This is a genomic window from Bradyrhizobium ivorense (assembly GCF_900696085.1).
Lineage (GTDB): Bacteria > Pseudomonadota > Alphaproteobacteria > Rhizobiales > Xanthobacteraceae > Bradyrhizobium > Bradyrhizobium ivorense.
In genome coordinates, this window is the sequence record NZ_CAADFC020000029.1 from 112396 (window position 1) to 168774 (window position 56379).

Below are 56379 nucleotides of genomic sequence, written 5' to 3' on the forward strand. Positions count from 1 at the left end.
CGCGTTTTCATCACGCGAGCCGGCATCCACGTCGCGTGAAAGCGCTCTGAACACAGAATGGTGATCCATGTCGATCCAGCACTTCCCTCCCCCGCCCGGCGTCAAGGCGCCGCCGCTCTCGTTCGGCGCCCGCGTCGGCGACCTGCTGTTCATCTCCGGCATTCCCGGCTTCGACGCCAACCGCGGGCTGCCCGACAGCTTCGAGGCGCAGTTCGCCAATGTCGTGACCAATTTCAAGCGCGTGCTCGGTGAGGCCGGCGCGACGATGCGCGACCTCGTCAAGGTCAATGTGCTGCTGACCCGCGCGTCCGACGTCGCCACGATGAACGTGCTGTACGCCGGCGCGTTCGGCCCGGCACCCTATCCCGCCCGCACCACCTGCGTCGTGGTGGCGCTGCCCGATCCGAAAATGCTGATCGAGATCGAGGGCGTGGCACAGGTGAAGGGGTGAACGCGCCGCTCGTCATTGCGTGATGGAGCCACCGCTGGAAGGGCTCCCTCTCCCCTTGCGGGAGAGGGTTGGGGAGAGGGGTGGCCCCGGGCGAGATGCGGGAATTGGATTCTGTTACATCAACGAGCATCGCGCTCGTCGAGAGCACGATGTCACCGCGTTCCACTGACAGCGGAGCAAGCGGCCACCCCTCTCCCCAACCCTCCCCCGCAAGGGGGAGGGAGCCCAACCGGTGTGCTCACCTGACCTGATGTCGTTATCGCAGGGTGGATGAAGGCGTTTCAGCGCCGTGCACACGCCATTAAACTCACGGCCGCGGCAGCGCTTCGCGCAGCGTGGCGCTGACGAAGCCGGCGGCGCGGCGGAAGGCTTCGTCGGTGTCGCCGCGGAAGGTTACGGTCCGCTGCAGCAGCAGTTTGTTGTCCTTGATGTCGACGAGCTGGACCTCGCCCCATTGCACCAGCGTGCTCATCTTGCGGATGCCACCATAGACGACGAACTGCGCGCCGGACTGCCGCGCCGCGGCAGCGAAATCATCCGCCGGCATGCTTCCGGCCGTGCAAGGATGCTGCGCGCAGGCGACCGGCTGCACGCGATAGTCGCCGCTCCCGCCGAGGTCGCGGCGCAGATGCTCGCCGAAGGCGGTGACCAATGCTGTGTGCTTGGCCACCTGGTCGTTCGGCTCGCCCGAGGTATCGACATAGTCGAAATCCGCAATCGCAACGGCAACCGGCGATGCCGGCCATGTCGTGGCCGGACACAGGCACAGCGCCAGCACGGCGCAGAGCGTTTGCAACGAGGCGACTGTCCGGCGCATGAGGTTTCTCCCGAATGACTGCTTGAGCACGCGGCCTGGCGCAAGGCGACCACAGAACGGCCGCGCCCACAATCGCCAAGATCGGCCGCGCCAGCAAAATCCGACGCCGGCTGCAACTGGAGAGGGCAGAACGAGAAGCAAAGCTCGGGCAAATCATGTCGCGAGAACGCGAAGGTGCGTCCCCACCCACAACTGTCATCGCCCGGCTCGACCGGGCGATCCAGTACGCCGCGGCCCATCGGCTCAATCACCGCGGTCTCTGGAATACGGGATCACTCGCGTGCGCGGGTGATGACATCGCGTTAGTTGTTTGACACTGGAATCAAACTATCCCCGTCATCCTGAGGTGCTCGTCCAGCAGCGCAATCGCGCTGCTGGACGAGCCTCGAAGGATGAATCGGCCCGGCTGGAGGCCGTCGATCCTTCGAGGCTCGCCGAAGAGGCGAGCACCTCAGGATGACGGGTTGAACAGCGGCGCAACACACTCACTGTCGTCTCGGGCTAGAACAACGAGCCCTGCCCGTCATCCTCGTCGCGCACCGGCGGCTTGCGTGGCGCGGCCTTCTTCGGCGGCGGCGCCTCTTCGGCGGCGATCTCCTCCGCGGTCATCGGCAGCGTCAGTTGCGCGTCGTCATTGGCAAAGCTGTTGACGCGCGTCGTCACCTGGTGCCAGGCGAATTCGCCGACCTCGGGCCCTTTCAGCAGCGGCATCACGTCGTCGACGTCGTTGGGCAGGCAGTCGAGCCAGCGCGCAAAATCCTCGAGGCGGATCGTCACCGGCACGCGCGGATGCAGCGCTGCGAGATCGCGGCTCGCCGGCGCGGTGACGATCGCGACCGTGTCCTGCTCCTCGCCGTTCGGCCCCATCCAGGTCTCGGCGAGCGCGGCAAACGCCACCGGCGCGCCGTCGCGGCGATGGATGAAGAACGGACGCTTGCGGCCGCCGGCGTCCTGCCATTCGTAATAGCCGTCGGCCGGGACCAGCGCGCGGCGGCGCTTGATCGCGTTCTTGAACGCGGGCTTCTCGCGCACCGTCTCGGAGCGTGCATTGATCAGCAGCGAGAAGGTGCGCGGGTCCTTGACCCAGGACGGGATCAGGCCCCAGCGCATCAATTGAAAATGCCGCCCGCCATTCTGCAACAGCACCACGGGGATCGGCTGGGTCGGCGCAACATTATACCGCGGCGGAAAATTCGGCTGCTCGATGTAGCCAAAAATTTCCCGCAAGGCCGCCGGTGGCGAGGTGATCACAAAGCGTCCGCACATATCTGGTCCAGAGTGGTATCCGTTTATTCCGCTTTAACCCCAACCGTTAAAGAGTGCGACCGATGACCTCAACGGCCGCCATAGCGGGCTCCTCCCCGCGAAAGACGTATCCCGACGAGGCGCGGGCCGCGCAACTGCGCGCCGCCAACATCAACCCGCGCACCGGGCTTGCGACCGACTACCTCAATCACTTCAACGAAGCCATCATGCTGCTGGAGATGGTCCCGGACATGCCGGAATGCGCCAGCGATTTCCTGGAATGGACGCCGCTGTCCTATGCCGAGCATTTCACGGCCTCCGGCTTTCGGGCGCGCGATCTCGCGATCGAGGCCTACGAGACGGCCGACGTGAACATTCGTGCTGAGTTCGACCAGCTCACCGACAGCATGACGCGGATCCTGACCGAGGTCGGCGCGGCGATGCGGCAGGTGCAGCAGGACAAGAGCCGGGTCGCGCTCGCCGAGCAGGCCATCGTCTGGGTCAAGCCGCTGGTGATGCAGACCGCCGGCGTGATCAACGGCGCGGCCGAGGCCGATGTCGACAGCATCATGGCGGGCCCCTGATTTGTCGGGCATGATGGCGCCGTGACCTCTTCCGAACCCCCGATCCGCCCGCAGTTGGCCGTCTCCGGCGTGATCTTTCGCGACGGCAAGGTGCTCTTGGTGCGCCGCGCCCGCTCGCCCGGAAAGGGTTTTTACTCGCTGCCCGGCGGCCGGGTCGAGTTCGGTGAATCCCTGCACACCGCCCTGCACCGCGAGGTCGACGAGGAGACCGGCCTCCGGATCGAAATCGTGGGGCTGGCCGGCTGGCGCGAGGTGCTGCCGAGCGGCGCCGGCGGCGGGCACTATGTGATCATGTCGTTTGCGGCGCGCTGGGCGTCCCGGGAACCGGTGCTGAACGACGAGCACGACGATTTCAAGTGGCTGGCGCCCGAGGAGATCGGCGACCTCAAGGTCACCGGCGGGCTCCATGAGGTTATCGCGGCCGCCAGAGCGCTGGTTTGAGGGGGATTCCGGGTCTTCCCCGCCTTGCCTCGGGCGCATTGCGGGGGCATACCACGGGCATCCCGGAACCCCTGATGCGCCACGCTTTTCTCGCCGTTCTGATCCTGCTGTCGACTTCACTCGCCGCGCCGTCCCGGGCGCAGGACGCCCCTGCGCCGTTCGACGGCGACCTGCAGCGGCTGGCCGAGATCCTCGGCACCCTGCATTACCTGCGGGGCATCTGTGGCTCCAACGAGGGCGCCAAATGGCGCAACGAGATGCAGGCGCTGATCGACGCCGAAACCCCCTCCGGCGACCGCCGCGCCCGCATGATCGCGGGCTTCAACCGCGGCTATAACGGGTTCCAGCAGACCTACCGGACCTGCACCCCGGCCGCAGCGGTGGCGATCCGCCGCTACATCGAGGAGGGCTCGAAAATCTCCCGCGACCTGACGGCCCGCTATGCCAACTGACGGCGCGATCTTCTTCGACCTCGACGGCACGCTGACCGACCCGAAACCCGGCATCACGGGCTCGATCCAATATGCGCTGGAGAAGCTCGGCCGCAAGGTTCCGACGCAGGACGAGCTGACCTGGTGCATCGGGCCGCCGCTGCGTGCGAGCTTTGCCATGCTGCTCGGCGGCGAGGAATATGCCGACCGCGCCATCGAATTGTACCGCGAGCGGTTCGGCACCGTCGGGCTGTTCGAGAACAGCGTCTATCCTGATATCGCCGAGGTGCTGGCCGCGCTGCGCGCAACGCCGCGGCGCATGTTCGTGGCGACCTCTAAGCCGCACGTGTTCGCGACGCGGATCATCGCGCATTTCGGGCTGTCGGAGCATTTCGACCATGTGTTCGGCTCCGAGCTCGACGGCACCCGGGTCAACAAGGTCGAGCTGCTGGCCTACGCGCTGGAACAGACCGGGGCCGATCCGGCCTCTGCCGTGATGATCGGCGACCGCAGCCACGACGTGATCGGCGCGAAGCGCAACGGCATCCGCGCGGTCGGCGTCACCTACGGCTATGGCAGCGCCGAGGAGCTGCGCGAGGCCGGCGCGAGCCAGCTCTGCGCCACCCCGCGCGCGGTGCTGCACCATATCCACAGCTCAAGGGGCTGATGGACGGCAAGATATCGGGATTTCCCCTTTAAATGCCCAAGGGGCCGTTAACCTTTCCTAAAGATATGGCTAGGCGGTACCCACATGCGTGGTAAGTCTCAAATGCGACGTGCCGCGGTTCGCATCCGTACCGTGTGTCCCATTTTGATGAAGTTTCATGCGCCATCCAGCGAGCTTTACTCTCCACCAAGACCCACGGCCCGACCACGAGCAGAAGCAGGCCGCACTGAGTTACCTCAACCAGGCCTGGGCGGAAGCACGTCTTGATGGCGTCGATGGCGACTGCCTGGCGCAGGCGAGCCTGTTTGCTGCGCTGGCCGAGCTCGTCTCCACCTATGGCGAGGACGCGGTGGCGAAGTACGCCGAGGGCCTTGCCGCGCGCGTGCGCAACGGCGAGTTCTCGCTGACGCTGGCGCGGCAGTAACCAGCCAAAAGCGCTACGGCTTCAGCGTCTCGAGGAAGCGGACCGGCTCGCCCGTCGACGGCGTCGCGAGCTCGCCCTGCCACATCACCCTTTTGCCGCGCACGAAGGTGCCGACCGGCCAGCCCTGCACGCGCACGCCGTCATAGGGCGTCCAGCCCGCGCGCGAGGCGATCCATTGGTTGGTGATGGTCTCGCCGCGCTTCAGATCGACGACGGTGAAGTCGGCGTCATAGCCCGCCGCGATGCGGCCCTTGCAGGCGATGTTGAACAGCCGCGCCGGCCCCGCGCTGGTGAGGTCCACCAGCCGCGCCAGCGACAGCCGGCCGGCGTTGACGTGGTCGAGCATCAAGGGCACCAGCGTCTGCACGCCGGTCATGCCCGACGGCGAGGCTGGATAGGCCTTGGCCTTCTCCTCCAGCGTGTGCGGCGCGTGATCGGAGCCGAGCACGTCGATGATTCCCTGCTCGATGCCGTACCAGATGCCGGCGCGATGATCGGCCGAGCGCACCGGCGGGTTCATCTGGGCCAGCGTGCCGAGCCGCTCGTAGCATTCCGGCGCCGCCATGGTCAGGTGATGCGGCGTCGCCTCGCAGGAGGCGACGTCCTTGTGGTCGCGCAGGTAGAGGATCTCTTCCTTGGTCGAGATGTGCAGCACGTGGATGCGCTTGCCGGTCTCGCGCGCGAGATTGACCAGGCGCTCGGTCGCCATCAGCGCCGCGGTCTCGTCGCGCCACACCGGATGCGAGCGCGGGTCGTTCTCGATCCGCAGCGGCTTGCGCTCGTTGAGGCGGTGTTCGTCCTCGGCGTGAAACGCGGCGCGGCGCCGGATCACCTGGAAGATCCGCCGCAGGCTCTCATCGTCCTCGACCAAGAGTGCGCCGGTGGAAGAGCCGATGAACACTTTGACGCCGGCGCAGCCCGGCGCGCGCTCGAGCTCCGGCAGGTCCTGCACGTTCTCGCGGGTGCCGCCGATGAAGAACGCGAAATCGCAATGCATGCGATGGCGGCCGCGCTTGACCTTGTCGGTGAACGCGGCTTCGGTGACCGTCAGCGGGTTGGTGTTCGGCATCTCGAACACCGCGGTGACGCCGCCCATCACCGCGCTGCGCGAGCCGGTCTCGAGGTCTTCCTTCTGCGTCAGCCCAGGCTCGCGGAAATGCACCTGGGTGTCCATCACGCCGGGCAGGATGTGCAGGCCCTTGCAGTCGATCACCTCGCCGGCCGAGGCCTGGCCGAGCGATCCAATCGCGGCGATGCGGCCACCCTTGATGCCGATATCGCGGACGCCCTCGCCGTCCTGATTGACCACGGTGCCGGATTTTAGAATGCTGTCGAAATGCTGATTCATCGGTCCTCGGCGCCCGCCTTCCGCTATCGCGCGGGCCTTGTTCGGCGCACTCTAGCGCCTTAGCTTGGCAGGGGATATCCGCAGCCTTTGCGTTTCCCAAGGAACTTGAAAAAAGAGCCACTTTTGCGATGAAAGCAGCGTTTCTTCCGGATCGGGGCGTGGTCAAGGTCGCAGGCGACGACGCCCGCAACTTCCTCAACGGCCTCATCACAACCGACATCGCCGAGCTGCGCCCCGGGCTCGGCAAGTTCGGCGCCCTGCTGACGCCGCAGGGCAAGATCATCGCCGACTTCCTGATCACCGAGGCGCCGGCCGGCCATGGCGGCGGCTTCCTGATCGATGCGCCGCGCGCGCTCGCAAAGGGCCTCGCCGACAAGCTCGGCTTCTACAAGCTGCGCGCCAAGGTCACGGTCGAAAACCTCTCGGACAGCATGGGCGTGCTGGCGGCCTGGGACGGCGAGCCGGCGACGACGCCCGATCTCGGCTTCGCCGATCCGCGCAATCCGGCGCTGGGCTGGCGCATCCTGGTCCCCGAGGAGCAAACGCAGGCGGTCGCCGAACTGATCGGCGCCGATCTCGTCGACAGCAGCGCCTATGAGGCGCATCGCATCGCGACCGGCGTGCCGCGCGGCGGGCTCGATTTCATGTATGGCGATGCCTTCCCGCACGAGACCAACATGGATCGCCTCAACGGCGTCGATTTCGACAAGGGCTGCTATGTCGGCCAGGAGGTCGTATCGCGCATGCAGCACCGCGGCACGGCGCGCACCCGCACCGTGAAGATCATCCTCGACGGCCCGTCGCCGGAAGCTGGTGCTGCCATCCTTGCCGGCGACAAGCAGGTCGGCACCATCGGCTCGACCGCGGGCGAGAAGGGCCTCGCGCTGGTCCGCATCGATCGTGTCGCCGACGCGCTCGACGCCAGCCAGCCGCTCACCGCGGGCGGGCTGCCACTTCGCCTCGCCGAACCTGATGTCGTCCGCACTCCGCCCAAACAGAACATCGCATGAGCCGCACTGCCAAACTGCATCCCGACGGCAAGACACGCTGCCCTTGGCCGGGCGAAGACCCGTTCTACATCGCCTATCACGACACCGAATGGGGCGTGCCCGAGTATGACGACCGCGCGCTCTACGAGAAGCTGATCCTCGACGGCTTCCAGGCCGGCCTGTCCTGGATCACGATCCTGCGCAAGCGCGAGAATTTCCGCAAAGCATTCGACGACTTCCAGCCCGAGAAGATCGCACGCTACACCGACAAGAAGGTGCATGCGCTGATGAACGACGCCGGCATCGTGCGCAACCGCGCCAAGATCGAAGGCACGGTGGCGAGCGCAAGATCGTATCTGGAGATCATGGAGAAGGGTCCCGGCTTCTCTAAATTCCTGTGGGACTTCGTCGACGGCAAGCCCAAGGTCAATCAGTTCAAGACCACCGCGAGCGTGCCGGCCTCGACGCCGGTCTCGATCAAGATCTCCAAGGAGCTCGGCGCGCGCGGCTTCAAGTTCGTCGGCCCGACCATCGTTTACGCCTTCATGCAGGCGACCGGCATGGTCAACGATCACCTCGTCACCTGCTACTGTCACGCGACCTGCGGCGGCAAGCCTCGCGTACCGCGGCTCAAGGCGAAATGACCGCGCGCAGATCGGCGGAAACCACCCGCGCCTGGCAGCGGATGTTGTCCGGGCGCCGGCTCGACCTGCTCGATCCGTCGCCGCTCGACATCGAGATCGTCGACATCGCGCATGGGCTGGCGCGGGTCGCGCGCTGGAACGGACAGACCTCCGGCGCGCATATCTTCTCGGTGGCGCAGCATACGCTGCTGGTCGAAGCCGTGATGCGCCAGCAGACGCCGCGCGTCGACACGCGGTTTCGTCTGGCTGCACTGCTGCACGACGCGCCGGAATACGTCATCGGCGACATGATCTCGCCGTTCAAGGCGGTGCTCGGCGGCGACTACAAGGTGGTGGAGAAGCGCCTGCTGTCGGCGATCCATGTCCGCTTCGGCCTGCCCGCGGTGCTGGCGGACGAGATTACGCAGCAGATCAAGGCCGCCGACCGCGGCGCGGCCTATCTCGAGGCGACGCATCTTGCGGGGTTTTCCCGGACCGAAGCAAAGCGGCTGTTCGGCCGCGATCCCGGGCTGCCGGAGGCGACCGAGCGCGATTATCTGACGCCGTGGACTGCGGCGAGGGCCGAGAAGCAGTTCCTCGAGCGCTTCAACGCACTGCACGCGTAGCAGCGCAGCATTGTCGTTTCGCAGGGTGCGCACCCGCGTCGCTGTCGATAGCTAATTAAGTTGGCCGGTTTTGGTAGCACATTAAATGTCCGCTTCGTCTGCTTTTGTTCTCCTGTGGGCGGGGTGGGCAAGTCGCAGACTTGTCCATGCCGTCCACAGGCTCGCCGCCGAGCGGATTTAAGCGGCAATCGGTATGTCCATGGCCGCGCCGCTGCGGTCATAGCGACCGAGACAACGCGGGCCGTGGAAGATGGCGTGGGTGCCGTCGTGGTATTGCCGGACCTTGACCCGCGCCTTGACGAAATGCGCGCGCAAAGGACTCGCCGGGATCTGCAACTTCAAACGGTTGAACGACACGCAATTGTCGTTGCCGACCTGCCTCTCCTCCTGCACGCAAAGAATCTCGCCGAGATCGATACCCGCAATCGCGACGAAAGCGCTGCCGTCCTGCTCGGGCTTGATGGCAAAACGGGCGTTGTGGGCCGGCAGATAGACCTCGCGAATAAATAGATTGGCGGCCTCCACCGTGGCGATCCCGGCCAATGCCAGCTCCTTGGTCAGCCGGTCTTGCAGCGTCTGAAAGACACGCTCGGAACGGCCCCGCGCTTGCGGCGAATAGGCCGCGATATGTTCGATACCCAGATGCGCCAGCGCCCGGCCGACCTGGGTCGGCGCCGCGCGATCGACCGCGCCGCCGGCCGTCGCCGTCTGAAAGTAATGCGAGCCCCGATCGGTGTAGAGGCTCAATGGCAGGCCATGCCGGCCAAACACTTCCTCCAGCGCGCGGAAGGTCGAGGCGGTACCTTCTTCCTCCACCAGGAACGCCGAATAGATTGCGCTCGTCGCGTCATCCAGGGTCACGATCAGATCGAGCATCGGCTGCCCTGCGAGCCATTGATGCCGCGATCCGTCCTGATGCAGCAGCATCCCTGGTAACGGCCGGCGCGGACGCTTGCGCCGGTGTGCGCCGCGGCGGCGGGCCTTCTTCACAAGCCCCTTCGACTGCAGGAAGGTCTTGGTCCAGGTGTAGCTCCAGCTGAAGCGATGATCCTTCACCAGGTGCTCGTGAAAATGCTTCGCCGTGAAGCCGGCGTAGCGCGTGCGATAAAGCGCTTCCACCTCGTCCGCGCGGTCAATCGGAACCCGTCGGCCGGAAACCTTGCCGAGCCGACGGTCCAGCAATCCCGCCTCGCCGTCCTCTTCGTAGCGCTGACACCAGCGCCGAAACGTCCGTTCACCGACACCCAACAGCTCCGCTGCTTCCAACTGGTTGAACTCCAAAGCCTCGTACCGGCCTAAAATGTCCAGAAACTTGATCATGCGCACACCCTGAAGGGCTTCCGTCCGGCGCATCACATGCCCCTCCAAAGGGCACGAAAATTACCGGACAGATCGTGTGCTACATAAACCGGACATATCGTGTGCTACCGACACGTTCGACCGGGCGGCTTGACACGTCGGGCAACTCACCGGTATTATTCCAATATTCCGAAATTTAGTTCGGGTGTGAAGGTGAGAGTGTGCCGGTTGGCACCCCTCTCCCTAACCCTCTCCCGCAAGGGGAGAGGGAACCCTACCGCTGGTGCGTCCCTTAGTTGGAAGCCGGAGAGGCGCAGGCGCTCCCAAAACGCCGGAGAAAATCTGCGTCGCCGCGGCCGCGATCTCAGCAATAAATCCACTGCCAGACCGCCGCTCCCCAACACGCCCGTTGTTATTTCCCGCGGCATGTCGACGGCTTTGCCCGCTGCCGCCATGTTCCCTGCGTGCCCGGCCGTTCCCGGCACGGAAGGAACCCACCATGCGACAGGTCCAGTCATTGCTCCGCAACGCGCCCGCCAAGATCGGCCGCCGGCTGGCGCAGATCGTCGCGATTGCGGCAGCCAGCCTGCCGCTGGCCGGCGCCTAGTTGTCCCCGCTGCGAACAGCTGCATGCGGCGGCGTTCGAATTAACTCACCCTCATCCCGCGTCAGTGCTATCGTATGAGCCCCGGGCTCTGCCGGTTCAGCAGGGAGGGTTCCATGTCACGCTTCGTCGTCCACTTCATGAAGGACGTGCTCGGCGGCAACGGCCGCCAGCGCGAGGTCTGTCAGGGCCTGCTCGAGATCGATGCCTCGAGCGAAGGCCAGGCCACCGAGATGGCCAAGCTCAAATTTTGCCAGGAACAATCGCTGTGCGACTGGTCGCTGCACGCCGACCGCATCCGGATCGAGGCGGCCGACCTGCATGTGACCTGACGTCAATTACTCCTCGGGCAGGATGCGCACCGCGCCCTTGGCGGCGCTGCTGGCGAACGCCGCGTAGGCCTTCAGCGCGGTCGAGACCGCGCGCTTGCGCGGCGCGGCCGGCTTCCACGCGGCCTTGCCCTTGGCGAGCATCGCTTCGCGGCGGCGCTTCAGTTCGGCGTCGTCGACCTTGAGGTTGACCTTGCGGTTCGGGATGTCGAACTCGATGATGTCGCCTTCCTCCACCAGGCCGATCAGGCCGCCTTCGGCGGCTTCCGGCGAGACGTGGCCGATCGACAGGCCCGACGAGCCGCCGGAGAAGCGGCCGTCGGTGATCAGCGCGCAGGCCTTTCCGAGCCCCTTCGACTTCAGATAGCTGGTCGGATACAGCATCTCCTGCATGCCGGGGCCGCCGCGCGGTCCTTCGTAGCGGATCAGCACGACGTCGCCGGCCTTCACCTTGTTGCCGAGAATGGCGTCGACCGATGCGTCCTGGCTCTCGAAGATGCGGGCCGGGCCGGAGAATTTCAAAATGCTCTCGTCGACGCCGGCGGTCTTCACGATGCAGCCGTCTTCCGCCAGATTGCCGAACAGCACGGCGAGGCCGCCGTCCTTGGAATAGGCGTGCGCGGCGTCGCGGATGCAGCCCTTGGCGCGGTCGAGATCGACCTCATCGAAGCGGCGATCCTGGCTGAAGGCTTCCTGGGTCGGCACGCCGCCGGGCGCGGCGCGGTAGAAGCCGCGCACCTTGTCGCTCGTGGTCCGCACCACGTCCCAGCGGTTCAGCGCATCGTCGAGCGTCGCGCTGTGCACGGTCGGGCCGTCGGTGGTGAGCAGTTTGGCGCGGTCGAGCTCGCCGAGGATCGCCATGATGCCGCCGGCGTGGTGCACGTCCTCCATGTGGACGTCCTGCACCGAGGGCGCGACCTTGCACAGCACCGGCACCTTGCGCGAGAGACGGTCGATGTCGGCCATCGTGAACGGCACCTCGCCCTCGCGCGCGGCGGCGAGCAGATGCAGTACAGTGTTGGTCGAACCGCCCATCGCGATGTCGAGCGTCATCGCGTTCTCGAACGACTTGAAGCTCGCGATATTGCGCGGCAGCACCTTGGCGTCGTCCTGCTCGTAGTAGCGGCGGGCGAGGTCGACGATCAGGTGGCCGGCCTCGACGAACAGGCTCTTGCGGTCGGCATGGGTCGCCAGCACCGAGCCGTTGCCGGGCAGCGCAAGCCCGAGCGCCTCGGTCAGGCAGTTCATTGAATTCGCGGTGAACATGCCGGAGCAGGAGCCGCAGGTCGGGCAGGCCGAGCGCTCGATCACTTCGACCTCTTCGTCGGTCACGTTGGAATCCGCCGCCGCCACCATGGCGTCGATCAAGTCGACCGCGCGCTTCTTGCCCTTGAGCTGGATCTTGCCCGACTCCATCGGGCCGCCCGAGACGAACACGGTCGGGATGTTGAGGCGCAAGGTCGCCATCAGCATGCCGGGGGTGATCTTGTCGCAGTTGGAGATGCAGACCATCGCGTCGGCGCAATGCGCATTGACCATGTATTCGACGCTGTCGGCGATCAATTCGCGCGAGGGCAGGCTGTAGAGCATGCCGTCATGACCCATCGCGATGCCGTCGTCGACCGCGATGGTGTTGAACTCCTTCGCCACGCCGCCGGCCTTCTCGATCTCGCGCGCCACGAGCTGACCGAGATTCTGCAGATGGACGTGGCCGGGCACGAACTGCGTGAAGGAATTGACCACCGCGATGATCGGCTTGCCAAAATCCTCGTTCTTCATGCCGGTGGCGCGCCAGAGGCCGCGAGCACCCGCCATGTTGCGGCCGTGCGTGGTGGTGCGGGAGCGATAGGCGGGCATGGTAAATCCTTGGGGTCTGTGCGCTTTTTTAAGGGAGGCGGCGTTCCTTATGCCCGCCCGGGGCCGGGGATTCAAGCGTGGAACCGACATGGCTGAGCCCCGCTCCGCATCCCGCCCACGCCGTCATCGCCCGGCCTGTGCGCAATTGCGCACATGGACCGGGCGATCCAGTACGCCGTGGCCCATCAGCTCAACAACCACCGTCTCTGGAATACTGGATCACCCGCTTTCGCGGGTGATGACACCGAACTGGCTGGTTGAAATGTGAATCAGACCAGCACCAACCCCGTCATCCTGAGAGAATGTGAAGCTTTGCCCTCATCTACCGTTGTCATCGCCCGGCTTGACCGGGCGATCCAGTACGCCGCGGCCTTTCGCTTCTATCACCGGCGTCTCTGGAATACTGGATCACCCGGTCAAGCCGGGTGATGACACCGAGCAAGCTGAGCAAACCCTCCCCGTCATCCTGAGGTGCGAGCCTTGCAGCGCAATGCGCTGCGGGGCGAGCCTCGAAGGATGAATCGGCCCGGCTGGTGGCCGTCGATCCTTCGAGGCTCGCCGAAGAGGCTCGCACCTCAGGATGACGGGGCAGCGCATGCCCAGGGACGACGGTGGAGGAAGAGCCGGCGCCCCTTGACAATTATTTTAAGTATAAAATAATATCCCGCATCGGCACGCTGGAGGTCACTGCCCAGCCGCCGCCCAACGGGAGAGCGCCATGCGCATCGTTTGCATTGGAGGCGGGCCGGCCGGGCTCTATTTCGGCATCCTGATGAAGATGCTGGACCCCGCGCATCAGATCTCCGTGGTCGAGCGCAACCGGCCCTACGACACGTTCGGGTTCGGCGTGGTGTTTTCCGATGCCACCATGGACAACATGCGCAAATGGGACCCGAAGACCGCCGATATCATCGAGCAGGCCTTCAACCATTGGGACGACATCGAGGTCCTGATCAAGGGCCGCCGCATGCGCACCACCGGCCATGGCTTCGTCGGCATCGGCCGCAAGCGGCTGCTCAACATCCTGCAGGCGCGCGCCGAGGAGCTCGGCGTCGAGCTGATCTTCGAGCGCGAGGTGAATTCCGATCTCGAGTTCCCGGATGCCGACCTGATCGTGGCCTCCGACGGCGTCAACTCGAAGCTTCGCGTCAAATACGCGAAGGAATTCCAGCCCGACATGCAGATGCGGCCGAACCGCTACATCTGGCTCGGTACCAAGCGTCCGTTCGACGCCTTCACCTTCGATTTCCGCAAGACCGAGCACGGCTGGTTCCAGGCCCACATCTACAAGTTCGAGGAGGGCGCGGCGACCTTCATCATCGAGACCACCGAGGAGGCCTATCTCGCCCACGGTCTCGACAAGATGGAGCAGGATGCCTCGATCGCATTCTGCGAGAACGTGTTCGCCGAAATCCTCGAGGGCCATCACCTGGTCTCCAACGCGCGCCATCTGCGCGGCTCGGCCTGGCTGTCGTTCCCGCGGCTGATCTGCGGCAAGTGGACCGCGTTTAACGGCAACAGCCATGTCGTGCTGATGGGCGATGCCGCGCACACCGCGCATTTCGCGATCGGCTCGGGCACTAAGCTCGCGTTGGAAGACGCAATCGAGCTGACCAACCAGTTCAAGATCCATGGCGCCACGCGGGAGAACATCCCCGCGGTGCTCGCCGCCTACGAAGAACTGCGCCGGGTCGACGTGGCGCGGATCCAGAACGCGGCGCGCAATGCGATGGAATGGTTCGAGGTGGTCGGCTCGCGCTATGCCGACACGCTGGAGCCAGAGCAGTTCATGTATTCGCTGCTGACCCGCTCGCAGCGCATCAGCCACGAGAATTTGCGGCTGCGTGACAAGACCTGGCTCGAAGGCTATGAGCGCTGGTTCGCCGAGCAGAGCGGCGTGCCCGCGACCAACGACCGCGTCACGCCGCCGATGCTGACGCCGTTTCAGATCCGCGGCCTCTCGCTCAGCAACCGCATCATCGTCTCGCCGATGGCGATGTATTCCGCCGAGGAGGGCGTGCCGAACGATTTCCATCTGGTGCATTTCGGCTCCCGCGCGCTCGGCGGCGCCGGGCTGTTGTTCACCGAGATGACCTGCGTGTCGCCGGAGGCGCGGATCACGCCCGGCTGTTGCGGGCTGTGGAACGACGAGCAGGCCGCCGCCTACAAGCGCATCGTCGACTTCGTGCACCGCAATTCGCAGGCGCGGATCGGCATCCAGCTCGGCCATGCCGGCCGCAAGGGCTCGACCCGCGTCGCGTGGGAGGGCATGGACGAGCGGCTGCCGGACGGCAACTGGCCGCTGGTCTCGGCGTCGGCGGTGCCCTATCTGCCGGACGGCCAGTTGCCGGAGCCGATGACCCGCGCCGAGATGGACGAGGTGCGGGATCAATTCGTGGCCGCCGCAAAACGCGGCGCGAGCGCCGGCTTCGACATCCTGGAACTGCACTGCGCCCACGGCTATCTGCTGTCGAGTTTTCTCTCACCGCTGACCAACCGCCGCAGCGACGAATATGGCGGATCGATCGAAAACCGCGCGCGTTATCCGCTGGAAGTGTTCCGCGCCATCCGCGCGGTGTGGCCGGAGGAGAAACCGATGTCGGTGCGTCTGTCCTGTCACGACTGGGCCGAGGGCGGCAACACGCCCGAGGACGCGCTGGCCTTCGCAAGACTGTTCAAGGAGGTCGGTGCCGATCTGGTCGACTGCTCGTCGGGTCAGGTCTGGGCCGACGACCATCCGGTCTATGGCCGGCTCTACCAGACGCCGTTCGCCGACAAGATCCGCAACGAGCTCGGCATCGCGACGATCGCGGTCGGCGCGATCTCGGAGGCCGATCATGCCAACTCGATCATCGCCGCCGGCCGCGCAGATCTCTGCGCCATCGCCCGGCCGCATCTCGCCGATCCTGCCTGGACCTTGCACGAGGCGGCGAAGATCGGCGTGAAGTCGATCGCCTGGCCGAAGCAGTATCTGTCGGGCAAGCCGCAATACGAGGCCAACCTCGAACGCGCCGCCGGAGCAAAATCATGACGCGGTTCTGGCTCAACGCTCACGCCCTCGTCACCGGCGCCGGCTCCGGCATCGGCGCGGCGACCGCGATTGCACTGGCAAAAGCCGGCGTCCGCGTCAGCCTCGCCGGACGCCGCATCGAGACCTTGCAGGCGACTGCCGCGTCGCTCGGTGATCACGCCGGCGCCGTCGTCGCGATCGATGTCACCGACGCTGCCGCGGTGACCAAGGGGATCGCGCAGATCGAGGCGGCCGCGGGTTCGATCGACATTCTCGTCAACAATGCCGGCAAGGCCGGCAGCGCGCCGTTCGACAAGACGGATGCGGCGCTGTGGGCGGACATGCTGGCGAGCAACCTCTCCAGCGTGTTCCTGGTGACGCAGGCCGTGCTCCCGGGCATGGCGCAGCGCGGCCGTGGGCGCGTGATCAACGTCGCCTCGACCGCGGGCCTTACCGGCTACGCCTATGTCTCGGCCTATGTCGCGGCGAAGCACGGCGTCGTCGGCCTGACGCGGTCGCTGGCGCTGGAATATGCGCGGCGCGGCGTCACCGTGAACGCGGTCTGCCCAGGCTACACCGACACGCCGCTGGTCGCGGAGGCGGCAGCCAACATCGTCGCCAAGACCGGCCGCAGCGAAGCGGAAGCACGCGCCGCACTGGCAAAGGTCAATCCGATGCAGCGGCTGGTGACGCCGGAGGAGGTGGCCGACGCCGTCCTCTGGCTGGCATCGGAAGGCGCCGCATCGATCAACGGACAAGCCGTCGCGATTGCCGGCGGCGAAGTCTTTACCGGGTGAAGGAACACAGCATGTCCGAGATGAAAGCAAAGCTCCGTCCATTCAAGGATTATCCCGCCAAGCATTTTCGCTGGCAGACCGACGCCAGCGGCCGCGTTGCGACCATCACGCTGAACCGGCCGGACAAGAAGAACCCGCTGACCTTCGAGTCCTACGAGGAGCTGCGCGATCTCTTCACCAATCTCAAATACGCATCCGATGTGCGCACCATCGTGCTGACCGGAGCCGACGGCAATTTCTGCTCCGGGGGCGACGTGTTCGAGATCATCGAGCCGTTGACGCGGATGGCGATGCCGGACCTGCTCGCCTTCACCCGCATGACCGGCGAGGTGGTGCGGGCGATGCGCAAATGTCCGCAGATCATCGTCGCCGCGATCGACGGCGTCTGCGCCGGCGCCGGCGCGATGCTGGCGCTCGCCTCCGACTTGCGGCTGGCGACGCCGCAGGCCAAGACCGCCTTCCTGTTCACCCGCGTCGGCCTCGCCGGCGCCGACATGGGCGCCTGCGGGCTCTTGCCGCGCGTGATCGGGCAGGGCCGCGCCGCCGACCTGCTCTACACCGGACGGGCGATGAGCGCGGACGAGGGCCTCGCCTGGGGTTTCCACAACCGCCTGGTGCCGCCGGCCGAACTCGCCGGCGCCGCGCATGAACTGGCGCGCTCGCTGGCCGACGGCCCGTGGTTCGCACATGGCGTCACAAAAACCATGTTCAACCAGGAATGGGCGATGGGCGTCGACGAGATGATCGAGTCGGAGGCGCAGGCGCAGGCGATCTGCATGGTGACCGGCGATTTCCGCCGCGCCTTCGACGCGTTCGCCGCCAAGCAGAAACCGGTGTTCGAGGGCAATTGAGATGAGCGAAATCTTGCAGCCCGACGGATGGGCAAAACCGATCGGCTACGCCAATGGCGTCGCCGCGCGCGGCAAACAGATTTTCATCGCCGGCCAGATCGGCTGGAACGGGCAGTGCCAATTCGAGAGCGACGATCTCGTGGCGCAGATCGGCCAGACCCTGCGCAACATCGTCGCGGTCGCCGCGGCCGGCGGCGCCGGGCCCGAGCACATCGTGTCGATGACCTGGTTCCTGCTCGACCGCAAGGAATACTCGGCCCGGCTGAAGGAGATCGGCGTCGTCTACCGCGACGCCATGGGCCGCCGCTTCCCGGCCATGACTGCGATCCAGGTCGCCGGCCTGATCGAGGACCGCGCCAAGGTGGAGATCCAGGCGATCGCGGTGGTGCCGGATTGATTGGGTGGTCATGCGGTCCTGCCTAACCCGTCATCCTGAGGTGCGAGCCTCTTCGGCGAGCCTCGAAGGATGAATCGGCCCGCAGCCGGGCCGTCGACCCTTCGAGGGCCGCTGAAGAAGCGGTCGCCTCACGGTGACGGTGATGGGGGGGTACGCTGCCTGATCCGTCATCCTGAGGTGCGAGCTCTTGCGAGCCTCGAAGGATGAATCGGCCACCAGCCTGGCCGTCGACCCTTCGAGGGCCGCTGAAGAAGCGGCCGCCTCAGGGTGACGGTGATGGGGGGAGTACGCTGCCAACTCCGTCATCCTGAGGTGCGAGCTCTTCCGAGCCTCGAAGGATGAATCGGCCACCAGCGGGGCCGTCGACCCTTCGAGGGCCGCTAAAGAAGCGGCCACCTCAGGGTGACGGTGATGGGGGGAGTACGCTGCCAACTCCGTCATCCTGAGGTGCGAGCCTCTTCGGCGAGCCTCGAAGGATGAATCGGCCACCAGTGGGGCCGTCGACCCTTCGAGGGCCGCTGAAGAAGCGGCCGCCTCAGGGTGACGGGGATGGTTTGCTCAGCTTGCTCGGTGTCATCACCCGGCTTGACCGGGTGATCCAGTATTCCAGAGGCGCCGGTGATAGAAGCGAGAGGCCGCGGCGTACTGGATCGCCCGGTCAAGCCGGGCGATGACAACGGTAGATGAGGGCAAAGCTTCACACCCTCTCAGGGTGACGCTGATGAAGGTATGCGCTGCGAGAATGTTAATCCTAAGCCAAATCAGCGCCGGCGCGCCGAAGACCCGGGCAACAAACCGGCTTGCGGCCGGGCGCGGGCGCGTGCGACGCTAGGCCTTGCTGGTTAACCGTCCTGTTGTGAGTGGAGTTGAGGACGATGAAAGCGATTATCGTCGGAGGCGGCATCGGCGGCCTCACCACGGCGCTGATGCTGCGATCGCGCGGCATTCAATGCGAATTGTACGAGCAGTCGGAGACGATCCGCGAACTCGGCGTCGGCATCAACACGCTGCCGCATGCGATCCGCGAGCTCGCCGGCCTTGGCCTGCTCGACCGGCTCGACGAGGTCGCGATCCGCACCTATGAGCTGTTCTATCTGACGCGGCACGGCCAGCAGGTCTGGCACGAGAAGCGCGGGCTCGATGCGGGCCACGACGTGCCGCAATTCTCGATCCATCGCGGCCGCCTGCAGGGCGTGATCCATCAGGCGGTGGTCGAGCGTCTCGGCACGGAGGCGATCCGCACCGGCTGCCGGCTCGGCGCGTTCACCCAGGACGAGGGCGGCGTGTCAGCCCATTTCTTCGATCGAGCTGGCTGCCATGTCCACACCGCGCGCGGCGACATCTTGATCGGCGCCGACGGCATTCACTCAAAGGTGCGGCAGACGCTGTTCCCGGACGAGGGCGGGCCGTGCTGGAACGGGCTGATGCTGTGGCGCGGCGCAACCGACTGGCCGGCGTTCCTGACCGGGCGCTCGATGATCATCGCCGGCGGGCTGAACGCAAAAGCCGTGATCTATCCGATCGCGCCGGGATCGAGCCCGGCAAGTCGCCTCACCAACTGGGCGGTGCTGGTGCGGATCGGCGACGGCACCTCGCCGCCGCCGCGCCGCGAGGGCTGGTCCAATCTCGGCCGGCGCGAGGAGATGATGCCCTATGTCACGAGTTTTACGATTCCGCAGGTCGACTTCGTCGGCCTGATCAACGCGACGCCGGAGTTTTGGGAGTATCCGTGCTGCGACCGTGATCCGCTGCCGTACTGGTCGAGCGGCCGCGTCACGCTGCTCGGCGACGCCGCGCATCCGATGTATCCGGTCGGCTCGAACGGCGCCTCGCAGGCGGTGCTGGACGCGCGCTGCCTGGCGGACGCGCTGGCGCGATCTGAGCATCCGCGCCAGGCGCTGGTCGCCTATGAGCGGCAGCGCCTGCCGATGACCGCCGACATCGTGGCCTCGAACCGCCGCGGCGGCCCGGAAGGCGTGATCGACGCCGTCGAGCAGCTCGCGCCGCAGGGTTTTACCGATGTCGACACCATCCTCAATTACGAGGCCCGCGAAGCCATCGTGCGCGGCTATGCGGCGAAAGCCGGCTTTGCCGCGCGCGTCGTGGCGCGGCAGTAGGATGAGCCGCAGCTCTATCCACGTCATTGCGAGCGCTAGCGAAGCAATCCATCCGTCAGCATATGCGGAGCGATGGATTGCTTCGCTGCGCTCGCAATGACGGAAGCCCTAGCCGGGAGGCGGCGGCAGGAAGTGGATGTTGTGCTCGGCGGCGAGCCGCACCACGTCGTCCGGGTTCTGCTCCTTCATGTTGTGGATCGCCCAGAACAGGTCGTAGAGCCGGCGCGTCGGCGACACCCAGAACAGCGTCTTCGCCGGCTGCTGCGACTTGTTGAAGATGCCGTGCGGCTTGCCCATCGGCAGCCGCACAAGATCGCCCGGCGTTGCAGATTCGTCGGCGCCGTCGAGCATGAAGTCGAGCTTGCCCTCGAGGATATAGAGATACTCGTCCTGGTCGGGATGGATATGCGGCGGCACGAAGGTGCCGGGCGGGAAGGTTGCGTGCCAGGAGAAGGAATGCTCGGTGCGGCTCTTCGGCACGTAGGTCTGGCCGAGGATGCTCCAGGTAATGCCTTGAATGCCTTCATTGGCGCGGGTGATGCCGGCGATCTCGTCTTTCATCGTCATATTTTCCTCCTGGGATTGACCTGTCCTGGGATTACTTGGCCCTTTCACTTGGCCGCGCAGTCCTTGGCGTAGCGGTCGCCGTAATTCGAAAACACCTTTTCGACGACCTCGGTCTGGAACTTGCCGTCCGGCCGCTTCGCGACCTTGGTGAGATAGAAGTCCTGGATCGGATAGCCGTTGTTGTTGAACTTGAATTGACCGCGCAGCGAGGTGAACTCGGCTTTTTTCAGCGCGGCGGCGACCGCGTCCTTGTTGGCGAGGTCGCCCTTCACGGCCCTGACCGCGCTGTCGATCAGGAGCGCCGTGTCGTAGGCCTGCATGGCATAGGTGCCGGGCACGCCGCCGAAGGCCGCCTCATAGGCGGCGACGAACTTCTTGTTCTGGGGATTGTCGAGATTTGGCGCCCAGTTGGCGCCGCCGAACATGCCGACCGCGGCGTCCTGCTGCGCGGGCAGGGTGGATTCGTCGACAGTGAAAGCCGAGAGCACCGGCACGGTCGCGCCGGCCTGCTTGTACTGCTTGACCAGATTCACGCCCATGCCGCCGGGCATGAAGGTGAACAGCGCATCCGGCTTCAGCGAGGCGATCTTGGAAAGCTCGGGCTGGAAATCCAGCGTGTTCAGCGGCGTGTAGGATTCCTCGACCACCTCGCCCTTGTAGTCGAGTTTGAAGCCGGCGACCGAGTCGCGGCCGGCCTGATAGTTCGGCACCAGGAGGTAGACGCGCTTGTAGCCGCGGTCCTGCGCCACCTTGCCGAGGATCTCGTGCACCTGGTCGTTCTGGTACGAGGTCACATAGAAGAACGGATTGCACTCCTTGCCGGCGTAGCTGGACGGGCCGGCATTCGGGCTGATCAGAAAGGTCTTGCTGTCGGTGACCGGTCGGTGGATCGCGAGCAGGATGTTGGAGAAGATCGGGCCGACCACGAAATCGACCTTGTCGCGCTCGAGCAGGCCGCGCACCTTGACCACCGCGCCGTCGGGCTTGAGCTCGTCGTCCGCGTTGACCACCTCGACGTCGCGGCCGGCCATCTTGCCGCCGAGGTCCTTGATCGCGAGCGCAAAGCCGTCGCGGACCTGCTGGCCGAGTGCCGCGGCCGGTCCTGAGGTCGTCACCAGCACGCCGATCTTGATTTTTTCCTGGGCGTTTGCCGGGGTGATCGCGACGCTGAGCAGCGCCGCCAGTCCCGCCCACATTGTCACTTGCTTCATCTTAGCTCCCCGACCGGTTTCTTGACGGCTCGTCTCTCGATGCCTTGGGCCGCAGCTTATTCTGACGGGCGCGACTGCCGCAAGCGATGCGGCGTCGCGCCAAGGCAATCATCTTGCTCCATGCAAGCGCCGCGCCAATTGCTTGAAGGTTAAAGAAATTGCAGGATCGCGCCGGCGGCGGCGTATCGATTCGCAATTGTCCTTGCGGCGCGCCGCAAATTGTTTGAAGCTCAAAACATCAGGTCCGACTGGGAACCCGCCGCGCGGAGGCGCGATCGCCGCATGATCCTCGATTCTGAAACCAAAGCCGTCGAACTGCCCGACGACCACGGCACCGAGCTGCGGCTGTGGCTCCGCCTTCTGACCTGCACCACCCTGATCGAGGGCGAGGTGCGCAGCCAGCTGCGCGAAAAATTCGACGTCACACTGCCGCGCTTCGACCTGATGGCCCAGCTCGACAAGGTGGCCGACGGCATGACGCTGTCCGACCTGTCGAAGCGGATGATGGTCTCCAACGGCAACGTCACCGGCCTGGTCGAGCGCCTGGTCGAGTCAGGCCATCTCGACCGCCGTACCTCGGAGACCGACCGCCGGGTGCAGTTCATCCGCCTCACCAAGCTCGGCCGCGCCGAATTCCGCAAGATGGCCGCCGAGCACGAGAAGTGGATCGCCGACATCTTTGCCGATCTGTCGCCAAAGGACATCCGCGAGCTGATGCGGCTGCTCGGCAAGGCCAAGGGCTCGGCGCAGCGCTCCGCCAAGGCGAGGTCGGCATAGCGCCCTGGCGGCGATGCGGCATTTCCGCGCGTGAATTCCGCTCTTGCGCCAAATTATTTTAAGTATAAAATGATTGGCGGATCGGGACGCTGCCGGGCGTCTCGATATCGGTGGTTTCGATAGGGGCTCTTCGGACCAGAGCCTTGGCCTTTCTGGATGGAAAGCGAGGGGCGATCGAATGTCGGATCAATTTCCCGGGCTCGGCCCATCGGGCCATGTCGACGATTTCGCGCGGCGCAACCTGCCGCCGCCCGAGCTGTGGCCAAAGCTGCTGCTCGACCGGCCGGAATTCCAGTATCCCGATTACCTCAACGCCGCGGTCGAACTGACCGACCGCATCGTCGAGCGGGGGATGGGCGACAACATCGCGCTGATCGGCAACGGCCGGCAGCGCACCTACAAGGAATTGACCGACTGGTCGAACCGCCTGGCGCATGCGCTGGTGGAGAACTACGGCGTCAAGCCGGGCAATCGCGTGCTGATCCGCTCCGGCAACAATCCGGCGCTGGTCGCGGCCTGGCTCGCCGCGACCAAGGCCGGCGCTGTCGTCGTCAACACCATGCCGATGCTACGCGCGGGCGAACTGGCAAAGATCGTCGACAAGGCCGAGATTGCGCTGGCGCTGACCGACAGCCGCATCGCCGACGAGCTGGTGGCCTGCGCCAAGACCAGTAAATTTTTGAAGCAGGTCGTCAACTTCGACGGCACCCAGAACCACGACGCCGAGCTCGACCGGATCGCGCTGAACAAGCCGGTGAAGTTCGAGGCGGTGAAGACCGGCCGCGACGATGTCGCGCTGCTCGGCTTCACCTCGGGCACCACAGGCGAGCCGAAGGCGACGATGCATTTCCACCGCGATCTCCTGATCGTGGCGGACGGCTACGCCAAGGAAGTGCTGAAGGTGACGCCGGACGACGTGTTCGTCGGCTCGCCGCCGCTCGCCTTCACCTTCGGCCTCGGCGGGCTTGCGATCTTCCCGCTGCGCTTCGGCGCGACGGCGACGCTGCTGGAGAACGCGGCGCCGAGCGAGATGATCCGGATCATCGAGACCTACAAGGCGACGATCTGCTTCACCGCGCCGACCGCCTATCGCGCCATGATGGCGGCGATGGACAATGGCGCCGATCTGTCGTCGCTGCGGATTGCGGTCTCGGCCGGCGAGACCTTGCCGGCGCCGGTGTTCGACAGCTGGACCAAAAAGACCGGCAAGCCGATCCTCGACGGCATCGGCTCTACCGAGCTGCTCCACATCTTCATAACCAACCGCGTCGGCAGTGCGGTGGCCGGAACGACCGGCACGCCGGTCGCGGGCTATGAGGCCAAGGTCGTCGACGCCGATATGAACGAGCTGCCGCCGGGCGAAGTCGGCAAGCTCGCGGTGCGCGGCCCGACCGGCTGCCGTTACCTCGCCGACTCCAGGCAGACCAACTATGTGCGCGACGGCTGGAACATCACCGGCGACGCCTTCGTCCGCGACGCGAGCGGACGGCTGTCCTTCGTCGCCCGCGCCGACGACATGATCATCTCGGCGGGCTACAACATTGCCGGTCCCGAGGTCGAGGCGGCGCTGCTCGGGCATCCCGACGTCGCCGAATGCGCCGTGGTCGGCACGGCGGACGAGGAACGCGGGCAGATCGTCGCGGCCTTCATCGTGCTGAAGCCGGGTGCGCGCAGCGACGAGCTCGAGGTCAAGCTGCTGCAGGATCACGTCAAGGCGACGATCGCGCCGTACAAATATCCGCGCGCGATCTCCTTCGTCGAGGCGTTGCCGAAGACGCAGACCGGAAAGATCCAGCGCTTTAGGCTGCGCGAGGCGAGCTGAGGAGGCGACAGCGCGCGGCTCTAGTGCGCGCCGGCACCACCCGCCGCGCTCTTCGGCTTGCCGGTCAGCACGATCGCGATCGCGGCCAGCACCAACACGATGCCGATCACGGCAAAGGCGTCGCTGAAGCCGAGCACCAGCGCCTGGCGCTTGACGATATTGCCGATCGCCACGATCGCCTGGTGATGCGCGGTGGCGGGGTCGGAAATGCCGTGGCTCAGGAAGTAGTCGGTGACCTGGGCAATCCGGCTTCGCACCTCCTCGCGGCCGAGGTCGACCGACTGGCCGATGATGTTGGAGTGGAACTGCTCGCGCTTGGTGACGATGGTCGATAGCAGCGCGGTGCCGATCGCGCCGCCGAGGTTGCGCATCATGTTGGAAATGCCTGACGCCGCCGGCGCGTCCTGCGGCGCGACGCTGCCGAGGCTGACCGCGGACAGCGGCGCCAGCATGATCGCCTGGCCGATGGCGCGGACGATGTTCGGCACGAAGAACTGGTCGCCGGAGTAATCGACCGACATCGCGATGTTCATGAAGGAGGAGACCGCGAACAGCACCATCCCGGTGAACGCGATCAGGCGGGCATCGAAGCGCTGCATCAGCTTCGGCACCAGCGGAATCAGGATCAGCTGCGGCAGGCCGGTCCAGGCCAGCACCTGGCCGATCTGCTCGGCATTGTAGCGCTGCACCTGGCCGAGATAGGCGGGCAGCAGGTAGACCGAGCCGAACAGCGCGAAGCCGACGAACACCGCCGAGATGGTGCCGAAGCCGAAGCTGCGCTGGGTGAGCAGGCGCAGCCGGATCAGCGGCTTCTCGACCACGAGCTCGATCCAGACGAACAGCGTCAGGCTGACCGCGGCGATCACCGCGAGCTTGACGATGAAGGGCGAGCCGAACCAATCGTCCTTGTTGCCCTCCTCCAGCACCGCCTGCAGCGAGGAGAGGCCGATCGCCATCGTCGCGATGCCGAGCCAGTCGCCCTCGCGGAGCAGATGCAGCTGCATCGGTTGCCGCTCCAGCGTGAAGTAAAGCGTGATGACCATCACCACGGTCGGGATCACGTTGACGAAGAAGATGGTCTGCCAGCCGTAATTCTCGGTGAGGTAGCCGCCGATGGTCGGGCCGATTGCCGGCGCGAAGGTCACGGCCAGCGCGAACATCGCCAGCCCAATCGGCTGCTGCGGCTTCGGCAGCTTGGTGAACACCAGCGTGAAGGCCATCGGGATCAGCACGCCGCCGAAATAGCCCTGCAGGCCGCGCATCGCGATCATCGACGGCAGGTCGTGGGTGAAGGCGCAGGCCACCGAGAAGATCGCAAACAGCGTGGCGTGGCCGATCATGATCCTGCGGAAGGAGAACACCCGGCTGAGGTAGTCGGTGAGTGGGATCACCACGATCTCGCCGATCAGATACGACGTCGAGATCCAGGAGCCGTTGTCGACGCCGGTGCCGATGCCGCCCTCGATGTTGAGCAGCGAGGCGTTGGTGATCTGGATGTTGAGGATCGCCATGAAGGCGCCGATCATGGCCGCGAGGATCGATATCCAGACGGTCATGCTGGCGCGGTTGGGATCGGCTACGGCTGCGGGGCGAGGCGCGGCGGCGGGGGAGGAGAGTGCGAGGTCGGACATGGCATCACCTATTTGGACGAGGCGACAGCAAGTTTCGGCGTGGTCTTGGTCCTGGCGGACGGAGCCGGCTCGGCCGGCTGCGACAGCGTCGCGATGGTCGGGATGACCGACATGCCGGGCCGCAGTTCGACCTCCGTGGCGTCGAGCACGATCTTCACGGGGATGCGCTGCACTACCTTGGTGAAGTTGCCGGTTGCGTTATCGGGCGGCAGCAGCGCGAACTCTTGGCCGCTCGCCGGCGCCAGGCTGTCGACATGGCCGCGCACCACCTGGCCGGGGAACATGTCGACCTCGATCTCGACCGGCTGGCCCTTGCGGACGTTGGTGAGCTGCGTCTCCTTGTAATTTGCGATCACATAGGCGCCGCTGGCCGGCACCAGCGACATCAGTTGCGTGCCGGCCTGGACGAACTGGCCGGTGCGCAGCGTGCGGTTGCCGACCACACCGTCGATCGGCGCAATAATGGTGGTGTAGCCGAGATTGAGCTCGGCCTGGTGCTGCAGCGCGGTCGCGCGGGCCTGCGCCGCGACCGCCTGGGCGATGTCGGCCTTGAGCAGCTCGACCTGACGCAGCGCTGAGGCGAGGTTCGCGGTGTCGCGGGCAATTGCGGCCTGCGCGCTGGCGTAGCGCGACTGCGCCTGCTGCGCGTTCTGCACGCTGCCATAGCCGGTGCCGGCGAGGTCGGTGTAGCGCTTGTTCTCCTGTGCGGCAAAAGTCTGGGTCGCGGTATCGACCGCCAGCGTCGCCCGTGCCGCTTCGATCACGGACTGCTGCACATCGAGCTGGGCGTGCTTGCTCGCAATCGCGGCCTCGGCGGCGGCGACGTCGGCCTTGGTCTGGTCGAGCGCCACCTTGAAGTCGCGATCGTCGATCCGCGCCAGCACCTGGCCGGCGCGGATATGCTCGTTGTCACCGACCAGCACGGCGCTGAGATAGCCGGACACCTTTGGCGCGATCGTGGTGTTGTCGGCCTTCACATAGGCGTCGTCGGTGGACACCTGAAAGCGGCCGATGGTCCAGTAATTCCAGCCGTACCAGCTAGCGCCTGCGAGTGCCGCGACTGCGGCGCCGGCGAGCAGCAGGCGGCGAAGCTTGCTCTTCACACCGGCAGGCGCCGGCGCGGCGGCCGCTTCCGGAGTGGCAATCAATTGCTTGGCGGTATCGGCCGGAACCTTGCTGTCGGCCTTGAACGACGTTTCGTGCTGGCTCATTGGAAGGTACTCCGCTGGTTCTATCCCTTTGTAAAATCTCACTAATCGCCCTGGATGATGTTTGGCTTAATTAGGAAACTTGATGTTTTCCAAAATAGGGCCCATATTGGGACTGTCAATGGAATGACAGGCATCATGTAAAAGCATGGCTTGGATCGTCGGATGAGTGGAAAGGACAAGGGTCAGGCAGCGGCAGGCGCGCCGGAGCGCCGTGGCCGCGGGCGGCCGCAGCTGCGCTCCGACGATGAGACGCGCGCTTTGATCTATGACGCCGCGCGGCATGAATTCGCGACGCGCGGCTTTGCCGTGACCAGCATGGCCGACGTGGCCTGCCGCGCCGGCGTTTCCACCAAGACGCTCTACCGGCTGGTGCCGACCAAGTTCGCGCTGTTCGAGAGCACGCTGACGGACCGCATGGACCGCTTCGTCTCGATCGTGAATCTCGGCGCCTGCGACGGCCGCGACATCGCGGCAGCGCTGGAGGCCGCACTGCTGACCTGTGCCGAGCTGATCCTCGATGGCGAGGTCATTGCGCTCCAGCGCATCATCCTGGCCGAAAGCGACAAATTCCCCGATATCGCCGAGACGTTCTACGAGAAGGCGATGCAGCGGACCCTTGCTGCGCTGGCGGCATGGCTCGGCGTGCAGCAGCGGCGAGGGCGGATCGCGGTGGACGACGTGCAGGCCGCGGCCGGCATGATGCTCGGCATGCTCGTGTTCCAGCCGCAGCGCGACGTCATGTACGGACGCAGGCCGGCGCCGTCGCGGCAGGAGCTCGAAGCCCGCGCCAAGGCCTGCGCGGCGCTGTTCCTTTCGGGCGCCGCCGTGCGCGCCGACATCAGCAACAAGCAAGGCGGAGATGCATGATGCCGGAGCCGGCCGCAACCTATAGCGTCGAGGCGCAGATTTCGCCCGACGACCAGGCGAGATGCGAGGATGTGCTGACGCGCTGGATGGCCGCGCTCAATCGTTACGACGCCGCGGCGATGGACGCGTTGATGCATTTCCCGCACGTGCGGCTCGCCGGCGGCGTGGTCACCGTCTATCAGCAGGCCGGCAGCAATCCGATGGATTTGTTCGAGCGGCTGCGCAAGCAGGACGGCTGGCACCACAGCGCCTGGAACGAGATCAGGCTGGTGCAATCCTCGCCGGTGAAGGCGCACTACGCGCTGCGCTACACCCGCTTTCGCGCGGACGGCTCGGTGATCGGCGTCTACGATTCGCTTTACGTTCTGAGCCTGCTTAACGGTGAATGGAAGATCCAAAGCCGCTCCAGCTTCGGGCCTTAGCGAGCATCACTTCGCCGATACCGGCGCGGGCGGCTGGGTCAGCACCTGGCGGATCATCCGCGCCAGATCGGACTTGCGATAGGGCTTTGCCAGCAAGGTCACGTCGGGATCGAGCCGGCCGTGGTGGAAGATCGCATCCTCGGTGTAGCCGGAGGTGAACAGCACCCGCACCGACGGCAGTTTTGCCAGCACCGCGTCGGCGACCTGCCGGCCATTCATGCCGCCGGACATGATGACGTCGGTGAACAGCACGTCGCAGACGAATCCCTTGTCGATCGCCGCCAGCGCCTCGGGGCCGTTGGCGGTGACCAAAGTGCGGTAGCCAAGTTGCTCGAGCTGGGCGCTGACGTAGTTGCGGACCAGCGGATCGTCCTCGACCACCAAAATGGTCTCGTTGCCGCCGCGCGCATCGACCGCGGCGGGCGGTTCGGCCTCTTCCATGTCGCCGCTCGAGCGCGGCAGATACAGCTTGATCGAGGTGCCGTGGCCCTCTTCGGAATAGATCTTGAGATGCCCGTCGGACTGCTTGATGAAGCCGTAGACCATGCTCAGGCCAAGGCCGGTGCCCTTGCCGGTGTCCTTGGTGGTGAAGAACGGCTCGAACACCTTTTCCCGGATCGTTTCCGGGATGCCGGCGCCGGTGTCGCTGACCGCGACCATGACATATTCGCCGGCCCGCACATCCAGATTGGAGGCGGCGTAGGTCTCGTCGAGGATGACGTTGCTGGTCTCCAGCATCAGCTTGCCGCCGTCGGGCATCGCATCGCGGGCATTGACCGCGAGATTGAGCAGCGCGGTCGCCATGTGGTTGGGATCGATGAAGGCCGGCCAGGCGTCGGGCTCGAGCGAGGTCTCGATCTCGATCTGCTCGCCGAGCGAGGGGCGCAGCAGCCGCGCGGTGTCCTGCACCAGCGTGTTGAGGTCGGCCTCGCGCGGCTGCAAAGGCTGCTGCCGCGAGAAGGCGAGCAGATGTTTTGTCACCTCGGCGCCGCGCGAGGCGGCGTCGCTGATCATCTTGGTGACGGATGACAGCGCGGCATCGTGCTCGACGGCCTCGGCGAGGATGTCGATCAGGCCGGTGATCACGGTCAGGATGTTGTTGAAGTCGTGCGCGATGCCGCCGGTGAGGTGCCCGACCGCCTCCATCTTCTGCACCTGGCGCAGCTTCTGCTCGGCCTCGAGCTGTTCGCGCGCCGCCTCGACCTCGCGGGCGCGCATGAAAATCTCGGCTTCCATCTGCTCGGTGCGCTCGCGCAGCTGGTCCGCCAGCTTGTCCTGCTCGACACCACGGTGCTTCAGATGGATGAACTGGGTGACGTCCTCGACGCGATGGATGATGTAGCTCAGCTGCCCGCCCGGCCCGAACACCGGCGAGTTGCGCGGGCTCCAGTAACGTTCCTCGAAGCCGCCGCCTTCCGCCTCGGGCTTGCGGATATCGTATTTCTGCACCGACATGGTGTCGGGCTTGCGGAACTGAACCACGCGCTCCAGCGAGGCGCGCAGGTTCCGCACGCCGTCGGCGGCGGGATCGTCGGGATTGTCGGGGAACACGTCGAACAGCGCGCGTCCGAGGATCGCGGCGCGCTCGGTCCTCGTGGCGCGCAAATAGGCGTCGCTCGCCGCCGCGATGCGAAATTCGGGTGGCGTCAGCACCAAATAGAGGCCGGGCGCCGCCTCGAACAACGCCTTGAAGTCAGGCATGGGCGGGGACGGGGTCTGCAGGTTATCCTCCTTGCAGCGATACGCGCGGTCCACCAAGAAGATTTGACACGCGTTTTGGCCGAGCGCAATGCCTAACGGTTGGCACTGGCTCGCCTTTTTCGCTTCTGCGTAAACACCGCGATAGCGCGCGGCGGGCAAGCTCAATCGCCGGCAAGCGCAACGTGCCGGCGAGGATGGGGCGATGCCCCCGTTGCGGCAGCAACCAACCCGAATCCGACCGTGTTGCGCGCAAACCGGAACCTTCGGTGATCGCCGCCTACGCGCCGGCGATCATATGCACGCTGTGATGCTCATGGCGCCTAGCGCGTGTTCGGCAGATAGCGCCAGCCGTCCTTGCCGAGGAAATCCAGCATGGCTTTCGCCGGCGGCAGCAGGATCTTGTCGGCGCGCCGGATCGCGTGCCACTGCCGGACGATCGGCAGGCCCCGGACCTTGAGCACCACCAGCCGGCCGTCCTCCAGCTCGTGATGGATGGTGTGCTGGGAGATGAAGGCGATGCCGAGCCCGGCCATCACCGCCTGCTTGATGGTCTCGTTGCTGTCCATCGCCATGCCGATCTTCGGCGCCAGGCCGACACGCTCGAAGAATTGCTGCATCAGCATCCGCGTGCCGGATCCCTGCTCGCGGGTGATGAAAGTCTCACCGGCGAGCTCGGATATCTCGACGTGCCGGCGCCGTGCCAGCCGGTGATCGGCGGCGGCGACGATGTAGTGCGGATGCCGGCCGAGCGGCTTCATCTCGACCTCGAGGTCGGCCGGCGGCGCGCCCATCACCGCAATATCGAGATCGTAGCCGCGCAGCGCGTCGCGGATCTCCTCGCGGTTGCCGATCCTGAGCGTGACCTCGATCTTGGGAAAGCGGCGCGAGAACGCGGCGATCGCAAACGGCACGAAATATTTCGCGGTCGAGACCGCGCCCATCGCGACGCGGCCGCCGCTGCGGCCTGCGATCATGTCGAGCGACTGCTCGCAATCCTTCAGCGCCGCCTCGATCCGCTCGATCAGCGCCAGCACATGCGCGCCGGCATCGGTCAGCGCCATGCCGTCGCCGGTGCGTTGGATCAGCGGCAGCTCGGCAAGCGCCTGCAGGTTGCGCAGCTGCAGCGTCACCGCGGGCTGCGTCAGATTGAGGCGATTGGCTGCCGAGGTGATCGAGCCCGCCTCGTGCACGGCGGACAGCGCGCGCAGCTGGCGGATGGTGAGGTCTCGCGTGAAGTGGCCGGCCATCGCGGGCTCCATAAGGAAAACTTTGGCATCGCCAAAGATAAAGAAATTTCCCTAATTCGGCAATTCGCGCGTTGATAGTGGCAACGGCGACTCCAATGCGGGTCGTCGATCGAAACAGCCTCGGCACAGAGGGCGTGATCAAAGGGAGAGACCCGTGGAGATTCGTCCCGCATTGCATGCCTATCTGGAGTGGCCGGCGCAGCAGAACCCGATGCGTGCCGCCACGGTCGCGGTGATCGAGGCGCTCGCCGGCGCCGCCATCGAACTCGCGCGCACCATTGCCGCCGGTTCCCTTGCCGCGATCGGCGGCGAGAGCGGCGGCATCAATCCCGACGGCGATCGCCAGAAGACCATCGACATCATTGCCGACCGCCTGATGCGCGACGCGCTGCGCACGGCGCCGGTCGCTGCCGTGGTGTCGGAGGAGATGGAACTGCCCGAAGTGCTCGATGCCGATGCGCCGCTCTGCGTCGCGATCGATCCGCTCGACGGTTCGGCCAATCTGGAGAACAACATCTCGGTCGGTACCATCTTCTCGATCCGGCCGAAGACCCGCGACGCCATCTCGACCTTCTTCGAGCCCGGCACGGCGCAAAACGCCGCGGGCTGCTTCATCTACGGCCCGCAGACCGTGCTGGTGCTGGCGTTCGACCAGTGCGTCGATTGCTTCACGCTCGACCCGCGCACGGGAGAGTTCGTGCTGACCGGACGCGACCTGCAGGTGCCGCCGGACACGCCGGAATTCGCCATCAACGCCTCGAACCGCCGGCACTGGAGCGGCGCGGTGCGCGGCTACATCGACCAGTGCCTGGCCGGGGTGAACGGCGAGCGCGGCCAGGACTACAACATGCGCTGGATCGGCTCGCTGGTCGCCGAGGCCTATCGCATCCTGATGCGCGGCGGCGTGTTCCTTTATCCGGCCGATGCGCGCCAGGGCTATCGCGAGGGCCGGCTGCGGCTGTTGTACGAGGCGCACCCGATCGCGCTGATCATGGAATGGGCGGGCGGCGCCGCCTCGAGCGGCCGCGCGCGGATTCTCGAATTGTCGGCACGCTCGCCGCATCAGCGCGTACCCCTGATCATGGGATCGACCCGCGCGGTGCGCGACGTCGATGCAGTCCACCTGACCGTCGAGCCGTTGTTCGAAAGCAGCGATGCCCCGCTGTTCGCGCGGCGCGGCCTGTTCCGCTGAGGAGGGGCGCATGTCCCGTCGACATCCCATCATCTCGATCGCCGGTTCCTCCGGCGCCGGCACCACCTCGGTGCGGAAGACGTTTGAAAATATCTTCCGCCGCGAGAACGTGGTTGCGGCTTACGTCGAGGGCGACGCGTTCCACCGCTACGACCGCGCCGAGATGCGCAGCAAGATGGTGGAGGAGGCGGAACGCGGCAATAAGCATTTCAGCCATTTCAGCCCCGAAACCAACCTGTTCGAGGAGCTGGAAAAGCTGTTCCGCGACTATGCCGAGACCGGCACCGGAACGACGCGGCACTATGTGCATGACGAGGAGGAGGCGCGGCTCTACGGCGCCAAGCCCGGCACCTTCACCGAATGGGAGCCGCTGCCGGAAAACTCCGATCTGTTGTTCTACGAGGGCCTGCACGGCGCCGTGGTCACCGACACCGTGAACGTCGCGCAGCACGCCGACCTCAAGATCGGCGTCGTGCCGGTCATCAACCTCGAATGGATCCAGAAGCTGCACCGCGACCGCAGTCACCGCGGCTACTCCACCGAGGCGGTGACCGACACCATCCTGCGCCGCATGCCCGATTACGTGAACTTCATCTGCCCGCAGTTCACCGAGACCGACATCAACTTCCAGCGCGTGCCGACGGTCGACACGTCGAACCCGTTCATCGCGCGCTGGATCCCGACGCCGGACGAATCGATGGTGGTGATCCGGCTGAAGAACCCGCGCGGCATCGACTTCCCGTATCTGCTGTCGATGATCCCGGGAAGCTTCATGTCGCGCGCCAACTCGATCGTGATTCACGGCGCCAAGCTCGACCTTGCGATGCAGCTCATCCTCACGCCGCTGATCCTGCAACTGATCGAACGAAAGAGGCGAACGATATGACCGCACTTGCGTCCATAGCCAGCAGCCCCCGCACCGATGTCGGCCATGCCGAGATGGCCAACGCCATCCGCTTTCTCGCGATCGATGCGGTCGAGCAGGCGAAATCCGGCCACCCCGGCATGCCGATGGGCATGGCCGACGTCGCCACCGTGCTGTTCGCCGATTTCCTGAAGTTCGATCCCGCCGATCCGGCCTGGCCCGACCGCGACCGCTTTGTGCTGTCGGCCGGCCACGGCTCGATGCTGCTCTACGCGCTGCTGCATCTGACCGGCTACGAGAGCATGACGCTCGATCAGCTCAAGGCGTTCCGGCAGTGGGGCTCCAAAACTCCGGGACATCCCGAATATGGTCACACGCCCGGGGTCGAGACCACGACCGGGCCGCTCGGGCAGGGGATCGCGACCGCGGTCGGCATGGCGCTGGCCGAGCGGCTGATGAACGCACGCTTCGGCGACGACCTCGTCGACCACTTCACTTATGTCATTGCCGGCGATGGCTGCCTGATGGAGGGCATCAGCCAGGAGGCGATCTCGCTCGCCGGCCATCTGCGGCTGAACCGGCTGATCGTGCTGTTCGACGACAATCAGATTTCGATCGACGGCGCCACCTCGCTGTCCTGCTCGGACGATCAGGTCGCGCGCTTCAAGGCGAGCGGCTGGGACGTCTGCCGCATCGACGGCCACGATCCGCAGGCCATTGCGGCCGCGATCAGGCAGGCCAAGGCCAGCGACCGTCCGTCGCTGATCGCCTGCCGCACCGTGATCGGGTTCGGCGCGCCGAACCGGCAGGGCAGCGAGAAGGTGCATGGCGCGCCGCTTGGCACTGAGGAGGTGCAGAAGACCCGCGCCGCGCTGGGCTGGCCGTATCCGGCGTTCGAGATTCCCGACGCCGTGCTGACCGAGTGGCGCGAGATCGGCGCACGCGGCCGCGAGGCGCGCCGCGCCTGGATCGAGCGCTCGCGGCGCGCCGGCAACGGCGAACGTTCACCGTTCCATGACGCGCTGAACCGGAAATTGCCGTGCGCCTATGTCGATGCGATGGCGAGGCTGCAGGCGCGGTTCGCGACCGAGCAGCCAAAACTCGCGACGCGGCAGGCCTCGCAGCAGGTCATCGACGTGATCGCGGAAGCGCTGCCGAACCTGCTCGGCGGCTCGGCCGACCTCACGCACTCCAATCTCACGCTGGCAAAGACCCAGGTGCCGGTGCGGCCGGAGACGCTCGACGGCAGCTACATCCATTACGGCATCCGCGAGCACGGCATGGCGGCGGCGATGAACGGCATCGCGCTGCATGGCGGCTTCATCCCGTATGGCGGCACCTTCCTGTCCTTCGCCGATTACAACCGGCCGGCGATCCGCCTCGCGGCTCTGATGGGCATCCGCGTCATCCATGTGATGACCCATGACTCGATCGGGCTCGGCGAGGACGGGCCGACGCATCAGCCGGTCGAGCACCTCGCGGCGCTGCGGGCGATTCCGAACCTGCTGGTGTTTCGGCCAGCCGACGCCGTCGAGACCGCGGAAGCCTGGGATTGCGCGCTGCGCGCGGAAACCTCGCCGTCGATCCTCTGCCTGTCGCGGCAGGCGCTGCCGACGGTTCGCGAGATGCCCAAAAACAACCAGGTCGCGCTCGGCGCCTACGTACTCGTCGAGCCGGCCTTCGGGCGTGACGTCACCCTGATTGCAACGGGCTCGGAGGTGGCGATCGCGCTCGAAGCCGCAAAGCTGCTGGCGGAAGCAGGGGTGAAGGCCGCGGTGGTCTCGGCCCCGTGCTTCGACCTGTTCCGCCAGCAGCCGCGCGACTATCGCGCCAAGGTGCTGGGCAGCGCGCCGCGCGTCGGCGTCGAAGCTGCGGTCGAAGGCGACTGGGCGCGCTGGCTCGGCGATGGCGGCGAGTTCATCGGCATGACCGGCTTCGGCGCCTCGGCCCCGGCCGACGTGCTCTACCGCGAATTCGGCATCACGCCGGCGGCGGTCGCGGCCGCAGCGCAGCGCGTGATGCAACGATCGAACTAAAAGGAGGACGTCAGTATGGCGCGGATTACCCTGAGGCAATTGCTGGATCATGCCGCCGAGCGCGGCTACGGCGTGCCGGCTTTCAACATCAACAACATGGAGCAGGGCCTTGCCATCATGGCGGCCGCGGCTGACTGCGATGCGCCGGTCATCATCCAGGCCTCGCGCGGCGCGCGCGCCTATGCCAACGATATCATGCTGGCGAAGATGATCGACGCGCTCGAGGAGATGTATCCGCAGATTCCGCTCTGCCTGCATCTCGACCACGGCAACGAGGAGGCGACCTGCGCCACCGCGATCCGCTACGGCTTCACCTCGGTAATGATGGACGGCTCGCTCAAGGCCGACGCCAAGACGGCGGCGGATTATGACTACAACGTCGACATCACCCGCCGCGTCGTCGACATGGCGCATTGGGTCGGCGCCTCGGTCGAGGGCGAACTCGGCGTGCTCGGCTCGCTCGAGCATGGCGGCGGCGAGCAGGAGGACGGTCACGGCGTCGAGGGCACGCTCAGCCACGACCAGCTGCTCACCGATCCCGGCCAGGCGGTCGATTTCGTCCGCGCCACCAAGGTCGATGCGCTGGCGATCGCAATGGGCACCTCGCACGGCGCCTACAAGTTCACCCGCCGGCCCGACGGCGAGATTTTGGCGATGCGCGTGGTCGAGGAGATTCATTCGCGGCTGCCCAACACGCATCTGGTGATGCACGGCTCGTCCTCGGTGCCGCAGCCGCTGCAGGACATGTTCAACGCCTTCGGCGGCGAGATGCCGCAGACCTGGGGCGTGCCGGTCGAGGAGATCGTCCGCGGCATCCGGCACGGCGTGCGCAAGGTCAACATCGATACCGATTGCCGGCTGGCGATGGCCGCCGCGTTCCGCAAGGTCGCTACGCAGTCGAAGAGCGAGTTCGACCCGCGCAAGTTCCTCAAGCCGGCGATGGACGCGCTGCGCGAGCTCTGCCGCGACCGCTTCGAGCAGTTCGGCACCGCAGGCAACGCCGCGAAGATCAAGGTGGTGTCGCTGCCGGAGATGGCAAAGCGCTATCGGGCCGGCGCGCTCGATCCGCAGATTGGAAGCATGACCCAGGCCGCCTGAGCCGGCCGCCACGAACGACAGGAGATTGACATGAATGTGCAGCAGTCGATGACCGTGCGCGGCAAGGATCGCTACAAGTCCGGCGTGATGGAATACAAGCGGATGGGTTATTGGGAGCCGAACTACGAGCCCAAGGACACCGACGTCATCGCGCTGTTCCGCGTCACGCCGCAGGATGGCGTCGATCCGACCGAGGCCTGCGCCGCGGTGGCGGGCGAATCCTCGACCGCGACCTGGACCGTGGTGTGGACCGACCGCCTGACGGCCGCGGAGAAATACCGCGCGAAGTGCTACCGGGTCGATCCGGTGCCGAACTCGCCGGGCAGCTACTTCGCCTACATCGCCTACGACCTCGATCTGTTCGAGCCGGGCTCGATCGCCAACCTGACCGCGTCGATCATCGGCAACGTGTTCGGCTTCAAGCCGCTGAAGGCGCTGCGGCTCGAGGACATGCGGCTGCCGATCGCCTATGTGAAGACGTTTCAGGGCCCGGCGACCGGCATCGTGGTCGAGCGCGAGCGGCTCGACAAGTTCGGCCGGCCGCTGCTCGGCGCCACCGTCAAGCCGAAGCTCGGCCTGTCCGGCCGCAACTACGGCCGCGTGGTCTACGAGGCGCTCAAGGGCGGGCTCGACTTCACCAAGGACGACGAGAACATCAACTCGCAGCCCTTCATGCACTGGCGCGAGCGCTTCCTCTACTGCATGGAAGCGGTCAACCGCGCGCAGGCCGCGACCGGCGAGATCAAGGGCACCTATCTCAACGTCACCGCCGCGACCATGGAGGACATGTACGAGCGTGCCGAGTTCGCGCACGAGATCGGCTCCAACATCGTCATGATCGATCTCGTGATCGGCTACACCGCGATCCAGTCGATGGCGAAGTGGGCGCGCAAGCACGACATGATCCTGCATTTGCATCGCGCCGGCCACTCGACCTACACCCGCCAGCGCAGCCACGGCGTGTCGTTCCGCGTGATCGCAAAATGGATGCGGCTCGCCGGCGTCGATCACATCCATGCCGGCACCGTGGTCGGCAAGCTCGAGGGCGATCCCAACACGACGCGCGGCTACTACGACATCTGCCGCGAGGACTTCAACCCGCTGCAGCTCGAGCACGGCGTGTTCTTCGACCAGCACTGGGCGAGCCTCAACAAGCTGATGCCGGTGGCATCAGGCGGCATCCATGCCGGCCAGATGCACCAGCTGCTCGACCTGCTCGGCGAGGACGTCGTCTTGCAGTTCGGCGGCGGCACCATCGGCCATCCCCGCGGCATCCAGGCCGGCGCCACCGCCAACCGCGTCGCGCTGGAAGCGATGATCCTCGCTCGCAACGAGGGCCGCGACTACGTCCATGAAGGGCCGGAGATCCTGGCCAGGGCGGCGCAGACCTGCACGCCGCTGCGCGAGGCGCTCGATGTCTGGAAGGACGTCACCTTCAACTACGAATCGACCGACGCTCCCGACTTCATCCCCACGCCGAGCATGGCGGTCTGACAGGAGTTTCTCATGCGCGTGACCCAAGGTTGTTTTTCATTCCTGCCCGATCTCACCGACGAGCAGATCGCAGCGCAGGTGCAATACTGCCTCGACAAGGGCTTTGCGGTGAACATCGAGTTCACCGACGACCCGCATCCCCGCAACACCTATTGGGAGATGTGGGGCCTGCCGATGTTCGACCTGCGCGATGCCGCGGGGATCATGAAGGAGCTCGCCGATTGCCGGCGGGTCTATGGCGACCGCTACATAAGGATCTCCGGCTTCGATTCCAGCCATGGCTGGGAGTCGGTCCGCATCTCCTTCATCGTCAACCGGCCGCGTGAGGAACCCGGCTTCGGGCTCGATCGCCAGGAATCCGTCGGCCGCAACATCCGCTATTCGACGCGCGCCTATGCGGCCACCCGGCCCGAAGGCGAGCGCTACACCGATCACTGACCGCGTCCGGCTCAAACACCAGGCGGGTTGCTCCCTCGACCGTCCTGGTCCGGATGCACTTCTCCGTCGTCGCCGCCGCGGCGACGGAGCTTTTTTCGATACGAGAGCACGATGACGCAACCGCAAGAGCAGACCCGCGACGCCCCGCTCGAGACCGTGGACCTCCGGCATGAATTCGCCGACCTCGGCGTCGGCGCCGTGCTTGACCAGCTCGATTCCGAACTGATCGGGCTGAAGCCCGTGAAGACCCGCATCCGCGAGATCGCCTCGCTGCTACTGGTCGAGCGCATCAGGCAGAAGATGGCGCTGGCGACGACGTTTCCGACCCTGCACATGTCGTTCACCGGCAATCCCGGCACCGGCAAGACCACCGTGGCGCTGCGGATGGCCGGCATTCTGCACAAGCTCGGCTTCGTCCGCCGCGGCCATGTCATCAGCGTCACGCGCGACGATCTGGTCGGGCAATATATCGGCCACACCGCGCCGAAGACGAAAGAAATATTGAAGAAGGCGATGGGCGGCGTGCTGTTCATCGACGAGGCGTATTATCTCTATCGCCCCGAGAACGAGCGCGACTACGGCCAGGAAGCGATCGAGATCCTGCTGCAGGTGATGGAGCAGCAGCGCGAGGACATGGTGGTGATCCTGGCGGGCTACGGCGACCGGATGGAAAAGTTCTTCCAGAGCAATCCGGGCTTTCGCTCGCGCATCGCGCACCATGTCGACTTTCCCGACTATTCGGACGCCGAGCTGCTCTGGATCGCCGAACTGATGCTGCAGCAGCAGAACTATCGTTTCTCGCCGGAAGCACGCGAGGCCTTCATCCGCTACATCGCTGCACGCAAGCTGCAGCCTTTGTTCTCCAACGCGCGCTCGATCCGCAACGCGCTCGACCGCATCCGGCTGCGCCAGGCCAACCGGATCGTCGCCAAACTCGACCGCACGCTGACCGCCGACGACGTGATGTCGATCGAGGCGGGTGACGTGCTGGCGAGCCGGGTATTCTCCAAGGGCACTGGTGCGGGCGAGGAGCGATGAACCAGGCGCTCGCGGCCATTCGCACCGGTGGAATGCGTCACATCATTGCGAACGCCCGCGCGTTGATCTTCGACGTTGACGGCACGCTCGCCGAAACCGAGGAGGTGCACCGCCGTGCCTTCAACGGGGCCTTCGCCGAGGCCGGCCTCGGCTGGCATTGGGATCGGCCGACCTATGCGCGACTGCTGCGGGTCGCCGGCGGCAAGGAGCGCATCCGCGCCTACGACCAGCGCAACGCCGTCTCCAGGCTGAGCTTTGCCGAGATCGCCGACCTGCACCGGGCCAAGACCGCGCGCTACGCCGCGCTGATCGCAGCCGGCGATTGCCCGCTGCGGCCGGGCGTCGCGGCCTGCCTCGCCGGCGCGCGCGAGCGCGGCCAGCGCCTCGCGATCGCGACGACGACCTCGCACGGCAATATCGATGCGCTGCTCTCGGTCGCGCTGGGTGGCGGCTGGGCCGATCTGTTCGAGACGATCGTCGCCGGCGACGATGTTCCGCGCAAGAAGCCGGCGCCCGATGTCTATGTCGAGGTGCTGGCGCGGCTGCAGCTGGCGCCGGCCGACTGCATCGCCATCGAGGATTCCGGCAACGGCCTCGTCGCGGCGTCGTCGGCCGGCATTCCCGTCGTCATCACCCGCAGCGCCTATTTCAGCGACGACGACTGGACCGGGGCGCTCCTGGTCGTGGATGAGCTCCCGGAGATCGATACCTGAGGGTGACAGTGTTGGTTTGCTCAACTTGCTCGGTGTCATCACCCGGCTTGACCGGGTGATCCAGTATTCCAGAGACGCCGGTGATAGAAGCGAGAGGCCGCGGCGTACTGGATCGCCCGGTCAAGCCGGGCGATGACAACGGTAGATGAGGGCAAAGCTTCACATTCTCTCAGGGACGGGTTGAACAGCGGCGCTTGTTCAGCCGGCGTGGGGCCCCCGACCAGCCACCGCTCAATAGTCAAATAATATGACTAGTCGCGGCATTCCTTCCGTGAGATAGTCGCGCCGTACCCCGCAAGAGGGTCGCCAAGCGGTGCCATAACACCAAATCCCCCGGTGGAATGGCGCGCACGAACGATTTCGGGAGACTGCGCCTCATGATCCCCATCGCCATCCCGCTGCTTCTTTCGATCCGTCCGATCGCGTGCGGGTGAACCTGGCCGGCAGTTCGTGGATTGGGGCAGGTGTGCGAGCGAGGGTTGGCCTGGCCATGGGTTGCATCTTGGGCTGCATCGAGAATCCCGCAATTTCCGATCGCACTGGTGGCGGACGCCGCTGCGACGTCGTGCCCGGCCGGGCAACCGGCCTGCGCGACGGCTGATGCCGTCTGCAACGCAGAAACAATTCAAGAAGAAAGGGAGTGACGCATGTTCAGGTTGAAGGCCACTTTGTTCGGGCTCGCGCTGGCCGGTCTCGGCGCTGCCACCGCGTCGGACGCGCTCGCCCAGAGCAAGCCGACCATCGGGATCGCGATGCCGACCAAGTCCTCGGCCCGCTGGATCGACGACGGCAACAACATGGTCAAGGTGCTGAAGGAGCGCGGCTACGGCACCGACCTGCAATATGCCGAGGACGACATCCCGAACCAGCTGTCCCAGGTCGAGAACATGGTGACCAAGGGCGCCAAGGTGCTGGTGATCGCGGCGATCGACGGCACCACGCTGTCCGACGTGCTGAAGCAGGCCAAGGCCCAGGGCATCACGGTCATCGCCTATGACCGCCTGATCCGCGGTACCCCCAATGTCGACTATTACGCGACATTCGACAATTTCCAGGTCGGCGTGCTGCAGGCGCAGTCGATCGAGAACGCGCTCGGCCTGAAGGAGGGCAAGGGGCCCTTCAACATCGAGCTGTTCGGCGGCTCGCCCGACGACAACAACGCCTACTTCTTCTACGACGGCGCGATGTCGGTGCTGAAGCCCTATATCGACAGCGGCAAGCTTGTGGTCGCCAGCGGGCAGATGGGCATGGACAAGGTCGCGACCCTGCGCTGGGACGGCGCGACCGCGCAGGCCCGCATGGACAACCTGCTCAGCGCCTTCTACGGCAAGAAGCGGGTCGATGCGGTGCTGTCGCCTTATGACGGCCTGTCGATCGGCATCATCTCCTCGCTGAAGGGCGTCGGCTATGGCAGCAAGGAGCAGCCGATGCCGTTTGTCAGCGGGCAGGATGCCGAGGTGCCCTCGATCAAGGCGATGCTGCGCGGCGAGCAGTACTCGACCATCTTCAAGGACACCCGCGACCTCGCCAAGGTGACGGCCGACATGGTCGACGCGGTGCTGAGCAAGAAGGACGTCACCGTCAACGACACCAAGACCTACAACAACGGGGTCAAGGTGGTTCCGTCCTATCTGCTCAAGCCGGTTGTGGTGGACAAGACCAATTGGGAGAAAGTCCTGATTGACAGCGGCTACTACAAGCGCGCGCAATTCGACTAGGCGCCGAGCCCGGCCAGCGCTGCGGGACCTGATCCGATGACGGCAATGCTTGAAATGCGCGGCGTCAGCAAGAGCTTTGCCGGCGTGCAGGCGTTGCGCGACGTCAACTTCACCGTGGAGGCCGGCGAGATCCACGCGCTGGTCGGCGAGAACGGCGCCGGCAAGTCGACCCTGATGAAGGTGCTGAGCGGGGTCTACCCCGCCGGCAGCTACGAGGGGGCGATCGTCTTCGACGGCGAGGAGCGCCGCTTCCGCGACATCAACGACAGCGAGGCGCTCGGGATCATCATCATCCACCAGGAGCTGGCGCTGATCCCGCTGATGTCGATCGCCGAGAACATTTTTCTCTCGCACCCGCCGTCGCGGTTCGGTGTGATCGACCGCAACACTGTGTACCGGCGCACTGCGCAGCTGCTGGCGCAGGTCGGCCTGCGGGAATCGCCCGATACGCTGGTGACCGATCTCGGTGTCGGCAAGCAGCAGCTGGTCGAGATCGCCAAGGCGCTGTCCAAGCGGGTGCGGCTCCTGATTCTCGACGAGCCGACCGCGAGCCTCAACGAGGCCGACAGCGAGGCGCTGCTCGAGCGTCTCCGTGCCTTCCGCGAGCAGGGCATCGCCTCGATCCTGATCTCGCACAAGCTGAACGAGGTCGCCCGCGTCGCCGACCGCATCACGGTGCTGCGCGACGGCCGCACCGTCGACAGCCTCGATTGCCGCAGCGAGCGGATCGAGGAGGACCGCATCATCCGCAGCATGGTCAACCGCGACCTCGCGCATCGCTTCCCCGAGCGCAATGTCGCGATCGGCGACCCCGTCATGACGGTCGAGAACTGGTCGGTGCATCACCCGCTGCACACCACGCGGCAGGTGATCAAGAATGTCGACTTCACCGTGCGGCGCGGCGAGGTGGTCGGGATCGCCGGCCTGATGGGCGCCGGCCGCACCGAGTTCGCGATGAGCTTGTTCGGCCACGCCTGGAGCTACAACATCTCAGGCAAGGTCCGGCTCGACGGCCGGGAGGTTGTGCTCTCCAGCGTGCCGGCCGCGATCGACGCCGGCCTCGCCTATGTCACCGAGGACCGCAAGCAGCTCGGGCTGATCCTGGCAGACGACGTCCGCAAGAACGTGACGCTGGCGAGCCTGCGCCAGGTCGCCGGGCGTGGCGTGATCGACGACGTCGTCGAGCTGAAGGCCGCCAGCGACTACCGCAACCGGATGCGGATCCGCTGCTCCGACGTCTATCAGGAGACCGGCCAGCTCTCCGGCGGCAACCAGCAGAAGGTGGTGCTGTCGAAATGGCTGATGACCGACCCGAAGGTTTTGCTGCTGGACGAGCCCACGCGGGGCATCGACGTCGGGGCGAAATACGAGATTTACTGTATCATCAACGAGCTGGCGGAGGCCGGCAAGGGCGTCGTGGTGATCTCGTCGGAAATGCCTGAGCTGCTCGGCATCTGCGACCGGATCTGCGTGATGAACGACGGCGCCTTCGTCGGCGAGTTCGCCAAAGAGGACGCGACACAGGAGAACATCATGCGCGCCATCATGCGCAACGTCAGGATGGCCGGCGCGCCCGCCGCCGCGGTTCTGACGCAAGGAGCAGTGCGATGACCGACAAGACGGTGTCACTTCCCGAGGCTCCGAAGCATTCCGGCTTCATCAAGAACAATCTGCGCAATTACGGCATGCTGCTGTCGCTGCTCGCGATCATGCTGTTCTTCGAGATCGTGACCGACGGCACGCTGCTGCAGCCGCTCAACCTCACCAACCTCGTGCTGCAGAACAGCTACATCGTGATCATGGCGCTCGGCATGCTGCTGGTGATCGTCACTGGGCATATCGACCTCTCGGTCGGCTCGGTCGCGGGCTTCGTCGGCGCGGTCGCCGCGGTGCTGATGGTGCAGTACCACGTCAGCTACCCCGTCGCGTTCGTCGCCTGCCTGCTGGTCGGTGCCGCGATCGGCGCAGCGCAGGGCTATTGGGTGGCGTATTTCGGCATTCCGTCCTTCATCGTGACGCTGGCCGGCATGCTGGTGTTCAAGGGCCTTGCGCTCGCGGTGCTGCAGGGCAAGTCGGTCGGGCCGTTCCCGCCGACCTTCCAGAAACTGTCGTCGGGCTTCATCCCGGAACTGTTCCCGAGCGCCGGCACGCTCTACCCGACCTCGCTGCTGATCGGCATCGTGCTGGCGTTCGTGCTGGTGCTGGCAAGCGCCAAGGGCCGGGCGCGCGAGCAGGCGCACGGCATCGAGGTGGAGCCTTACGCGTTCTTCATCCTCAAGAGCATCGCGCTCGCCGGCGCGGTGCTGTATTTCACCTATCTGATCGCCTCGCACCGCGGCCTGCCCAACGTGCTGGTGATCATGACGGCGCTGATCGCGCTCTACGCCTTTGTCACGCGGCGCACCGTGCTCGGCCGCCAGGTCTATGCGGTCGGCGGCAACGCCAAGGCGGCCAAGCTGTCGGGCGTGAAGACCGAGCGGCTGACCTTCTTCACCTTCGTGAACATGGGCGTGCTGGCGGCGCTCGCCGGCCTCGTGTTCGCCGCGCGGCTCAACACCGCGACGCCGAAGGCGGGGCTCGGCTTCGAGCTCGACGTGATCGCCGCCTGCTTCATCGGCGGCGCCTCGGCCTATGGCGGCGTCGGCCGGGTCGGCGGCGCGGTGGTCGGCGCCATGATCATGGGCGTGATGAACAACGGCATGTCGATCCTCGGCATCGGCATCGATTATCAGCAGGTGATCAAGGGCCTCGTGCTGCTCGGCGCCGTCTGCATCGACGTCTACAACCAGCGCCGCTGATCATGGCTCCTTGCTTGAGCATGATCTTGTCGGAAAACCGCTGCACACTTTTCCGGATCATGCTCTAGAACCGATAGGTGAGGCTGCTCAGCACGGTGCGGCCGATGCCGTAGAAGCAGTCGCCGCGCGCCAGGCAGGTGGTGACGTGACGGCGGTCGGCGAGGTTGCTGGCGTTGACCTGGAAGCGCCAGGGGCCGTTCTCGTAGCGGACCATGGCGTCGAACAGCGTGTAGTCGGGCGTGCGGATGATGTCGGCGCCGTCCCACGATTGCCCGACATAGCGCACGCCGCCGCCGACAGTGATCCCGGGCAGGCCGAACCAGCTGAGGCGATATTTTGCCCACAGCGAAGCCTGGTGCTCCGGCACGACCTCGACATGCTTGCCGGCGTTGTCGCCGCTTTCGACACGGGCGTCGATATAGGAATAGGCGCCGATCAAATCGAGCTCGGACGTGACGCGGGTCAGCACCTCCAGCTCGGCGCCGCGGATCCGCACCTTGCCGGTCTGGATCGACAGCAGCGGATTATCCGGATCGCTGGTCAGCCGGTTGCGTTCGATGGTGTCGTAGATCGCGCCGTTGATCGCGGTGCCCGGCAGCGGATTGTACTTGAAGCCGACCTCGACCATCTCGCCGCGTTGCGGCGCGCAGATGCCGGTGCTGCAGACGCCGCTGCCGAAGATCGGGTTGAACGACTGCGCATAGGTGACGTAGGGCGTCAGGCCGAACGGCAACTCGTACATCAGCCCGGCGCGTCCGGTGGTGGCCTGCAGGTTTTCCTGCGGCGCGCCCTGCAGATCGTTGGTGACGAAGTCGTGGCGGATGCCGAGCACCGCGAGCCAGCGCCCGAGCCGGATTTGGTCCTGCGCGTAGAGCCCGAGCTGGCTCTGTCGCACGTCGGGCTCCGCCGACAGCGCCGGCGGCACGACGCCGCTATAGACCGGCGCGTAGAGATCGAACGGCCTGTCATCATAGCCGGTGCCGGAGGAGGCGCGCTCCTTCTGGCTGCGGTAGTCGATACCGAACAGCGCCTTGTGGGTCAGCGCGCCGGTTGCGAATTTCAGTTCGGCATTGCTGTCCGACGTGAAGATGTCCTTGGCGGTCTCGCGGCCGTAGATGAAGCGCGCCACCGTGCGGCGCTCGGCGTCGAGGAACGGATTCTCGGGATTCGAATAAACATCCGGATACATCGTGCGATAGATGCCCTCGACATGGGCGTAGCGCAGGTTCTGCCGCACCGTGAGGCCGTCGCTGAAGCGATGCTCGAACAGGCTCGAGATCGCGCCGGTCTCGGTCTTGTAGTAGTCCCAGCTCGGATCGCTCGCAAAACGCTGCACCGGGATCAGGCCGTTGGGGCCGGGATAGAGCGTGCCCTCGTGCGGCAGGAACGCGGTCGACGATCCCGCGGTGTCCTTCTGATAGGTGCCGAGCACGGTCCAGCTGGTGTCGTTGGTCGGCCGCCAGGTCAGCGACGGCGCCAGCACGATGCGGTTGTCCTTGACGTAGTCGGTCTGCGAGTCGCTGTCGCGGAACACGCCGATGAAGCGGTACAGCCACTCGCCGTCCTTGGTCAGCTTGCCGGTGGTATCGAACTGGGTCTGCTTGCGGTTGAAGCTGCCATATTGCACGCCGATCTCGCTCGCGGCCTCCGCCTGCGGACGCTTTGAAATCAGGTTGAGCAGGCCCGCCGTCGAGGTGTCGCCGTACAGCACCGACGACGGGCCGCGCAGCACCTCGACGCGCTCCAGCGTGTAGGGATCCGGCCGCCATTCGTTGAACGAGGAGGTGTTGTTGACCCTGGTGCCGTCGAGATAGATGTTGGGATCCTGGCCGCGGAAGCGCGGAAAGTCGCCGCGGGAATCCGGGCCGTAGGCATCGGCGTAGACGCCGGGCACATAACGCAGCGTCTCCTGAACGGTGGTCGCGCCCTGATCGGTGATGCGGTCGGCGGTGACCACCGTGATCGATTGCGGGGTCTCGCGCAGCGGCGTGTCGGTCTTGGTGCCGGTCGCGCTCTGATTGGCGAGATAGCCACGCACCGGACCTGTCGCACTTTCCGCACGCTCGCTCGGACCGGTGGCGGCGGGAGCGGCAGCGCCGGATCGCGTGGCCGCGCGTTGCGCCGTAAGCCGCTGCGTCGCGGCTGCGGTCTGGCGATGGCGTGCGGGACGCGATCGCGCGGTCTGTCGTTGCGATTGCTCGACCATGACTGGTGGCAATTCCTGCGGCGGTGATTGCGCCTCCACCGGTGTGATCGTCATCATCGTCGCCAGCATCGGCAGCATGGCAACAAACGGATTGGTGGCTCTTGCAGGTGTGATCGGCATCAATGGTCCCATGTCTTGCGCGGGGACCACTAACAAGCGAGACCACTGCGTTGAAGCACGCGACCGCCCAGAACAGGGCTTCAACCACGAGTTTGGAATTAGTATTTGTCTAGCCAGATCCAGATTGTCGCACCAGCGATCGCGATCATGCCTCGCGCGCTCCGCGCAGCGCGATGCGTCGATCATGTCGCCGGTCTGTCAACATGCAGTTGCCGATTCTGGTGTATGATTCGGCAAGCAACGCAGGAGAACGCCGCGTGAAACTGTCCCATGCCGATGCGGTGACCATCGGAAACATTCTTGCCGAGGCCGGCGTCGCCGAAATCATGCCGCGGTTCCGCCGGGTGCGGGAGATCGAGGTGCGCACCAAGACCTCCGCCTTCGATGTCGTCACCGAGGCCGACGAGGCCGCCGAGCAGGCGATCTCGGCGGCGCTGCTGCGCGCCTTTCCCGGCGCCGTCGTGATCGGCGAGGAGGGCACCTCGCGTGATCCGTCTGCGCTCGACCAGGTCGGAACCGCGGAGCTCGCCTTCATCATCGACCCGATCGACGGCACGCGAAACTTTACCTCCGGCCTGCCGCTGTTCGGCACCATGGTCGCCGCCACCATGCGGGGCGAGATCGTGTTCGGCGCGATCCACGATCCGGTTTGCAGCGACACCGCATTCGCGCTGCGCGGCGAGGGCGCCTGGCTCGCGCTGCCGGACGGCAAGCGCCATGACCTGAAGGTCGCGCCAAGCGTACCGGTGAAGCAGATGGATGCGATCATCGGCATCAACTTCCTGCCCGAACATCTGCGGGCGGTGGTGGCCGGCAATGTCGCAAAGCTCGGCATGAGCGCGTGGCTGCGCTGCGCCGCGCATGAATACCGGATGGCGGCGTCGGGTCATTGCCACTTGCTGTTCTACAACAAGCTGATGCCGTGGGATCACGCCGCCGGTTGGCTGCTGCATCGCGAGGCCGGCGGCTACAGCGCCCATTTCGACGGCTCGCCGTACCGGCCGGTCAACCTGACCGGCGGCCTGCTATGCGCGCCGGATGAAGCAAGCTGGCACGCGGCGCGGCAGGCGATCTTGACGGCGGGCGGATAAGCGCTTTGGCGGGACGACGCACCGCTGTTAGACCCGTCGTCCCCGCGCAAAGGCTTCGCCTTTGTCGCTGGAGGTGCGAGCCCTTGCGAGCCTCGAAGGATCGACGGCCACCAGCCGGGCCGATTCATCCTTCGAGGCTCGCCGAAGAGGCGAGCACCTCAGGATGACGGGGCTGGTGTTGGTCTGATGCAAGCGTCAAACAGCTTGTTCAGTCGTCATCACCCCGCGAAGGCGGGTGATCCAGTATTCCAGAGACGGCAGTGCTGAATCGAGAGGCCGCGGCGTACTGGATCGCCTGGTCGAGCCGGGCGATGACAGTTGTGGATGGGGACGCAGCGCGTAGCCCGGATGGAGCGAAGCGCAATCCGGGGCCGCTGTGTCAGCGGACGAACCTGCCCCGGATTTCGCTGCGCTTCATCCGGGCTACAAATGCTCAGAACTGCGGCAAGTGCCTGATGCGCCTCACGACCAGCGCAATCAGTGCCGCGATCGCGAACGGCCCGAGCGGAATGCCGTTGGCGCCGGCGGGCACCATGGCGAATGGCGTCAGATAGAGCGCGGCGAGCGTCAGCCGCTCATAGGGCAGCCAACCCTGAGTAAGCGCCTGCGCGGCCAGCCAGGCGCCGGGGATCGCCAAAATCACCAGCTCGTAATTGCCGAAGAACGGCACGCACAGGCCGGTCACCGCCACCATCAGCGCGATCTCGGCGGCGCCGCCCGGCCGCGTTCGCAAGATGACGGCGAGAACGGCGACGGCGATTGCGGCCGCGCCCAACTGAACGATCCAGGCGAGATCGCTCGATCCGCCGAGCAGCCGGATCGCGGCGTAGGGGCTGGCGAACTTTTCGAAGCCGGGCGCACCGCCGATGTTCCAGGCGCTGGCCTCGGGCAGCGCACGGATGAATCCGATCCACGCGTCGATGCCGAACAAGGCGGTGGCGATTGCCATCAGCGTCAACGTGGTAACCACCGCAGCGGCAAGCGCGCGCCATCGTCGGGTCACGACCAGCACCAGCGGCGCGAGCAGCGCGATCTGCGGCTTGTAGGTGAGGCAGCCGATCAGCGCGCCGGCGACGATCGGGTAGCGATCCAGCGCCATGGCCGATCCGCCGAGCAGCGCCGTGGAGAACAGCGAGTTCTGGCCGAACAGCGCGCACACCCAAGCGGCGGGAAACGCCAGCGCGGGAACGACGGAGCCGCCCCTGAGCAGAGCCCTGACCGCGGCGGCATAGGCGGCGGCGGTGGCAGTGATCCAAACCGCCGCGGCGGCTGCGAAGGGAAGAAGCGCGAACGGCAGCCAGATCAGCAACGCGGTCGGCGGATAGAAGAACGGCGCATAGTTCTTCTGGCCGAGCAGCGCGGCCACTGCCGCGCGGGCCGCCTCGCCATAGGCATCGGCGGCGCGGCCTTCGAGCGCAAGGTGCGCCGCGGTCCAGAACGCCGCAAAGTCGTGGCCGACATCCATCGTCGGCGCGGTCCACGGGATGCTCGCGACGAAGCCGATCAAGAGGACCAGGAACACGCGGGTGAAGGCGGTGACGCGGTCATGCGTCAGCCAATCGGCATCGCGCAACGCGGCGGACCATAGGGAGCGAGGCGGACGCCGGGCGGCCTGCGCTTCGCCGGTGACCGGCCGACGATCGTCCGGCGACGCATCGTCGGCGAAGGCCAGCGAGTGCCCCTCGAGCCCGAACTTCTGCGACATCGGCCGCTTCATCCCAATTGCGTCGTGCACGACAAGAGATTTGGATCAAATCGTTGAAGGTTGCGTAAAGCAGGTCGTTTCAATTCGGCAGGGACAGGCGTCCCTTCAGGCAGCTCATGGTAAAGGAACTCGTAACGCCGGACCTGTCGCGACCTCCTCTTCACCTCGCCCCGCGTGCGGGGAGAGGCATAGGCCGCCTTTGGCGGCCGTCCCTGAGAACGCCGAGGCAAAGCCTCGGCTACGACGCATCGCTAGATGCGTTCCGGGTGAGGGGGAGTCTCCGCGAGCGCAGCTATCGCCGTCCATGCGGAGACAGCCTCTCACCCCAACCCTTTCCCCGTGAAGAACGGGGAGAGGGAGCGCAGTGCCGTCGCCGCAAAAATCAGCGCTACCGCCGCGATGCGCTCAAAAACAGCGGACGAAAAATGTCCAAAAATCCGGTCGCCGCCGGCGTCAGCGGGCGGTTCTTTTGCCGCAGGATGCCGATCCGGCGCACCAGAGGCGGCGAGACCAGCCGCTTGACCACGACGCCGCGCGGCGCGCGCCGCGGCAGCGCCGAGGCCGGAACGATCGAGATCCCGACATTGGCGCCGACGAAATCGTACAGCGTGCCGAACTGCTCGACGATCGTGCTGTGCTTGAGCACGAGGCCGTTGGCGGTCGCGACACTGTCGATCTGCTTGCGCAGGCCCGAGCCGGTCGGCAGCGACACGAACACCTCGTTGCGCAGCTCGCGCAGGCTGAGTGTCGCCTTGTTGCGCAGCGGATGCCGCGACGGCAGGATTGCGAAGCAGGACTCCTCCACCGCGTCGTCGCTGACGACCTCCTCGCCGAGCGCGGTGACGTTGCCGATGCCGAAATCGGCAAGCCCGCTGCGCACGTCCTCATAGACTTCGCTGCCGAGGCCTTCGCGCAGGTGAATCTCGACGCCCGGATGCGCCTTCCGGTATTTCAGCACGGCCTCCGGCACCACGTGATGGGTGAGTGACAGCAAGCAGGAGATGATCAGGCGTCCCTTGATCTGGCCGCCGAGCGCGCGGGCGTTGTCGACCTGGGTGCCGAGATCGGCGAGCAGGCGCTGCGTCGATGCGGTGAACTCGCGGCCCGGCGCGGTGAGGATCACGTTGCGCGTCGAGCGAAGGAACAGCGAGACGCCAAGCTGTCGCTCGAGCTGCAGCACCAGGCGGCTGACCGCCGATTGCGTCATGCCGAGATCGGCGGCCGCAGCGGTGAAGCTGCCATAGAGCGCCACCGAATTGGCGGCGCGCAGATGTTTCAGGCTAACCTCGAACTGGCGCGGGCGACGCTCTCGCATCATTCATTCCATTTCTGCATCAATTATCCAGATCGGAAAATATTTGACCTATATCGCCGCGAGGTCAACGATCAAACGCAGCAGGAATCGAGATGCGGGAAGGAATGCCGGATGACCGCCACCCGGACGGGGACGAAACAGGGCGCGCTGCACGGCGTCCGGGTGCTGGACCTGACGCGGTTCTATTCCGGTCCGTTCGCGACGTTGATGCTGGCCGGCTTCGGCGCCGAGGTCATCCGCATCGATAGTCCGGAGCAGGGCGATCCCACCATGACCGGCCCGCCGTTTCTCGGCAAGGACGGGGTGTCGCTCGACCGCCAGCACGACAGCGATCTCGGCCTCGCCTATCTCAAGCGCTGCCGCGACAAGAAATCGATCACGCTGAACATGCGCTCGGTTGAAGGCATGGAGCTGTTCCATGCGCTGCTGCGCAAGTCCGACATCCTGGTCGAGAATTTGCGACCCGGCGCCGCCGAGCGCCTCGGCATCGACTATGCGGCGAACCGGCAGGTCAATCCCGCGATCGTGCATTGCGCGCTGACCGGCTACGGCTCGACCGGCGCCGACCGTCGGCTCAAGGCCTACGATCTGATGATCCAGGCGGCGAGCGGCCTGATGTCGATCACCGGCGCGCCGGACGGTGGCCCGAGCAAGGCGGGCACTGCGCTCGCCGATGGCATCACCGGCGCCTTCGCCGTCTCCGGCATTTTGGCGGCGCTGACCGAGCAGCGCATCTCGGGTCAGGGCCAGTTCGTCGACGTCGCGATGTCCGACTGCCTGTTGTCGCTGGTGCTCGACGAGCCGCTGGACTGCTATCCGCAGATGGGCATGGCGCCGCGGCAGGGCAACCGCATCATGCGGTTTTCGCCGTTCAACACCTATCCCACCCGCGACGGCGCGATCGCGCTGGGTGCGGCCACCAACGAGGACTGGCTGCTGCTGCTGCGGGTGATCGATAGGCTCGATCTCGCCAGCGACGAAAAATTCATGAACACTGGCTGGCGCGTCAGCAACAACGCGGTGATCGACGCCATCGTCACCGAGTGGTCGCGCGGCCGCACCACGGCGGAGGCGATCGAGGCGCTCAACAAGGGCGACGTCGCCGCGAGCCCGATCCGCGATATCGACGACATCCTGGCCTGGGAGCATCTCGGCGCGCGCGACATGCTGCAGGCCGTGGCGCATCCGACCGAGGCGCTGGAGCAACGCGTCATCGGCGCCGGCTTCCCGATCAAGATGGGGCGCACCCACAAGGGCTATACCGCGCCGGCGCCGACGCTCGGCCAGAACAACGCGGAGGTCTATGGCGGCCTGCTCGGCCTCTCCGGTGCGCGGATCGCGGAGCTGAAGGCGCGGCAGGTCATCTGAAGCACAGAAGGCCGGCGCATGAATGCCGGCCCAGCAGCAGGGGAAACGTCAGGGAACATCATGACAGCAAGACCAACAAGAACACTTGCGGCGATCGCGCTTCTGATCGGCAGTTCGATCATCGCACCCGCCGCGGCGGAGGACGCGCAACCGGTCAGGATCGGGGTGCTCTCCGACATGTCGGGAATGTACCGCGACATCATGAGGCCGGGGTCGGTGCTCGCCGCCAAGATGGCAGTGGAGGATTTCGGCGGCAAGGTGCTGGGACGTCCGATCGAGGTGGTGTCCGGCGATCACCAGGCGAAGCCGGACGTCGGCGCTGCGATCGTCCGCAACTGGTTCGACAATGGCGGCGCCGACGCCATCGTCGACATCGCGCAGTCGGCGGTGGCGCTCGCCGTGCAGGAACTGGCGCGCACCCGCAACAAGATCGTGATTCACGGCGTCACCGGCTCGCCGGCGATCACCCAGCAGGCTTGCGCTGCGACCGCGTTCTCATGGTCGCTCAATGCCTATGCGATCTCGGCGCCGCTGCCGAAGCCGCTGATCGAGCGCGGGCTCGACAGCTTCTTCTTCCTCTCCGCCGACTATTCCTTCGGCAAGGCGATGGAGGACGCCGCGGCCGGCGCGATCAAGAAGGCCGGCGGCAAGGTACTGGGCTCGGTGCGCTTCCCGCAGAACAATCCCGACTTCGGCTCGTTCCTGCTGCAGGCGCAGTCGTCGAAGGCCAAGGTGATCTGGCTGATCTCCGCGGCTGAAGACACCACGACCGCGCTGAAGCAGGCCAAGGAGTTCGGCATTGTCGAGGGCGGCCAGCACATCGTGGTGCCGCTGACCTATATCACCAACGTGCATGCGCTCGGCATTGCCAACGTGCAGGGGCTGACCTTCGCGACGCCGTTCTACTGGGACCGCAACGACGAGACCCGCGCCTGGTCGCAGCGCTTCTTCAAGCAGCATCAGGCCATGCCGACCATGGACCAGGCCGCGGTGTATTCGGGCACGCTGCACTATCTCAAGGCCGTCGCCGCCGCGGGCAGCCTCGACGGCCTGAAGGTCGCCGAACAGATCAGGCAGCTGCCGGTCAACGACATGTATGTCCACGACGGCGCGGTGCGCGCCGACGGCTGGCTGATGCATCCGTTCTACATGGCGAGCATCAAGGCCCCGAGCGACGTCAAGAAGCCCTGGGACTACTACACCATCGAGAAGGTCATTCCGGCAGCCGAGGCGGCACAGCCGCTGTCGGAGAGCCAGTGCCCGCTCGTCGCTCAATCGCGATGAGATCAAAAGGAGAGACCATGCCCCGCGAAATCCTGAAAATGTATTCAGACTACAAAAGCCCCTATGCCTGGCTGGCGTTCGATCCGGTGTTCGAGCTGGAGAACAAATACGACATTAAGGTGCAGTGGCGGCCGTTCCAGCTGCGCATCAAGGGCTCGGGCCAGCGCAGCGTCTATTCGGAATACAAGGTCAAGTATTCCTACATGGATGCGCGGCGCACCGCCAACGAGCGCGGCGACAAGAAGATCATCCGCGGCCCGCTGAAGATCTACGACACCGCGCCGGCGCTGATCGGCGGCCTGTTCGCGGAGAAGCAGGGCCGGCTGGTCGAATACAGCCGTCTGGTCTACGAGCTGTTCTTCCGCCGCGAGCTCGCCATCGACGAGGCCGATGCGATGCAGCGCTTCATCGAGTCGCTCGGCATGTCCGGCGCCGACTACCGCGCCTATCTCGAGGGCGACGGCCAGCGCGAATATCAGGAGGCGCAGCAGGAGAGCCAGCAGGACCAGATTTTTGGCGTGCCGATCTGCGTGTTCCGCGGCGAGCAGTTCTGGGGCAACGACCGGGTGCCGATGCTGGAGGGGCGGCTCAAGCAGGCCGGTCTTGCGCTCGCTCGCGAAAAGCAGCCGGCCTGACGCCGCGGAGGTTTTGATGATCGATCTCCACTTCGCGCCGACGCCGAACGGCTGGAAGGTCTCGATCATGCTCGAGGAGTGCGAGTTGCCTTACACCGTCGTGCCCGTGAACATCACGCGCGGCGACCAGTTCAAGGCCGAGTTTCGCGCGCTCAATCCCAACGGGCGGATCCCTGTCATCGTCGACAGCAATCCGCCCGGCGGCGGAGCCTCCGTGACGATCTTCGAGTCCGGCGCGATTCTGCTCTACCTCGCGGAGAAGACCGGGCGGTTGTTTCCGCGCGATCTGCGCGACCGCCATCAGGTGCAGCAATGGCTGATGTGGCAGATGAGCGCGCTCGGGCCGATGCTCGGCCAGAATGGCCATTTCTCGCTCTATGCGCCGGAGAAAATTCCGTACGCGGTCGAGCGCTACCGCAACGAGGCGCGCCGCCTCTATGGCGTGCTGAACGACCAGCTGGGCGAGACCATCTACGTCGCCGGCGACGACTACTCGATCGCCGATATCGCCTGCTTTCCCTGGGTGATGACGCACAAGGCGCAGGGACTTTCCCTGGACGAGTTCGTGCATGTCAGGCGCTGGTTTGCCGAATTGCGCGAACGGCCGCTGCTGCAGAAGGGGCTGGCGGTCGGCCGCCGCGCTATCCGCAAGGCGCTCGACGACAAGGCGCGGGAAAATCTGTTTGGAACGCGGCCGCCGGCCGCCGCGGCGCGCTAAACGCAACGATAGGACAATTGAGATGACACTGCCTCCGAACATGCTGACCGGCTACCGCGTCCTCGACATCACCCAGTTCGTGGCGGGGCCGACCTGCACGCGGCTGCTGGCGGAGGCCGGCGCCGACGTGATCAAGATCGAGCTCGCCCCGTTCGGCGACCGCTCGCGCTTCCAGGGCCTCAAGCCGCGCGATCCCGTCACCAAGAACACCTCGCAAAGCACCTATTTCTTCCAGCAGAACCATTCCAAGCGCAGCCTCGCGCTCGATTTCAAGCACGAGAAGAGCCGCGAGATCCTGACCCGGCTCGCCGCCAAGGCCGACGTTCTCGTGGAGAATTTCACGCCCGGTGTGATGGACCGCGCCGGGCTCGGCTACGAGACGCTGAAGAAGATCAACCCGCGGCTGATCATGTGCTCGATCTCGTTTGCCGGCCAGACCGGGCCGCTGAGCGACAAGCCGGGCTTCGACTACATCGCACAGGCCTTTGCCGGGATTACCGGCGTGATCGGCGAGCCCGACGGCAAGCCGGCGCAGGTGCCGGTCGCGATCGGCGATGCCTCCACCGGGGTCGCCGCGGCGATGGCGGTCGGCTTTGCACTGCTGCATCGCGAGCGCACCGGGCAGGGGCAGTTCATCGAGGCGACGCTGCTCGACACCTATTTCCATATGCACGAGGCGAATGTGCCGAAGGTGTCGCTGCGTGGCGACAGCTTCGTCCCGCAGCGGGAAGGCTCGCTGCATCCGAACGGTGGGCCGGTCGGCGTGTTCGATTGCGGTCGCGGCGAGTTCTTGGTGATCTGCGCGCTGGCGCATCAATGGCCGCAGATGGTGCGGGCGCTGGGTCGGCCCGAACTGGAGAAGGACCCGCGCTTCGAATCGGCGCGCGCGCGTGCCGACAACCGGGTCGAGGTCGGCGAAATCGTCGAGGCGTGGCTGAAGACCTTTCCGTCGCGCGAGGCGGCGATCGCGGCGCTGGAGCAGGAGCGGATTCCCTGCGCGCCGGTGCTGACCTTGAACGACGCCATGGCGCAGCCGCATCTGGTCGAGCGCGGCACGGTCCGCTACGTCGACGATCCGCAGCTCGGCCGGTTCGCGATCCCCGGCGCGCCGATGCGCTTCTCGGAGTGGCAGCCGCGCGCCGACCTCAGGGCCGACCTGCTCGGTGAGCACAATGAGCAGATTT

The 56379-nt window shown here is 65.8% G+C and carries 50 protein-coding genes (1 of these 50 only partly in view); 36 read left to right on the forward strand and 14 right to left on the reverse strand.

The window, feature by feature from the left end; translation table 11 throughout:
• Positions 1–67 precede the first annotated feature (67 nt).
• Positions 68–451 carry a RidA family protein gene (locus tag CI41S_RS35480; RefSeq protein WP_139485696.1) on the forward strand — a complete coding sequence of 128 codons (384 nt, stop codon included), beginning with the start codon at positions 68–70 and terminating at the stop codon, positions 449–451.
• Between the two features lie 307 nt (positions 452–758).
• Here CI41S_RS35480 and CI41S_RS35485 read toward each other — a convergent pair whose 3' ends face one another.
• Positions 759–1268: a DUF2380 domain-containing protein gene (locus CI41S_RS35485; RefSeq protein WP_139863654.1), complete on the reverse strand. Its 510-nt coding sequence runs from the start codon at positions 1266–1268 to the stop codon at positions 759–761.
• Between the two features lie 501 nt (positions 1269–1769).
• Positions 1770–2534, reverse strand: coding sequence for an SOS response-associated peptidase (locus CI41S_RS35490; RefSeq protein WP_139863655.1), 765 nt, complete (start codon positions 2532–2534; stop codon positions 1770–1772).
• A 62-nt stretch (positions 2535–2596) separates the two neighbouring features.
• Between CI41S_RS35490 and CI41S_RS35495 the strand changes: the two genes are divergently transcribed.
• From CI41S_RS35495 to CI41S_RS35515, 5 genes are all read left to right on the forward strand, one after another.
• Positions 2597–3097: a hypothetical protein gene (locus CI41S_RS35495; protein WP_139863656.1), complete on the forward strand. Its 501-nt coding sequence runs from the start codon at positions 2597–2599 to the stop codon at positions 3095–3097.
• A 21-nt stretch (positions 3098–3118) separates the two neighbouring features.
• Positions 3119–3538: an NUDIX hydrolase gene (locus CI41S_RS35500; RefSeq protein WP_139863657.1), complete on the forward strand. Its 420-nt coding sequence runs from the start codon at positions 3119–3121 to the stop codon at positions 3536–3538.
• Between the two features lie 74 nt (positions 3539–3612).
• The gene (locus CI41S_RS35505) at positions 3613–3990 is read left to right on the forward strand and encodes a TIGR02301 family protein (protein ID WP_139485691.1); all 378 of its coding nucleotides are present in this window, start codon (positions 3613–3615) and stop codon (positions 3988–3990) included.
• Positions 3980–4636 carry an HAD family hydrolase gene (locus CI41S_RS35510; RefSeq protein ID WP_139863658.1) on the forward strand — a complete coding sequence of 219 codons (657 nt, stop codon included), beginning with the start codon at positions 3980–3982 and terminating at the stop codon, positions 4634–4636. Before CI41S_RS35505 ends, CI41S_RS35510 begins: the two co-directional genes overlap by 11 nt.
• Positions 4637–4793: 157 nt before the next feature.
• Entirely contained in the window at positions 4794–5060 is a 267-nt protein-coding gene (locus tag CI41S_RS35515) for a hypothetical protein (RefSeq protein WP_139485689.1), read from the forward strand.
• 13 nt (positions 5061–5073) lie between these two features.
• Here CI41S_RS35515 and CI41S_RS35520 read toward each other — a convergent pair whose 3' ends face one another.
• The gene (locus CI41S_RS35520) at positions 5074–6408 is read right to left on the reverse strand and encodes a dihydroorotase (protein WP_139863659.1); all 1335 of its coding nucleotides are present in this window, start codon (positions 6406–6408) and stop codon (positions 5074–5076) included.
• 128 nt (positions 6409–6536) lie between these two features.
• On the opposite strand from CI41S_RS35520, the gene ygfZ reads away from it, so the two are divergent.
• From ygfZ to CI41S_RS35535, 3 genes are read left to right on the forward strand one after another with little or no spacing between them, the layout of a single operon-like run.
• Complete coding sequence (ygfZ, locus tag CI41S_RS35525) at positions 6537–7418, forward strand: CAF17-like 4Fe-4S cluster assembly/insertion protein YgfZ (protein WP_139863660.1); 882 nt, start codon at positions 6537–6539, stop codon at positions 7416–7418.
• Positions 7415–8041, forward strand: coding sequence for a DNA-3-methyladenine glycosylase I (locus CI41S_RS35530; RefSeq protein WP_139863661.1), 627 nt, complete (start codon positions 7415–7417; stop codon positions 8039–8041). Before ygfZ ends, CI41S_RS35530 begins: the two co-directional genes overlap by 4 nt.
• On the forward strand, positions 8038–8646 hold the full coding sequence (locus tag CI41S_RS35535) for a YfbR-like 5'-deoxynucleotidase (protein WP_139863662.1): 609 nt from the start codon (positions 8038–8040) through the stop codon (positions 8644–8646). Before CI41S_RS35530 ends, CI41S_RS35535 begins: the two co-directional genes overlap by 4 nt.
• Before the next feature lie 177 nt (positions 8647–8823).
• On the opposite strand, the gene CI41S_RS35540 is transcribed toward CI41S_RS35535, so the two are convergent.
• Positions 8824–9966 (reverse strand): ISNCY family transposase, encoded by a 1143-nt coding sequence (locus CI41S_RS35540; protein ID WP_139863663.1) that lies wholly within the window; start codon positions 9964–9966, stop codon positions 8824–8826.
• Positions 9967–10665: 699 nt separating this feature from the next.
• On the opposite strand from CI41S_RS35540, the gene CI41S_RS35545 reads away from it, so the two are divergent.
• Positions 10666–10881 carry a hypothetical protein gene (locus CI41S_RS35545; RefSeq protein WP_139863664.1) on the forward strand — a complete coding sequence of 72 codons (216 nt, stop codon included), beginning with the start codon at positions 10666–10668 and terminating at the stop codon, positions 10879–10881.
• Positions 10882–10887: 6 nt separating this feature from the next.
• Here CI41S_RS35545 and ilvD read toward each other — a convergent pair whose 3' ends face one another.
• Complete coding sequence (gene ilvD / locus CI41S_RS35550) at positions 10888–12735, reverse strand: dihydroxy-acid dehydratase (RefSeq protein WP_139863665.1); 1848 nt, start codon at positions 12733–12735, stop codon at positions 10888–10890.
• A gap of 718 nt (positions 12736–13453) precedes the next feature.
• Here ilvD and CI41S_RS35555 point away from each other — a divergent pair.
• The 5 genes from CI41S_RS35555 to CI41S_RS35575 all read left to right on the forward strand — a co-directional run bounded on the left by CI41S_RS35555 (position 13454) and on the right by CI41S_RS35575 (position 19907).
• The gene (locus tag CI41S_RS35555) at positions 13454–15766 is read left to right on the forward strand and encodes a bifunctional salicylyl-CoA 5-hydroxylase/oxidoreductase (protein WP_139863666.1); all 2313 of its coding nucleotides are present in this window, start codon (positions 13454–13456) and stop codon (positions 15764–15766) included.
• Positions 15763–16542: an SDR family NAD(P)-dependent oxidoreductase gene (locus CI41S_RS35560; protein ID WP_139863667.1), complete on the forward strand. Its 780-nt coding sequence runs from the start codon at positions 15763–15765 to the stop codon at positions 16540–16542. The genes CI41S_RS35555 and CI41S_RS35560 overlap by 4 nt, the downstream gene beginning before the upstream one ends.
• An 11-nt stretch (positions 16543–16553) precedes the next feature.
• On the forward strand, positions 16554–17393 hold the full coding sequence (locus CI41S_RS35565; RefSeq protein ID WP_172628316.1) for an enoyl-CoA hydratase family protein: 840 nt from the start codon (positions 16554–16556) through the stop codon (positions 17391–17393).
• A gap of 1 nt (position 17394) precedes the next feature.
• On the forward strand, positions 17395–17790 hold the full coding sequence (locus CI41S_RS35570) for a RidA family protein (protein WP_139863669.1): 396 nt from the start codon (positions 17395–17397) through the stop codon (positions 17788–17790).
• 875 nt (positions 17791–18665) lie between these two features.
• Complete coding sequence (locus CI41S_RS35575) at positions 18666–19907, forward strand: flavin-dependent oxidoreductase (RefSeq protein ID WP_139863670.1); 1242 nt, start codon at positions 18666–18668, stop codon at positions 19905–19907.
• A 108-nt stretch (positions 19908–20015) separates the two neighbouring features.
• Here the strand turns inward: CI41S_RS35575 and CI41S_RS35580 are convergent, their stop codons facing one another.
• Positions 20016–20468 (reverse strand): cupin domain-containing protein, encoded by a 453-nt coding sequence (locus CI41S_RS35580; protein ID WP_139863755.1) that lies wholly within the window; start codon positions 20466–20468, stop codon positions 20016–20018.
• Positions 20469–20518: 50 nt separating this feature from the next.
• Positions 20519–21685 (reverse strand): ABC transporter substrate-binding protein, encoded by a 1167-nt coding sequence (locus CI41S_RS35585; protein WP_139482447.1) that lies wholly within the window; start codon positions 21683–21685, stop codon positions 20519–20521.
• 282 nt (positions 21686–21967) lie between these two features.
• Here CI41S_RS35585 and CI41S_RS35590 point away from each other — a divergent pair, with 282 nt between their 5' ends.
• The gene (locus CI41S_RS35590; RefSeq protein ID WP_172626839.1) at positions 21968–22462 is read left to right on the forward strand and encodes a MarR family winged helix-turn-helix transcriptional regulator; all 495 of its coding nucleotides are present in this window, start codon (positions 21968–21970) and stop codon (positions 22460–22462) included.
• 178 nt (positions 22463–22640) lie between these two features.
• Positions 22641–24284: a benzoate-CoA ligase family protein gene (locus CI41S_RS35595; protein WP_139863671.1), complete on the forward strand. Its 1644-nt coding sequence runs from the start codon at positions 22641–22643 to the stop codon at positions 24282–24284.
• A 20-nt stretch (positions 24285–24304) separates the two neighbouring features.
• Here the strand turns inward: CI41S_RS35595 and CI41S_RS35600 are convergent, their stop codons facing one another.
• Together CI41S_RS35600 and CI41S_RS35605 are read right to left on the reverse strand one after the other, a co-directional pair.
• Entirely contained in the window at positions 24305–25915 is a 1611-nt protein-coding gene (locus CI41S_RS35600) for an MDR family MFS transporter (protein WP_172628317.1), read from the reverse strand.
• An 8-nt stretch (positions 25916–25923) separates the two neighbouring features.
• Complete coding sequence (locus CI41S_RS35605) at positions 25924–27126, reverse strand: HlyD family secretion protein (RefSeq protein WP_139863672.1); 1203 nt, start codon at positions 27124–27126, stop codon at positions 25924–25926.
• A 162-nt stretch (positions 27127–27288) separates the two neighbouring features.
• On the opposite strand from CI41S_RS35605, the gene CI41S_RS35610 reads away from it, so the two are divergent.
• Both CI41S_RS35610 and CI41S_RS35615 read left to right on the forward strand, forming a co-directional pair.
• A complete protein-coding gene (locus CI41S_RS35610; RefSeq protein ID WP_139863673.1) occupies positions 27289–27993 on the forward strand; it encodes a TetR/AcrR family transcriptional regulator in 705 nt (234 codons plus the stop codon).
• On the forward strand, positions 27993–28415 hold the full coding sequence (locus CI41S_RS35615) for a DUF6841 family protein (RefSeq protein ID WP_139482451.1): 423 nt from the start codon (positions 27993–27995) through the stop codon (positions 28413–28415). Before CI41S_RS35610 ends, CI41S_RS35615 begins: the two co-directional genes overlap by 1 nt.
• A 6-nt stretch (positions 28416–28421) precedes the next feature.
• Here CI41S_RS35615 and CI41S_RS35620 read toward each other — a convergent pair whose 3' ends face one another.
• Entirely contained in the window at positions 28422–30116 is a 1695-nt protein-coding gene (locus tag CI41S_RS35620; RefSeq protein WP_244626784.1) for an ATP-binding protein, read from the reverse strand.
• A gap of 320 nt (positions 30117–30436) precedes the next feature.
• The gene (locus CI41S_RS35625) at positions 30437–31363 is read right to left on the reverse strand and encodes a LysR family transcriptional regulator (RefSeq protein WP_172626841.1); all 927 of its coding nucleotides are present in this window, start codon (positions 31361–31363) and stop codon (positions 30437–30439) included.
• A 211-nt stretch (positions 31364–31574) separates the two neighbouring features.
• Between CI41S_RS35625 and CI41S_RS35630 the strand changes: the two genes are divergently transcribed.
• The 11 genes from CI41S_RS35630 to mmsB all read left to right on the forward strand — a co-directional run bounded on the left by CI41S_RS35630 (position 31575) and on the right by mmsB (position 44753).
• On the forward strand, positions 31575–32555 hold the full coding sequence (locus tag CI41S_RS35630) for a class 1 fructose-bisphosphatase (protein WP_244626794.1): 981 nt from the start codon (positions 31575–31577) through the stop codon (positions 32553–32555).
• Positions 32556–32565: 10 nt separating this feature from the next.
• Positions 32566–33441 carry a phosphoribulokinase gene (locus CI41S_RS35635; RefSeq protein WP_139482453.1) on the forward strand — a complete coding sequence of 292 codons (876 nt, stop codon included), beginning with the start codon at positions 32566–32568 and terminating at the stop codon, positions 33439–33441.
• Positions 33438–35456 (forward strand): transketolase, encoded by a 2019-nt coding sequence (gene tkt / locus CI41S_RS35640; RefSeq protein ID WP_139863674.1) that lies wholly within the window; start codon positions 33438–33440, stop codon positions 35454–35456. The genes CI41S_RS35635 and tkt overlap by 4 nt, the downstream gene beginning before the upstream one ends.
• 15 nt (positions 35457–35471) lie before the next feature.
• Positions 35472–36554 (forward strand): class II fructose-bisphosphate aldolase, encoded by a 1083-nt coding sequence (gene fba / locus CI41S_RS35645; RefSeq protein ID WP_139863675.1) that lies wholly within the window; start codon positions 35472–35474, stop codon positions 36552–36554.
• Between the two features lie 30 nt (positions 36555–36584).
• Positions 36585–38048: a form I ribulose bisphosphate carboxylase large subunit gene (locus tag CI41S_RS35650; RefSeq protein ID WP_139863676.1), complete on the forward strand. Its 1464-nt coding sequence runs from the start codon at positions 36585–36587 to the stop codon at positions 38046–38048.
• Between the two features lie 12 nt (positions 38049–38060).
• The gene (locus CI41S_RS35655; protein WP_139863677.1) at positions 38061–38486 is read left to right on the forward strand and encodes a ribulose bisphosphate carboxylase small subunit; all 426 of its coding nucleotides are present in this window, start codon (positions 38061–38063) and stop codon (positions 38484–38486) included.
• Positions 38487–38597: 111 nt separating this feature from the next.
• The gene (gene cbbX / locus CI41S_RS35660) at positions 38598–39524 is read left to right on the forward strand and encodes a CbbX protein (RefSeq protein WP_139863678.1); all 927 of its coding nucleotides are present in this window, start codon (positions 38598–38600) and stop codon (positions 39522–39524) included.
• The gene (locus CI41S_RS35665; RefSeq protein ID WP_139863679.1) at positions 39521–40237 is read left to right on the forward strand and encodes an HAD family hydrolase; all 717 of its coding nucleotides are present in this window, start codon (positions 39521–39523) and stop codon (positions 40235–40237) included. Before cbbX ends, CI41S_RS35665 begins: the two co-directional genes overlap by 4 nt.
• Positions 40238–40884: 647 nt before the next feature.
• Entirely contained in the window at positions 40885–41955 is a 1071-nt protein-coding gene (gene chvE, locus CI41S_RS35670; RefSeq protein ID WP_139863680.1) for a multiple monosaccharide ABC transporter substrate-binding protein, read from the forward strand.
• A 36-nt stretch (positions 41956–41991) separates the two neighbouring features.
• Complete coding sequence (gene mmsA, locus CI41S_RS35675) at positions 41992–43566, forward strand: multiple monosaccharide ABC transporter ATP-binding protein (RefSeq protein WP_139863681.1); 1575 nt, start codon at positions 41992–41994, stop codon at positions 43564–43566.
• The gene (mmsB, locus tag CI41S_RS35680; protein WP_139863682.1) at positions 43563–44753 is read left to right on the forward strand and encodes a multiple monosaccharide ABC transporter permease; all 1191 of its coding nucleotides are present in this window, start codon (positions 43563–43565) and stop codon (positions 44751–44753) included. The genes mmsA and mmsB overlap by 4 nt, the downstream gene beginning before the upstream one ends.
• A 64-nt stretch (positions 44754–44817) precedes the next feature.
• On the opposite strand, the gene CI41S_RS35685 is transcribed toward mmsB, so the two are convergent.
• Positions 44818–47079, reverse strand: a complete 2262-nt coding sequence (locus CI41S_RS35685) for a TonB-dependent siderophore receptor (protein ID WP_244626785.1) — start codon at positions 47077–47079, stop codon at positions 44818–44820.
• 257 nt (positions 47080–47336) lie between these two features.
• Here CI41S_RS35685 and CI41S_RS35690 point away from each other — a divergent pair, with 257 nt between their 5' ends.
• Positions 47337–48170 carry an inositol monophosphatase family protein gene (locus CI41S_RS35690; RefSeq protein ID WP_244626786.1) on the forward strand — a complete coding sequence of 278 codons (834 nt, stop codon included), beginning with the start codon at positions 47337–47339 and terminating at the stop codon, positions 48168–48170.
• A gap of 433 nt (positions 48171–48603) precedes the next feature.
• Here CI41S_RS35690 and CI41S_RS35695 read toward each other — a convergent pair whose 3' ends face one another.
• Positions 48604–49875, reverse strand: a complete 1272-nt coding sequence (locus CI41S_RS35695; RefSeq protein ID WP_172628318.1) for a glycosyltransferase family 87 protein — start codon at positions 49873–49875, stop codon at positions 48604–48606.
• Between the two features lie 388 nt (positions 49876–50263).
• On the reverse strand, positions 50264–51190 hold the full coding sequence (locus CI41S_RS35700; protein ID WP_172628319.1) for a LysR family transcriptional regulator: 927 nt from the start codon (positions 51188–51190) through the stop codon (positions 50264–50266).
• A 111-nt stretch (positions 51191–51301) separates the two neighbouring features.
• Between CI41S_RS35700 and CI41S_RS35705 the strand changes: the two genes are divergently transcribed.
• The 5 genes in view from CI41S_RS35705 to CI41S_RS35725 are tightly spaced (at most 60 nt apart) and all read left to right on the forward strand, a layout consistent with a single transcriptional unit that may run on beyond the window.
• Positions 51302–52558, forward strand: coding sequence for a CaiB/BaiF CoA transferase family protein (locus tag CI41S_RS35705; protein WP_172628320.1), 1257 nt, complete (start codon positions 51302–51304; stop codon positions 52556–52558).
• 60 nt (positions 52559–52618) lie between these two features.
• Positions 52619–53842, forward strand: a complete 1224-nt coding sequence (locus tag CI41S_RS35710) for an ABC transporter substrate-binding protein (RefSeq protein ID WP_172628321.1) — start codon at positions 52619–52621, stop codon at positions 53840–53842.
• A gap of 17 nt (positions 53843–53859) precedes the next feature.
• Positions 53860–54477, forward strand: coding sequence for a DsbA family protein (locus tag CI41S_RS35715; protein WP_172626845.1), 618 nt, complete (start codon positions 53860–53862; stop codon positions 54475–54477).
• 16 nt (positions 54478–54493) lie between these two features.
• Positions 54494–55195, forward strand: a complete 702-nt coding sequence (locus tag CI41S_RS35720; RefSeq protein ID WP_139863688.1) for a glutathione S-transferase family protein — start codon at positions 54494–54496, stop codon at positions 55193–55195.
• 22 nt (positions 55196–55217) lie between these two features.
• Positions 55218–56379, forward strand: partial view of a CaiB/BaiF CoA transferase family protein gene (locus CI41S_RS35725; protein ID WP_139863689.1) — the 5' portion only. The gene runs 110 nt beyond the window's last position; 1162 of the gene's 1272 nt are visible here — the first part of the coding sequence; the start codon lies at positions 55218–55220; the stop codon falls past the right edge of the window.

Excerpts from the sequence above, each read along its gene's own strand:
- CI41S_RS35650 (WP_139863676.1), top strand. The coding sequence starts at position 36,585 with ATGAATGTGCAGCAGTCGATGACCGTGCGCGGCAAGGATCGCTACAAG.
- CI41S_RS35490 (WP_139863655.1), bottom strand. The coding sequence starts at position 2,534 with ATGTGCGGACGCTTTGTGATCACCTCGCCACCGGCGGCCTTGCGGGAA.
- mmsA (WP_139863681.1), top strand. The coding sequence starts at position 41,992 with ATGACGGCAATGCTTGAAATGCGCGGCGTCAGCAAGAGCTTTGCCGGC.
- tkt (WP_139863674.1), top strand. The coding sequence starts at position 33,438 with ATGACCGCACTTGCGTCCATAGCCAGCAGCCCCCGCACCGATGTCGGC.
- CI41S_RS35565 (WP_172628316.1), top strand. The coding sequence starts at position 16,554 with ATGTCCGAGATGAAAGCAAAGCTCCGTCCATTCAAGGATTATCCCGCC.
- CI41S_RS35505 (WP_139485691.1), top strand. The coding sequence starts at position 3,613 with ATGCGCCACGCTTTTCTCGCCGTTCTGATCCTGCTGTCGACTTCACTC.
- CI41S_RS35575 (WP_139863670.1), top strand. The coding sequence starts at position 18,666 with ATGAAAGCGATTATCGTCGGAGGCGGCATCGGCGGCCTCACCACGGCG.
- ygfZ (WP_139863660.1), top strand. The coding sequence starts at position 6,537 with ATGAAAGCAGCGTTTCTTCCGGATCGGGGCGTGGTCAAGGTCGCAGGC.
- CI41S_RS35540 (WP_139863663.1), bottom strand. The coding sequence starts at position 9,966 with ATGATCAAGTTTCTGGACATTTTAGGCCGGTACGAGGCTTTGGAGTTC.
- CI41S_RS35615 (WP_139482451.1), top strand. The coding sequence starts at position 27,993 with ATGCCGGAGCCGGCCGCAACCTATAGCGTCGAGGCGCAGATTTCGCCC.
- CI41S_RS35655 (WP_139863677.1), top strand. The coding sequence starts at position 38,061 with ATGCGCGTGACCCAAGGTTGTTTTTCATTCCTGCCCGATCTCACCGAC.
- CI41S_RS35715 (WP_172626845.1), top strand. The coding sequence starts at position 53,860 with ATGCCCCGCGAAATCCTGAAAATGTATTCAGACTACAAAAGCCCCTAT.
- CI41S_RS35705 (WP_172628320.1), top strand. The coding sequence starts at position 51,302 with ATGACCGCCACCCGGACGGGGACGAAACAGGGCGCGCTGCACGGCGTC.
- fba (WP_139863675.1), top strand. The coding sequence starts at position 35,472 with ATGGCGCGGATTACCCTGAGGCAATTGCTGGATCATGCCGCCGAGCGC.
- CI41S_RS35595 (WP_139863671.1), top strand. The coding sequence starts at position 22,641 with ATGTCGGATCAATTTCCCGGGCTCGGCCCATCGGGCCATGTCGACGAT.
- ilvD (WP_139863665.1), bottom strand. The coding sequence starts at position 12,735 with ATGCCCGCCTATCGCTCCCGCACCACCACGCACGGCCGCAACATGGCG.
- CI41S_RS35665 (WP_139863679.1), top strand. The coding sequence starts at position 39,521 with ATGAACCAGGCGCTCGCGGCCATTCGCACCGGTGGAATGCGTCACATC.
- CI41S_RS35600 (WP_172628317.1), bottom strand. The coding sequence starts at position 25,915 with ATGTCCGACCTCGCACTCTCCTCCCCCGCCGCCGCGCCTCGCCCCGCA.
- CI41S_RS35580 (WP_139863755.1), bottom strand. The coding sequence starts at position 20,468 with ATGAAAGACGAGATCGCCGGCATCACCCGCGCCAATGAAGGCATTCAA.
- CI41S_RS35585 (WP_139482447.1), bottom strand. The coding sequence starts at position 21,685 with ATGAAGCAAGTGACAATGTGGGCGGGACTGGCGGCGCTGCTCAGCGTC.
- CI41S_RS35630 (WP_244626794.1), top strand. The coding sequence starts at position 31,575 with ATGCGTGCCGCCACGGTCGCGGTGATCGAGGCGCTCGCCGGCGCCGCC.
- CI41S_RS35555 (WP_139863666.1), top strand. The coding sequence starts at position 13,454 with ATGCGCATCGTTTGCATTGGAGGCGGGCCGGCCGGGCTCTATTTCGGC.
- CI41S_RS35535 (WP_139863662.1), top strand. The coding sequence starts at position 8,038 with ATGACCGCGCGCAGATCGGCGGAAACCACCCGCGCCTGGCAGCGGATG.
- CI41S_RS35570 (WP_139863669.1), top strand. The coding sequence starts at position 17,395 with ATGAGCGAAATCTTGCAGCCCGACGGATGGGCAAAACCGATCGGCTAC.
- CI41S_RS35515 (WP_139485689.1), top strand. The coding sequence starts at position 4,794 with ATGCGCCATCCAGCGAGCTTTACTCTCCACCAAGACCCACGGCCCGAC.
- CI41S_RS35720 (WP_139863688.1), top strand. The coding sequence starts at position 54,494 with ATGATCGATCTCCACTTCGCGCCGACGCCGAACGGCTGGAAGGTCTCG.
- CI41S_RS35620 (WP_244626784.1), bottom strand. The coding sequence starts at position 30,116 with ATGCCTGACTTCAAGGCGTTGTTCGAGGCGGCGCCCGGCCTCTATTTG.
- CI41S_RS35495 (WP_139863656.1), top strand. The coding sequence starts at position 2,597 with ATGACCTCAACGGCCGCCATAGCGGGCTCCTCCCCGCGAAAGACGTAT.
- CI41S_RS35560 (WP_139863667.1), top strand. The coding sequence starts at position 15,763 with ATGACGCGGTTCTGGCTCAACGCTCACGCCCTCGTCACCGGCGCCGGC.
- CI41S_RS35530 (WP_139863661.1), top strand. The coding sequence starts at position 7,415 with ATGAGCCGCACTGCCAAACTGCATCCCGACGGCAAGACACGCTGCCCT.
- CI41S_RS35685 (WP_244626785.1), bottom strand. The coding sequence starts at position 47,079 with ATGCCGATCACACCTGCAAGAGCCACCAATCCGTTTGTTGCCATGCTG.
- CI41S_RS35710 (WP_172628321.1), top strand. The coding sequence starts at position 52,619 with ATGACAGCAAGACCAACAAGAACACTTGCGGCGATCGCGCTTCTGATC.
- CI41S_RS35610 (WP_139863673.1), top strand. The coding sequence starts at position 27,289 with ATGAGTGGAAAGGACAAGGGTCAGGCAGCGGCAGGCGCGCCGGAGCGC.
- CI41S_RS35590 (WP_172626839.1), top strand. The coding sequence starts at position 21,968 with ATGATCCTCGATTCTGAAACCAAAGCCGTCGAACTGCCCGACGACCAC.
- cbbX (WP_139863678.1), top strand. The coding sequence starts at position 38,598 with ATGACGCAACCGCAAGAGCAGACCCGCGACGCCCCGCTCGAGACCGTG.
- mmsB (WP_139863682.1), top strand. The coding sequence starts at position 43,563 with ATGACCGACAAGACGGTGTCACTTCCCGAGGCTCCGAAGCATTCCGGC.
- CI41S_RS35695 (WP_172628318.1), bottom strand. The coding sequence starts at position 49,875 with ATGTCGCAGAAGTTCGGGCTCGAGGGGCACTCGCTGGCCTTCGCCGAC.
- CI41S_RS35485 (WP_139863654.1), bottom strand. The coding sequence starts at position 1,268 with ATGCGCCGGACAGTCGCCTCGTTGCAAACGCTCTGCGCCGTGCTGGCG.
- CI41S_RS35480 (WP_139485696.1), top strand. The coding sequence starts at position 68 with ATGTCGATCCAGCACTTCCCTCCCCCGCCCGGCGTCAAGGCGCCGCCG.
- chvE (WP_139863680.1), top strand. The coding sequence starts at position 40,885 with ATGTTCAGGTTGAAGGCCACTTTGTTCGGGCTCGCGCTGGCCGGTCTC.
- CI41S_RS35700 (WP_172628319.1), bottom strand. The coding sequence starts at position 51,190 with ATGCGAGAGCGTCGCCCGCGCCAGTTCGAGGTTAGCCTGAAACATCTG.
- CI41S_RS35605 (WP_139863672.1), bottom strand. The coding sequence starts at position 27,126 with ATGAGCCAGCACGAAACGTCGTTCAAGGCCGACAGCAAGGTTCCGGCC.
- CI41S_RS35520 (WP_139863659.1), bottom strand. The coding sequence starts at position 6,408 with ATGAATCAGCATTTCGACAGCATTCTAAAATCCGGCACCGTGGTCAAT.
- CI41S_RS35545 (WP_139863664.1), top strand. The coding sequence starts at position 10,666 with ATGTCACGCTTCGTCGTCCACTTCATGAAGGACGTGCTCGGCGGCAAC.
- CI41S_RS35625 (WP_172626841.1), bottom strand. The coding sequence starts at position 31,363 with ATGGCCGGCCACTTCACGCGAGACCTCACCATCCGCCAGCTGCGCGCG.
- CI41S_RS35635 (WP_139482453.1), top strand. The coding sequence starts at position 32,566 with ATGTCCCGTCGACATCCCATCATCTCGATCGCCGGTTCCTCCGGCGCC.
- CI41S_RS35510 (WP_139863658.1), top strand. The coding sequence starts at position 3,980 with ATGCCAACTGACGGCGCGATCTTCTTCGACCTCGACGGCACGCTGACC.